Origin of the sequence: Streptomyces sp. NBC_01431 (assembly GCF_036231355.1) — a bacterium.
GTDB lineage: Bacteria > Actinomycetota > Actinomycetes > Streptomycetales > Streptomycetaceae > Streptomyces.
The window spans coordinates 2,466,311-2,523,667 of record NZ_CP109496.1; the positions used below are offsets into that span (position 1 = coordinate 2,466,311).

Sequence of the window (57,357 nt, forward strand, 5' to 3'; positions counted from 1 at the left end):
GTAGTGTTGCCAATTACACCATAGCCCATGGTGGTTTAGACCAGTACCCCCGACCGGATTCGAACCGGCGCTACCGCCTTGAGAGGGCGGCGTGCTAGGCCGCTACACAACGGGGGCCCTAGCGATCCTGCAGCAGGTTCACCGGGTGCGACCCTGGTGATCCCGTGGGAAGGATCTGTACCCCCGACCGGATTCGAACCGGCGCTACCGCCTTGAGAGGGCGGCGTGCTAGGCCGCTACACAACGGGGGCCTTGCAGAAAAGCTCTGCGAGCTGGGCTACCAGGACTCGAACCTAGACTAACGGAACCAGAAACCGTCGTGCTGCCAATTACACCATAGCCCACCAAAGCGCAACTCCCGTACGGGGTTTTGCTCGGCTTGCGCTTTCGGTTCGGGGCTTTTCCCCCCGCTTCCCTCGGCGCAGGAAGAACATTACCCGAAGGTGTCCGGCGCTCCAAAACGGGTATCGCGGCGCAGGAGGTCAGGGAGCTGATCGAGCCCGGTGATGCGGACGAGCTCGGGCCGTCCGCCGGTCCCGGACCGGTCGAGCCAGACCCCCTTGAGCCCCGCCTTGTCAGCCCCGCGTGCGTCGATGTCCGGCTGGTCGCCGACGTATGCGACCTCCGCCGGGGAGAGCCCGAGCGCCTCGCACCCGGCGTGGAAGGCGCCGGCCTCCGGTTTGGCGACGCCCAGTTCGGCGGCGCACAAGAGCGCCTCGAAGCGGTCCCGCACGCCCAGGATCCGCAGCTTCCGGTCCTGGTTGCGCAGGGAGGAGTTGGACAGGACGGCGTGCCGGTAGTCGTCGGCGAGTACGTCGAGAACGGGCAGGGTGTCCGGGAACAGACTCCAGGCCGCTTCGTAGTGCGCCACGTGCCGCTCGAACCAGGCCTCGGCACGCTCGTCGCTCATGGGCTCGTCCAGGAACGACCGGACCCGGTCGCGCCGCTGCCCTTCCCAGTCGGTCTCCCCGGCCGCGAACCGCGCCCAGTGGTACGCGGTGAACTCGTCCCAGCTGTCGAGGGCCTTCTCCAGACAGTCGTACGCGCGGGGCAGGCCTTCGATGTCGAGGTGCGCCCGCATGCCGGAGCGGGAGGCCGTGGCGTAGTCGAAGATCGTGTCGTCGATGTCCCAGAGGACGGCGCGGATGGCCATGCTTCGAGTTTAGGTCGTCGGGCCGGAGCGAGGACGGTGTTCTGGCATATGCGCCCGACGGCGGCGGCGAAGGTCAGTGCACCAGTGCTTCGGCCGGGACGACGAAGAAGTCGGTGACGAAGCAGGTGATCGCGCCGGCCTCGTCGCGGCCTATCCAGGTGGGGTAGGCGCCGTCGCCCCAGCCGGAGGAGAAGGCGATCAGGTTGTGACCGGAGGCGGGGTCGGTGACGGTGTGCGGCCCGGGTGAGGGCGGGACGGTGTCGAAGGCCTCCCAGAGCGGGCCCTCGTCGCCCTCGCAGTCGGGGAAGGACCCGTCGGACCCGGCGTCGTAGAAACACCCGGTGCCCGCGTCCACGCCGTACCCGAAGAACTCGTCGTCATCGAGCTCGGCGAGGTCCTGGCCCGGCTGGAGCGCGAGTTCCCAGGAGACGGCGGGGACGTCCTGGATGACGAGGCGCGCCGCGACCACCCGCAGGTGCGGGGTGTCCGCCTCGGGCTCCCCCGGCCGCACGAGGGTGGCCACCGCGGCGTCCACCCGGTACCGCCCCGGCGCGACGTCGGCCGTGAACGGCTCGGCCTCGCCGGCCCCGAGTGAGACGAACGGGTCGCAGGCGATGACCCGGCCGGTGTGCAGCCACAGCTCCCCGCCGGCCACCACGGACAGCGTGCCGGTGGTGCCGGACTCCTCCACGAAGGTGTGGCCCGGAGTGAAGTGCCAGGAGAAGTCGGGGGCGGGCATGGGCATGAGGGTCTCCCGGTGTGACAGGCGTGGAGGCGGCGACAGTTCGCCTACGGGAAACATAACTCCCCCCACTGACAACGCAGTCCGAGACGGCTCGGGGCCGCAACCCGGCTCCGCGTCCCGGCCCCCAGGACAACTCCCGTACGGCTGGGGCGGGTTGCCGCCTGCGACGACCTGAGGGGCGGCAGCCCGTCGGCTGCCGCCCCTCATCCACACGTCTGTGTGCGCCTACGCCGCCAGCTTCACCAGCGCCGCGTCGATCCGCTTCAGCGTCTTGTCCTTGCCCAGGATTTCCAGGGACTCGAACAGGGGCAGGCCGACCGTGCGGCCGGTCACGGCCACGCGGACCGGGGCCTGCGCCTTGCCCAGCTTGAGGCCGTGCTCCTCGCCCGCCGCCAGGACCGCGTTCTTCAGGGACTCCGGCGACGTCCAGTCCGCCGACTCCAGCTTCTCGCGCGCCGTGCGAAGGAGTGCGTCCGAGCCTTCCTTCATGGCCTTCGCCCAGGACGCCTCGTCCTCGACGGGCTCGGCGCGGAAGAGGAAGTCGACGTTGGCCGTGATGTCCGAGAGGACCGTCACGCGGGTCTGGGCGTGCGGGGCGATCGCCTGCCAGGCCTTCTCGTCGAAGGACTCGGGGTCCCAGTTCGCGTGCGGGGCACGCAGCCACGGCTCGCAGGCCGCCGCGAAGGCCTTCTCGTCCAGCATGCGGATGTGGTCCGCGTTGATCGACTCGGCCTTCTTCAGGTCGAAGCGGGCCGGGTTGGCGTTGACGTCCGCGATGTCGAACTTCGCGACCATGTCCTGGATCGAGAAGACGTCCTGGTCCGCCGAGAACGACCAGCCAAGCAGGGAGAGGTAGTTGAGGAGGCCCTCGGGGAGGAAGCCGCGCTCGCGGTAGACGTTCAAGGACGCCTGCGGGTCGCGCTTGGAGAGCTTCTTGTTGCCCTCGCCCATGACGTACGGCAGGTGGCCGAAGGACGGGATCTCCTTCGCCACGCCCAGCTCGATCAGCGCCTTGTACAGCGCGATCTGGCGCGGCGTGGAGGACAGCAGGTCCTCGCCGCGCAGGACGTGGGTGATCTCCATCAGCGCGTCGTCGACCGGGTTGACCAGCGTGTAGAGCGGGGCGCCGTTCGCGCGGACGATGCCGTAGTCGGTGACGTTCTCCGCCTGGACGGTGATCTCGCCGCGGACCAGGTCCGTGAAGGTGGTCGCCTCGTCCGGCATCCGGAAGCGCACGACGTGGCTGCGGCCCTCGGCCTCGTACGCCTGCTTCTGCGCGTCGCTCAGATCGCGGCAGTGGCCGTCGTAGCCGGACGGCTTGCCGGCGGCGCGGGCGGCCTCGCGACGGGCGTCCAGCTCCTCGGTGGTGCAGTAGCAGTTGTACGCGTAGCCGCCCGCGAGCAGCTTCCCGGCGACGTCCTTGTAGATGTCCATGCGCTGCGACTGGCGGTAGGGCGCGTGCGGGCCGCCGATCTCCGGGCCCTCGTCCCAGGTGAAGCCCAGCCAGCGCATCGAGTCGAGCAGCTGGTTGTACGACTCCTCGGAGTCGCGCGCCGCGTCGGTGTCCTCGATGCGGAAGACGAAGGTGCCGCCGTGGTGCCGGGCGAACGCCCAGTTGAACAGGGCGGTGCGGACCAGGCCCACGTGGGGGTTGCCGGTCGGGGAGGGACAGAAACGGACGCGGACGCTGGCGTCCAGGGGGTTAGCCACGCTTGATCACCCTGTTGGTGAGAGTGCCGATGCCTTCGATGGTGACGGCGACTTCGTCGCCGACGTTGAGGGGGCCGACCCCGGCCGGAGTGCCGGTGAGGATGACGTCGCCCGGGAGCAGCGTCATGGCCTCGGTGATGTGGACGACCAGGTCCTCGATGGAGCGGATCATGTCGGCGGTGCGGCCGAGCTGGCGCTGTTCGCCGTTGACCGTCGCCTGGATGGTGAGGTCCGTGGGGTCGAGGTCCGTCTCCACCCAGGGGCCGAGCGGGCACGAGGTGTCGAAGCCCTTGGCGCGGGCCCACTGCTTCTCGCGCTTCTGGGCGTCGCGCGCGGTGACGTCGTTGGCGCAGGTGTAGCCGAAGATGACGTCCTTGACGCGCTCGCGCGGGACCTCGCGGCACATGCGGCCGATGACGACGGCGAGCTCGGCCTCGTGGTGCAGTTCGTTGGAGAAGGAGGGGTACTCGATGTTGTCGCCGGAGCCGATCACCGAGGTGGTCGGCTTGAAGAAGGCCACCGGCACCTCGGGGACCTCGTTGCCGAGCTCCTTGGCGTGCTCCGCGTAGTTGCGGCCGATGGCCACGACCTTGTTGGGGAGCACGGGCGGCAGGAGGCGGACCTTGCTCAGCGGGACCTTGGTGCCGCTGAGCTCGAAGTCCGCGTACGGGATGCCCTTGATGATGTCGAGTACGAGACCGTCGGGGCCTTCACCCTCGACGGCTCCGAAGGCGACATTGCCGTCGATGGAGAACCTGGCGATGCGCACGAGTGCTGTCGCCCCTCACTTCGCTTAGCTGGTACTGGCTGGAGTCTGACGCTCCAGGCTAACGCGGGCGGGGGCACCGGCTGTGCGATTACTCCGCGGCTCGACCTGCGGCGGGCCGCCGCTCGGGGGGGGCCTCAGTTCGCGGCGCCGACGACGGCGGGCGCTTCCATCAGGATGGTGCGGCGCGGGTTGGCCGTCTGGGCGGGAAGGTCGACGGTGTGCTCCGGCTGAGCGGTCCGCTGCAGCTCCTCGGCGTCCGCGAGGTGCGCGAGGGTGGTGCGGCGCGGGTTGGCTATGTTGCGGATGATCATCGTCGTCTTCATCTCTGCTACAGACCCTGTCATTACGGGCGCGCCAAGGCGCCGGTTGTCGGATTGGCCATCCCTGTAAAGCGTCAGGCTAAACATTCGAATTCCCGGCAAAGGGCCCGAGAGGCGACGATCAATGTGTGAGTTTCCTCACGAATCAGCCCACAAAAGGGATATAACGGTCCGTCAACCGACTACACAGGAACGGACATTCCGGTACTGAACCCTTCATTCCGCTCCTGATCATCGCGACTGGGACACCCCCCACCCGTAAGCGACTCGTAAGCAAAAGTCCCATTTCTCCGCGATCACTTTCTACGTCTTGTGACCCGCTCATCACAATGTGTCACCCAGGTCACAGCCCGGTACGCGGGCCTTGTTGGAGATCCGGCACTGTGCTGGAATTCCACGCACCGCCGCGGGTCACTGACCGGCGCGCAGGGGCGCAACGCAGCGCCGGGTGAGCGGCGGGAGGGGGAGCAGGACAAGCGCCGGTCACTCAGACCACACAGGGGGCGCGCAGTGCCCCCATGACGCCGACACCGTCCCATCCGTCTACGCGGAGGGACGCCTGGTCCAGAGGTTGCGACGCTAGTGCAGGGACGTTTCAAGAGGGATGGCAGCGCTGCGGCGGAGCAGGAGCCGCAGGGCGGGACTGGCCCCAGAACAGCCAGTTCCTCGCCCCAGCACGCCCAGAACCCCCGGGGCCCCGAGAATCCGACCCCCTCGCCGGGCGGCGAGGCGAGCGGCCCGACGGCGCGCACCGGAGGACCGTCGGGTCCCACCGGCGGCGAGGAGCCGAAGGCTGCCCTGAAGCCGACGGGACCCGTCGACACCGGCTCCCGAATAGCCCTGCGCAACTGGCGCATCTCGACCCGTCTGGTCGCCCTGCTCGCGCTCCCCGTGGTCGCCGCGACGACCCTGGGCGGGCTGCGTATCGAGCAGTCCATGAACGACATGCAGCAGCTCGACCACATGCAGCTGCTCACCGACATGACCAAGCAGGCGACCGAGCTCGCCGCCGCGCTCCAGACCGAGCGCGACGACTCGGCGGGCCCGCTCTCCACCCAGACCTCCGACGCCCGCGTGCAGACCGACCGCTCGGCCACCGACCTGGTCAAGAAGTCGTTCATCAACGCGACCCAGGACGTCAGCGGTTCGGAGAACGACGACGCCCTCGAATCGATCCGGCGCAACGTCACCAACATCGCGATCCAGCTCCAGGACCTGGAGAACATCCGCAAGACCGCGTACCGGGACAACTCCACCAACTCCCAGACGGTCGAGTCCTACAGCCGTCTCATCCGCGGTCTGCTCAGCCTCTCCCAGGACATGGCGCAGGCCACCTCCAACCCGGAGATGATCAAGCGGACCCGTGCGCTGGCGGCCTTCTCATCGGCCAAGGAGTACGCCTCGGTCCAGCGCGCGATCATCGCCTCGGCGCTGCCGGCCACCAAGGACAAGCCGGGCAACCTGACGGAGCCCGACCGCCTCTACGCCAAGGCCGCCCAGGACGGCGAGCGCCAGGATCTCGCCTCGTTCCAGAACGTGTACGAGGCCAACGGCGGCAACTCCACCGAGTTGATGGCCCCGCTCGACAAGGGCAACTCGGAGATCACCGCCGCCAACGCGTACTCGCAGCGCGTGCTGAAGAACACCGGCGGCATCAACCAGGAGCAGCGGCGCTCGTACCTCGACTGGTACGACCAGGACTCCAACAAGATCAACCAGATGAAGACCATCGAGCAGACCCTGCTCGGCGAGATGGAGCAGAAGGCGCGCGAGCTGCGCGACTCCTCGCAGCGCGACGCGATCCTCAACGGTGCGCTGATCGTCATCGTCCTCGGTGTCTCGCTGGTCGGCGCCTTCGTCGTGGCCCGCTCCATGATCCGCTCGCTGCGGCGTCTCCAGGACACCGCGACCCGGGTCGCCCAGGACCGGCTGCCCGAGCTCGTCAAGCAGCTCTCGGAGTCGGACCCGCAGGACGTCGACACCTCGGTGGAGTCGGTCGGCGTGCACTCCCGGGACGAGATCGGCCAGGTGGCCGCGGCCTTCGACGACGTGCACCGCGAGGCCGTACGACTCGCCGCCGAGCAGGCGCTGCTGCGAGGAAACGTCAACGCGATGTTCACCAACCTCTCGCGCCGCTCCCAGGGCCTCATCCAGCGTCAGCTCTCGCTCATCTCCGAACTGGAGTCCCGCGAGGCCGACCCGGACCAGCTGTCCTCGCTGTTCAAGCTGGACCACCTCGCGACCCGTATGCGCCGTAACGGTGAGAACCTCCTCGTCCTCGCCGGTGAAGAGCCCGGCCGACGCTGGACCCGCCCGGTCCCGCTGGTCGACGTGCTCCGCGCGGCCGCCTCCGAGGTGGAGCAGTACGAGCGCATCGAACTGGCCGCCGTGCCCGCGACCGAGGTCGCCGGACGCGTGGTCAACGACCTCGTGCACCTGCTCGCCGAGCTCCTGGAGAACGCCACCTCGTTCTCCTCTCCGCAGACCAAGGTCCGCGTCACCGGTCACGCGCTGCCCGACGGCCGCGTCCTGGTCGAGATCCACGACACCGGCATCGGCCTCTCCCCCGAGGACCTCGCCGCGATCAACGAGCGGCTGGCGTCGCCGCCCACCGTGGACGTCTCGGTCTCGCGCCGCATGGGTCTGTTCGTGGTCGGCCGCCTGTCCCTGCGACACGGCATCCGCATCCAGCTGCGCCCCTCCGACTCCGGTGGCACGACCGCCCTGGTCATGCTCCCCGTCGATGTCGCCCAGGGCGGCAAGAAGGTGCCCGGCAAGGCGGGCGGCCAGCAGCCGCAGGCCCCGGCCGGCCAGGGTGGCCGTCCCGGTCTCGCGGGCGGTCCGCCCTCGCGTGCCGGGCTCGCCGCGGGCCCGCTCGGCGGCGGCCCCGGTGCGCCCGGCGGCCGGCTCGCCGCGGGTGCTCCGCGCGGCCAGGTCACCGGTGGCCAGGGACCGCGCGCCGCGCTGCCGCCCCGTGCCGGTGGTCCGCAGCAGGGCCAGCAGGGCGGCCAGCAGTCCGCCTTCGGCAGCACCGCGGCCACTCCCCCGGCCGCCCCGCGCCGCGGCGACCGCCCGATCACCCCGCCGCCCGGCGCCCCGCGCGCCGAGCTGCCCGGCGGCAACCAGCAGCCGGCCCGGCCGCAGGCCGCGAGCTGGGGCAACGACCAGGTGGCGGGGCCGGGTTCGGCCCTGGACGCGCCGCGCGGCCACGAGGAGCCGGAGCAGCACACCGGCCAGTACCCGCGCCCCGCGCTCGACGACCGCCAGGGTCCCGGCTCGACCGCCGAGTTCGCCCGTCCGGACTTCGACGGGCCCCCGCCGGGCAGCCGCCAGGACCAGTCCTCGACGACCGGCGAGTTCGTACGCCCCGACGTGTTCGGCGCGCCGACCGCGCAGGGCCCCTCGGCGACCGGGCAGTTCGAGCGCCCGGGTGGCTACGACGGTTACGGCGACCAGTCCTCGAACACCGGCCAGTTCGCGCGTCCCGGTCAGGACCCGTCCAACACCGGCCAGTACAGCCGTCCCGGCGCCGACGAGCTCCAGGGTCCGGCGGCGACCTCCGGATTCGCCCGCCCGGACTTCAACGCGCCCCGGCCGCCCGCGCCGCAGCCCGCCCAGCCGCAGCAGTACCAGCAGCAGCCTCAGCAGGGCCAGGACTTCGGTTCCGGTGCGCCGCGTCAGCGCGGGGACTTCGGTGCCCCGCGCCGGCCCGCCGCGAGCCTGCCCCCGCAGCAGCAGTCGCAGCCCGATGCGCTGCCGCCGGCCGGTGACGGCGACGGGCGCACCCCGCTGTACGACACGCTGGAGACCAACTGGTTCCAGCAGCAGCAGGGCCAGCAGGGCGGCCAGCCGCAGCAGGGCGCACCGCACGCGCCCCAGGCTCCGCAGCAGCAGGCCCCGCAGGGCCGGACGGCCGAGCCGCGCCAGCAGCCCGCCGAGCGCCGCCCGGCCCGCGAGAGCGGCACCGCGAACGGCACCGGCGCCTCCAACGGCTCCGGCGCCTGGCGCAGTTCACCCAACGACGACCTGGTCCGCCAGGCCGAGCGGGCCCGCAAGCCCGCCGCCGGCGGTATCACGACGTCCGGCCTGCCCAAGCGGGTCCCGCGCGCCAACCTGGTGCCGGGCACCGCACAGCAGCAGAACAACCAGGCAGGACCCCAGGTCTCCCGGGCACCGGACGACGTCCGCGGCCGGCTGACCAATCTCCGCCGGGGCATCCAGCAGGGCCGGCAGGCCGGCAACGGCTCGACCGGCAGCTTCCACGTGGACCCCACTCACCAGCAGGAGCGTTAGTTGAGTCCGATGAGCCAGGCGGCACAGAACCTGAACTGGTTGATCACCAACTTTGTGGACAACACCCCAGGGGTGTCCCACACGGTGGTGGTCTCCGCCGACGGCCTGCTCCTCGCCATGTCCGAGGGGTTCCCGCGCGACCGCGCCGACCAGCTGGCCGCCGTGGCGTCCGGGCTGACCTCGCTGACCGCGGGGGCCTCCCGCATCTTCGAGGGCGGCAGCGTCGCCCAGACCGTGGTGGAGATGGAGCGCGGCTTCCTCTTCCTGATGTCCGTGTCCGACGGTTCCTCCCTGGCCGTGCTCGCGCACCCGGAGTGCGACATCGGCCTGGTGGGCTACGAGATGGCCCTCCTGGTCGACCGCGCGGGCAGCGTCCTCACTCCGGACCTGCGCGCCGAGCTCCAGGGCAGCCTGCTCCACTGACCGCAAACCCCCGGCCGAGCCGCTCGCGAGGCCGGGGTCGGGAGCCCTCGGCGTCGCCCCTCCGACGCCGCTGGCCCCGCACGATGCAGATTCCCGTCCCGGCCGCACCACTGCCCCCACCGGCCCTGTCAGACGGCTTGCAGATGCCTTGCTGTCCCCGCCCGGAGGAACCAATGACCCCGCCACCCGCCTCACACGATTCGTACGGCGCGCTGCACGACGCGGCGTACGACAGTGAAGGCGACCAGCCGCTGGTCCGTCCGTACGCCATGACCGGCGGCCGCACCAGGCCGCGCTACCAGCTCGCCATCGAGGCCCTGGTCAGCACCACGGCCGACCCGGCGCACCTTGCCACTTTGCTGCCGGAGCACCAGCGGATATGCCACCTGTGCCGTGAGGTCAAGTCGGTGGCCGAGGTGTCCGCGCTGCTCCAGATGCCACTTGGTGTCGCCCGGATCCTCGTCGCCGACCTGGCGGAGGCCGGCATGGTGGCGATCCACCAGCCGGGCAATGGAGAGGCCGGCGGCACGCCGGACGTAACGCTGCTCGAGAGGGTGCTCAGTGGACTTCGCAAGCTCTAGCGGCGGTGCTGCCCGCTCCACTACTTCCGCGAAGATCGTGGTGGCGGGCGGTTTCGGCGTGGGCAAGACCACGTTCGTCGGCGCGGTCTCGGAGATCAACCCGCTGCGCACCGAGGCCGTCATGACCTCGGCGTCCGCGGGCATCGACGACCTCACGCACACGGGCGACAAGACGACCACCACGGTCGCGATGGACTTCGGCCGCATCACGCTCGACCAGGACCTGATCCTGTACCTCTTCGGTACGCCGGGCCAGGACCGCTTCTGGTTCATGTGGGACGACCTCGTACGCGGCGCCATCGGCGCCGTCGTCCTCGTCGACACCCGCCGCCTCGCCGACTGCTTCCCCGCCGTCGACTACTTCGAGAACAGCGGCCTGCCCTTCGTCATCGCACTCAACGGCTTCGACGGCCACCAGCCGTACACCCCCGACGAAGTCCGCGAAGCCCTCCAGATCGGACCGGACGCTCCGATCATCGTCACCGACGCCCGCCACCGCGCGGACGCGAAGAGCGCGCTCATCACGCTGGTCGAGCACGCTCTGATGGCCCGGCTCAAGTAGGAGGTCCGCTACGGCAGTTGTCGTAGAGGAAATGGGGGCGGACTGTGTCCTTTGACACGATCCGCCCCCGTGTTCATAACGTTTCGACAGAGAATTCCGGTGACACCGCAACCCGCCGCGTTCATTTGGTGTCGCTGCGCTCACAACGGCCCCGCCATTTGGCGGGGCTCGCTCTTTATGCCCGTTTTATCTGAGGCGTGGGCCACTCGGAACCTGAGATTCCACACGTTTGGATGGCAGCCGTCTCGCGTGCTGGAATTCGGCGAACTCCCGAGTGGTACGGCTCTGAAACACAAAGCGGCACACACCATCGAGGTGCCGGCTCCGAGAGGTTGTTGGTCGAGTGAAGCGAAGCAAGACGAGCTCCGCGACGCAGCAGGCGCGGGGCAACTTCACCCCGCCGCAGCGTGCGGCGGAAACGCCCGCGCCCCAGACCTCTGCCCCGGATCCCGGCAAGGATGCCCCGGGCAGCACCAGCCGTCTGTCGCCACGCAACTGGCGGGTGGCCACCCGACTGAACGCGATCCTCCTGATCCCCGTACTGGTCGGCCTCGTCATGGGCGGCTTCGAGGTGAAGGCGTCCATAGCCACCTGGCGCGACGCCCGCAACGCCGAGAAGGTCGCGACCATCGTGCGCGCCGCCTCCGACTACGGCCAGGCCCTGCTCAACGAGCGTGACCTCACCGCCGAGCCCCTCCTTCAGAACAAGCGCGACAGCGACATCGTCAGCAAGGCGTACGCCACCTCCGACGCGGCCCGCGCCAAGTTCGACGAATCCGTTCAGGGCATGCCGGACACCCCGAGCCTCAAGCGCCGCCTGGCCAAGGTCCGCGACGCCGAGAAGACCCTGGACGACCTGCGCAAGAGCGCCTACGCCAAGGGCCTCGAAGCCAAGAACCCGGTGCTGACCGAAGAGGGCTACACCGCGATCCCCCACTACCTGAGCACGTTCTCCAACGAGCTCGGCCTGGGCACCGGCAACATCACCAGCTACGGCCGCATGGTGTACGCGGTCGACCTCGCCAAGTCCGCGGGATCGCTCCAGCGCTCCATCGGTCTGCACCTCCTGCTGCGGCCGAGCGACGACCCCAAGACCTTCCAGATGCAGGTCAAGGCGTTCAACTCGTACAACTACCTGGAGTTCATCGCGCTCGGCGAGTTCGACGCCGGTGGTACGGACGCCGACAGCCAGCACCTCAAGGAGGTCATGGCGGCCAAGGACGCCAAGGTCGCCCAGGAGTTCCCCGGAGCCAAGCAGCAGGCCGACGACGGCCCGCACATCGGTGCCGCCCCGGCAGCCGACGGCTCGATCTACAACGGGATGGCCGCCGCGATCGGCGGAGGCCAGAGCGTCAAGCAGCTCAAGGCCGAGGGCATCACCCCCGAGTCCTGGATGGCCGCCTCCACCTCCAAGTTCGACGGCTACAGCGAGGTCGAGAACGACCTGGTCGGCCGGGCCGTGACCGAGGCCGGCCAGATCGCCGACGACGCCAAGACCACCGCGTACATCAACGGCGCCATCGTCGTCGTCGCCCTGCTCGCCGCCTTCATCCTGGCCGGCATGGTGGCCCGCCAGATGAGCCGCTCGATGCGCCGGCTGCGCAACGCCGCCTTCGACGTGGCCGAGCAGCGCCTGCCGATGCTCGTCGACCAGCTCTCGCGCACCGAGCCCGGCCGGGTCGACACCCGGGTCGTGCCGATCCCGATCGACTCCACGGACGAGATCGGCGAGGTGGCCCGCGCCTTCGACCAGGTGCACCGCGAGGCGGTCCGGCTCGCCGCCGAGCAGGCGCTCCTGCGAGGCAACGTCAACGCGATCTTCACCAACCTCTCGCGCCGCAACCAGTCCCTGATCGAGGGCCAGCTGACCCTGATCACCGACCTGGAGAACAACGAGGCCGACCCGGACCAGCTGGAGAGCCTCTTCCGCCTGGACCACCTGGCGACCCGCATGCGCCGCAACGGCGAGAACCTCCTGGTCCTCGCCGGCGAGGAGCCCGGCCGCCGCTGGGACCAGCCGGTCCCGCTGGTCGACGTGCTGCGCGCCGCCTCCTCCGAGGTGGAGTCGTACGAGCGCATCGAGCTGTCCGGTGTTCCGGAGGCCGAGATCCACGGCCGGGCCGTGACCGACCTCGTGCACCTGCTGGCCGAGCTCCTGGAGAACGCCACGACGTTCTCCTCCCCGCAGACCAAGGTCCGCGTCACCGCGACCCGTCTTCCCGACGGCCGCGTGATGGTCGAGATCCACGACAAGGGCATCGGCCTGACCGCCGAGGACTTCGCGGACATCAACCACCGCCTGGCCAACCCGCCGACCGTGGACGCCGCCGTCTCGCAGCGCATGGGCCTGTTCGTGGTCGGCCGGCTCTCCGACCGGCACGGAATCCGCGTCCAGCTGCGCCCCTCGGGCGAGCAGGCCGGCACCACCTCCCTCGTCATGCTCCCGGACGCCATCACCCACGGTGGCGGCGGCGAGAGCGCCCCGCTGGGCGACGACTTCACGGTCTCCTCGATCATCCCCGAGCAGCACCAGCAGCAGCGGTCGGCGTACGACTCCGCGCCCACCCCGATGCGTACGGCCGCCGAGCTCGGCTTCGACGACTCCCGGTACGAGACCGGCGAGCAGTCCGACCCGCGCGAACTCGACCCGGTGAACCGCTCGTTGATGCGCGAGGAGCGCCGGGCAGCCCTGGAGGCCCAGGCGCAGGGCGGCGAACGCCCGCTGTTCCGTGACGAGATCGAGCCCCAGCAGACCCCGTCGTACGACGGCTCCTACGACAACCAGCGGGGCTACGCACAGGAGCAGCCCTACGGCACCGGGTACGAGCCCCAGCAGCAGAACGGCTACGACGGCGCGTACCAGAACCAGCAGTACGCCCCCGAGCACACCGGCGCCTACACGCAGGACTCCTACGCCGCCCGGGACGACTACCGGGACCCCGGCTATCCGGAAGGCTCCTACGAGGAGCCCACGGCCGACCAGAGCCCCTACCAGGCCCCGTACGCCGCCCAGGCGCCGCAAGGCGAGTGGCAGCAGGAGAACGCCTACCAGGAGCCGTACACGGCCCCCTTCCAGCCGGAAGCGGAATCCGCTGCGGAGGCCCCGGGCGTTCCCGGGGGCGCCTCGGAGCGCGTAGGCTTCGACCGTCCGGGCCCGAGCCCGACCACCGCCCACGCGCTGACCGACGCCGGTCTGCCCCGGCGCGGCAGCCAGCAGAGCTGGTCGGCCGAGCCCGAGCAGGAGCAGGAGCAGGCCGAGACGCAGGACGGACCGGCAGGCGACTGGCGCTCGACCAACGACGAGCGGTGGACGAGGGCCGAGAAGCTCCGTGAACCGAAGGCCGGCGGGGTCACTCCCTCCGGTCTCCCCCGGCGGGTGCCCAAGGCCAATCTGGTCGAGGGCGCGGCCGAGCAGACCCCGCAGGGCGGCCCCCAGGTCTCCCGCGCTCCGGAGGACGTGCGCGGCAGGTTGAGCAACCTGCGCCGCGGTGTCCAGCAGGGCCGTAACGCGGGGTCGGACACAAGTAACACCTACAACCAGGAGCGTTAGTGTGAGCCCGATGAGCCAGGCGGCGCAGAATCTGAACTGGTTGATCACCAACTTCGTGGACAACACCCCCGGGGTGTCCCACACGGTGGTGGTCTCCGCCGACGGACTCCTGCTGGCGATGTCCGAAGGCTTCCCCCGGGACCGGGCCGATCAGCTGGCGGCCGTGGCCTCCGGTCTGACGTCCCTCACCGCGGGCGCCTCCCGGATCTTCGAGGGCGGTGCCGTCAACCAGACGGTGGTGGAGATGGAGCGCGGCTTCCTCTTCATCATGTCGGTCTCCGACGGTTCCTCCCTCGCCGTTCTCTCGCACCCGGAGGCCGACATCGGCCTGGTGGGCTACGAGATGGCCCTGCTCGTGGACCGCGCCGGGAGCGTACTGACTCCCGATCTGCGTGCGGAGCTTCAAGGAAGTCTCCTCAACTAGTTAAGGAAGCCTTCTTAATTAGTTACCGATCAGTTCTCAATCAGCAGACAGGCAGTGCGTTTCGCGCCACCGCGCCATAAGGTGCGGTGGCGCGGCCCCAATGGGACGGGCACCGGTAGTCGGAGGAGGAAACGTGACAACACCCCCAGGCGGACACCCCTACAGTGGTGGACAGCAGTCTCCGGGTGAGCACGGCCAGAACCGCTTCAACTACCCCTCCGCGCCGGGCAGACAGGGTCAGCAGCGTCAGGGTCAGTACCAGTCGCCGTACCAGCAGCCGCAGCGCCAGCCGAGCCCGTACGACCAGCCGCCGCAGCCCCGGATCGAACCGGTGCAGCCGAGGCAGAAGACCCAGTCCTCACCGGCGGGCGGCACGCACAACCCCCTTGTGCGTCCGTACGCCATGACCGGCGGCCGCACCCGGCCGCGCTACCAGCTCGCCATCGAGGCGCTGGTGCACACCACGGCGGAACCGGCAAGGCTGCAAGGGCAGTTGCCCGAGCACCAGCGGATCTGCCACCTGTGCCGCGAGATCAAGTCGGTCGCTGAGATCTCGGCACTCCTCACCATTCCCCTCGGCGTTGCCCGGATCCTCGTCGCCGACCTGGCGGAGGCCGGACTTGTCGCCATCCACCAGCCCGGCGGCGGCGACGAGTCCGCCGGCGGACAGCCAGACGTGACACTGCTCGAAAGGGTGCTCAGTGGACTTCGCAAGCTCTAGCGGCGGTGCTGCCCGCTCCACTACTTCCGCGAAGATCGTGGTGGCGGGCGGTTTCGGCGTGGGCAAGACCACGTTCGTCGGCGCGGTCTCGGAGATCAACCCGCTGCGCACCGAGGCCGTCATGACGTCCGCGTCCGCGGGCATCGACGACCTCACGCACACGGGCGACAAGACGACCACCACGGTCGCGATGGACTTCGGCCGCATCACGCTCGACCAGGACCTGATCCTGTACCTCTTCGGTACGCCCGGCCAGGACCGCTTCTGGTTCATGTGGGACGACCTCGTACGCGGCGCCATCGGCGCCGTCGTCCTCGTCGACACCCGCCGCCTCGCCGACTGCTTCCCCGCCGTCGACTACTTCGAGAACAGCGGCCTGCCCTTCGTCATCGCACTCAACGGCTTCGACGGCCACCAGCCGTACACCCCCGACGAAGTCCGCGAAGCCCTCCAGATCGGACCCGACACCCCGATCCTCACGACGGACGCCCGCCACCGCACGGACGCCAAGAGCGCGCTCATCACGCTGGTCGAGCACGCCCTGATGGCCCGGCTGCGGTAGTAGTCGCGTTCGTACGGGAAAGGCCCCGCACTCCTCACGGAGCACGGGGCCTTCGTCGTGTCTCAGCGCAGCGACTCGGCCAGTTTCCGGGCGAATTCGGCGGGGTGGGTGATGACGCCGACGTGGCCGCCGGGGAATTCCGCGAGCTCGGTGCCGTAGCGCTGGGCGAGGTGGGCGGCCGGGCGGTACAGGCGCAGCCCGTCCGAGGCCCAGCCCGCGGCCGGGACCAACTTGCCTGCCTGTGCGTCGAGTTGGGCCAGATCCGGCACATATCCGCTGAACTGGCCGAGAATCCGGGCCAGGAAGAACGCGGTGTTGCCGAGCAACCGCCGGAACGTCTCGGTCATGGCCGGCGGCAGCGCGCCTAGGTCGGGCTTCTCGCCGCGCTCCTCACCGCATCCCGCGCCCAGCTCCGCCATGGCCGCGCCGGCGCCCTCGCGGTGGAAGGTGGCGACCACGGAGTCGAAGAACGCGTGCTGCTCGGCCGCGTCGGGCAGCAGCCCCACGAGCACCGGCTCGTGCGCGACCACCCGCGCCAGCCGTTCGGGGTGCCGGACCAGCAGCTCCACCGCGACGATCGCGCCCGAACTGCTGCCGAAGACGTACGCGGGCGCGCCGTCCGGCGCCACGTGGGCGAGCAACTGGCAGGCGTCATCGGCCTGTTCGCCCACCCGCTGGTCCACGTCCGGTCCGTCGAGCGGGCTGCGCGAGTGGCCGCGCGGATCGTAGGTGACCACCGTGTACCGGTCGGCGAGCGCGTCGGCCACCGGCTCGAAGATCCCGGCGTCCCCGCCGCCCCCCGCTATGAGGAGCAGCACGGGTCCCCTGCCGCGCACCTCGTAGCGCAGCGTCGCACCGGGGACCTTCAGGGTGCCAGTCGTCGGTTCAGTCATCGCTCTCCCCGTTCTCGGGCCAGTGCTCCAGGAGGACGTGCAGGGCCTCGACGCCGCGCTCCCACGACTTCTGCACATCGCGGGGGTGACCGAATCCGCCCGCCGCTTCGAGGCTGATGTAGCCGTGGAAGGTGCTGCGCAGCAGGCGTACGGCGTCGGTCAGGTCGGGCTCGGCGAGGCCGTAGGCGCGGAGCATCCCGTACGTCGTGTCCACGGTGCGCGCCATGACGGTCGAGCCGGCGAGCAGCTCCGGGTCGACCGGGTGCTGGGTGGCCGCGTACCGGCCGGGGTGGGCCAGCGCGTAGGCACGGTAGGCGTCCGCGAAGGCGATCAGGGCGTCCCGTCCCGCGCGGCCCGCGACGGCCGCGCCGATGGCGTCGATGAACTCGCCCGCGGTGTGCAGCGCGACCCGCTGGCGCAGCTCGCGCAGGTTCTTGACGTGCGAGTACAGGCTCGCGTCCTTGACGCCGAAGCGCCGCGCGAGCGCGGACACGGTGATGCTGTCGAACCCCACCTCGTCCGCCAGCTCGGCCGCCGCCACGGTGAGCCGCTCGGGACTCAGCCCCGCTCGCACCATCCAGGCACCCCCACATTCAGAAACCTAGTACCTCTAGGTTGAGGCCTAATATACATAGGCCCAGGGTCCCGGGACAGCGAAAAAGGCCCCCGCCGGTGTCGGCGGGGGCGCTTCAGGTGGTGACTCCGGGCGGGATCAGCCCTGCCAGGAGTGCGGGGCACGGAAGCCGGGGCTGCGCTCCAGACGGCGCCAGCCCGCGGTGGAGCGACCGCGCTTGGGTGCGGGGGCGTCGGACTGGGCGGCGGCGCGGGCGAGCAGCACCGCGGTGATCGCGGCCAGCTCCTCGGGGGCGGCGTCGCCCTTCTCCACGCGGAGCAGGGATTCGGAAGGCGTCGGGCTGTTCAAGTCGGTCTCCTCTACTGAGGGGGGTTGCCGTGCTTGCGGGACGGCAGGTCGGCGTGCTTGTTGCGGAGCATCGCGAGGGAGTCGATGAGGACCTTGCGGGTCTCGGTGGGGTCGATGACGTCGTCGACCAGACCGCGCTCGGCCGCGTAGTAGGGGTGCATCAGCTCGGCCTTGTACTCCTTGACCATGCGCGCCCGCATCGCCTCGGAGTCGTCGGCGTCCGCGATCTGCCGGCGGAAGATGACGTTGGCGGCGCCCTCGGCGCCCATCACGGCGATCTCGTTGGTCGGCCAGGCGTAAGTGAGGTCGGCGCCGATGGACTGGGAGTCCATGACGATGTACGCGCCGCCGTAGGCCTTGCGCAGGATGAGCGAGATCCGCGGCACCGTCGCGTTGCAGTACGCGTACAGCAGCTTCGCTCCGTGGCGGATGATGCCGCCGTGCTCCTGGGAGACGCCCGGCAGGAAGCCCGGCACGTCCAGGAGCGTGATGATCGGGATGTTGAACGCGTCGCACATCTGGACGAAGCGGGCGGCCTTCTCGCTGGCCTCGATGTCCAGGACACCGGCCAGGGACTGCGGCTGGTTGGCCACTATGCCCACGACCTGGCCGTCCAGACGGGCCAGCGCGCAGATGATGTTCCGCGCCCAGCGCTCGTGGACCTCCAGGAAATCGCCGTCGTCGACGAGCTCCTCGATCACCTTGTGCATGTCGTACGGGCGGTTGCCGTCCGCCGGCACCAGGTCGAGCAGCACCTCGGAGCGGCGGTCGGCCGGGTCGTCGCCGGGGTGGACCGGCGGGTTCTCCCGGTTGTTCGACGGCAGCATCGAGATCAGGTAGCGGACCTCGGCCAGGCAGGTCTCCTCGTCGTCGTACGCGAAGTGCGCGACACCGGAGGTCTCGGCGTGGACGTCGGCGCCGCCGAGCCCGTTCTGGGTGATCTCCTCACCGGTCACCGCACGTACGACGTCCGGGCCGGTGATGAACATCTGCGAGGTCTCGCGGACCATGAAGACGAAGTCCGTGAGGGCGGGGCTGTAGGCCGCGCCGCCCGCGCACGGGCCGAGCATGACGCTGATCTGGGGGATCACGCCCGAGGCTCGGGTGTTGCGCTGGAAGATGCCGCCGTACCCGGCGAGCGCGGAGACGCCCTCCTGGATGCGGGCGCCCGCGCCGTCGTTCAGCGAGACCAGCGGGGCACCGGCCGCGATGGCCATGTCCATGATCTTGTGGATCTTCGTGGCGTGGGCCTCGCCCAGGGCGCCGCCGAAGATCCGGAAGTCGTGGGCGTACACGAAGACCGTACGGCCCTCCACCGTGCCCCAGCCGGTGATCACACCGTCCGTGTACGGCTTCTTCGCCTCCAGACCGAAACCCGTCGCCCGGTGCCGGCGCAGCTGCTCCACCTCACGGAACGACTCCGCGTCCAGGAGCAGGTCGATGCGCTCGCGCGCGGTCAGCTTGCCCTTGGCGTGCTGGGCCTCGGTCGCACGGTCGCTCGGCCCGCGCCGGGCTTCCTCGCGCAGGGCGTGCAGCTCGGCTACGCGTCCACGCGTGTCGCTCGGCTCGCCCGGGGTCTCGTCCACAACGGTCATGTACCGACCCTACGAAAGTGGACAAGGTTTTCCTCCGTCGACTCCAAACAGTCTCCGGACCGCTTTCCTAGTGGGGGCTGACAGTAGACCTGCACCAAGCGGCCAACTCGACAGCGGGAGGGGGCCGAGATCTGTTGGGTCTCGACAACGGCCCCGGGCGGGGTTTCCGCGTCAGCCGAGCACGACGTCGGTGCGCACCGTGCCGCAGAAGGTGTCCGGCGTGATGCGCAGGCGCAGGGAGCGGCCGGTGGTGAGCACCTCGACCCGCGGGTCGCGCGACGCCACCGAGCGTACCGGCCGGTCCCAGGTGAGCTCGATGGGCGCCCCGGTGCGCTCGGGCGCGGCGAGCGACAGGGTGGCCGTGCGCCGCGCGGTGCGGACCAGGACGCTCGCGGGGCCGTCGACCGCGAGCCCACCTGCCGCACCCGGCGTCCAGAAGTTCGCGGCGAGCAGACCGAGCCGGGGGGCCGAAATGGCTTGTGCGGACGCCGAGTTGGCGATGACGCGGACCCGGTCGCGGTCGGCGGCGCGGGCGGCGGTCTCCTGCTGCCGGGCGCCGGGCAGCAGGACGTACGCGTACGAGGCGTCGGTGGGGTCGGTGCCGTGGTCGAACCAGAGCGTGAGGTAGCGGCGGGTGACCGGATCGGCGGTGCCGCCGGTGTTGATGGCCTTCCAGGTGCCGGTGCGCTGCTCGCGCAGCGCCCGCACCGCGCCACCGCCGGGGAAGACGTAGCCGCCGTGGCTCGCGAGGTGCGCCCAGTGGGCCCGCGGGAAGGTGTCGTGGCGGCCGGGGGTGGCCGGGATGCCGCGGCCGTCGACGGTGAAGTCGTTGGTGCCGCTCGCGCCGAGGTTGCGGTGCTCGACGACCGACTCGACGGGTACGCCGTCGCGCGCCGTGATCCCGGCGCCGAGACAGACGATCTCGTCGCCCACGAAGAACCACGACTTGCGGGCGGTGAGCGTGGAGGAGAGCCCCTTGAGGTGCTGGCCGACGGCCGCGTACGTACCGTCACTCGCGCCGCCCACCCACTTCACGGCGGGTCGGGCCGCACCCCACGCACCGCCCTCGCCGTCGGCCAGCGGCTTGCGCGAGACCGTGGTGGCGGGCATGCGGTACGGGTCGGCGGTGGGCCAGAACCCGTCGCTGTACTGGTCGCCCGCGAAGCCGTCGCCCCACCAGGCGAGCATCCCGGAGCCGGTGTGCCAGCCGCGCAGGTTCTCGCCGTTGCCGTTCTCGTAGTACGCGATCCGCTCCGACGCCATGCTCAGCGAAGCCGCGAAGCGGGTGCCCCGGTGTACGGCGCGGTCCATCGCGGGGAACAGGCGGGGGCCGGCGGGGGCGGGGGCCGCGGTGGGCGCGGCCTCCACCGCGGCCTTCAGGAGGGCGAGGTTGGCGACGGAGAGCCGCTGGTCGGCGAGGACCGGCACGGTCTGGGCGCGGTCGGTCCAGCCCTTGATCAGCGCGCGCCAGCGGTCGCGCTCGGCGGGCGAGGCACCGAGGGCCAGCATCGCGATGTGGGCCATGATCGTGCGTCCCATGAGCTGGTCGTCGGTGGTCTGCCGGGAGACGGCGCGGCCGTTGACGCAGTCCATCATCAGACCGTCGTGGATGAGGGGCGCGTAGCTGCGCTCCACGGAGTCGAGGATGATCTGCCGGTTGGGGTCGGTGACGGCCCAGGTGGAGCCGGCGAGCAGCGCGAAGAGCCGGGCCAGCCCGTCGATCTGGACCTCGCCGTAGGAACCCGTGTAGGCGATCCAGGTGTGCTGCACGAACGACCCGTCGGCGTACAGCCCGTCGCCCGCGGTGACGTACGGGAAGACGGGCGACAGGGCGTCGCGGGCCAGCGCGATCTTGGCGGCGCTCCTGCCGAGCACGCCGCGGGTGGCGAGCACCCGGCACAGGTCGGTGCGGTTGGCTCCGGTGGAGGTGCCGCTGTAGCTCGCGACCGCGCTGTCCGGCACGAAGTGGTCGATGGCGGCGGTGTAGTGGCCGATCTGCTCGGTGGTGAGGGTGTCGTGGGCGATGACGGCGGTGTCGAGGAGCAGTCGGGAGCTGCCGATCTGCCAGTCCCACCAGTTGCCGAAGGCCTTGGTGTTCTCGTTGTAGATCTCGGTGTAGAGGTGGTCGAGGCCCGTGCCGACGGCGGCGATCAGCGCGGGGTCGCCGGTGGATCCGGTGCCGGGCTGCGCCCAGGCCTGCGCCATGGTGCTGAGCCGACCGTAGCTGCCGCTCATATTGGCGGAGCCGGTGGCGGGGACCTTCAACGGCTGGTCGGGCCAGAGCGAGCCGGTGGCCGGGCGCATGGTGGCGAGCGCGGTGCGGGCCGAAGTGCCCAGCGCCGCCAGCTTGGTGGCGTACGGCTCGGCGGTCGCCTCGAAGCCGGTCCCGAGCGTGAGGTCACGCCACTTCAGCCGGAGGATGTCGAACTCGTCGGTCGGCGCGGGCAGTTGAGCGGTTGCGGCGGCGGGGAGCGTCAGACCGAGCGCGACGGCGGCGCCGGTGGTGGACGCGGCGAGGAAGGTACGCCGTGAACGGCCCTGGGCGGATGGCATGGGCAAAACCTCCGGAGCGGATGCGGGAGGAGCACGGGCGGAGCGGGCGGAGCACCGGGTGGAGCGGGGGGGGCATGGGCTGCGCGGAGCACGAGTGAGGGCGTGCGCAGGGGCTGAGGCGCGATTGAGCGGTTTCTCTCATAACTCCGAAAGAACGCGCAAGAGTTCGCACATCCATCAGATAAATTGATCGTTCGCGCAGAATCGTGCACAAACGATCCGCCGAGGGTTACGCTCCTGGTCAGCGAAGGGCGACGGTCGACCAGAGGGGCGCAATCACGTGCACGCCGAGGACAGGCACCAGGCGATACTGCGGCGGCTGCGGGAGCACGGCTCGCTGCGCGTGACCGACTTCGCCGAGGAGTTGAAGGTGTCCGCGGTGACCGTGCGCCGGGACGTGGAGGCGCTCGCCGAGCGTGGTCTGGTGACGCGGGTGCACGGCGGCGCGCTGCTGCCGAAGACCGCGTCAGCCCCGGCCGCCCCCGCGTTCCCGCCGCCCGGCGGACCCGGCCCGGGGCTGGTCTTCGGCCTGGTCGTGCCCGCGGCCGACTACTACTACCCGGAGATCATCAAGGGCGCGAGGCAGGCCGCCGCGGCCCGGGGCATCCGGCTCGTACTCGGCATCTCGCAGTACCGCCCCGACGAGGAGCGGGCGCAGGTGCGCCAGCTGCTCGCGCACGGCATCGACGGGCTGCTCATCGCCCCGTGCAGCCCGGTCGGGGACCAGGACTGGCTGGCGGCGCTCGGCATACCGTTCGCCCTGGTGGAGCGTCGTTCGGGCAACGACGTGCCGGACGCCGAGCGGGTCGTCACCGACCATGTGCACGGCGCCCGTCTCGCGGTTCGCCATCTCGCGCGCTCGGGCCGCGAGCGGATCGGGCTGCTCATTCGCGCGGACAGCCCGCACAGCGCGCTGGTCCTTCAGGGCTACCTCGGCGAGCTCGACTCCCTGGCGCTCCCGGCGCCCGGTGAACTCCGCTTCACGATCACGGCGCCCGAGACCGATCCGGTCCGGCGGGACACCCAACTGGACGAGTTCACCGGGGCGGTGGCCTCGGGGCTGCTCGACGCGGTCCTGGTCCACAACGACCACGACGCGATCGTGGTGCTGCCGCGGCTGCGGGCGCGGGGGCTCTCGGTGCCGGGCGACCTCGCGATCGTGGCGTACGACGACGAGGTGGCGGCGCTGGCCGACATTCCGCTCACCGCTGTGGCGCCGCCGAAGCGGGCGGTGGGCGTGGCGGCGGTCGACCTCCTCGCCGCCCGCCTCGCCGACCCCGCCCGGCCCCGGCACCACCTGTCGATCCTGCCCGAGCTGAAGGTACGGTCGTCCAGCAGCTGACCAGGACAACCTCAGGGGCTCCGCCCCCGAACCTCAACTCAGCGGCGGACCTCCCAGTCCACGGCGCCCCGCAGACCTGCCGCGATCTCGGGGTCGCGGACCGAGGGGGTCGAGTCGGTGACCCGGACCGTGAGCGCGTGGGAACCCCTGCCGAGGCCGAGCCCCCACACCGGCACCGCCGTACGGCCCGCGAATCGCTTCAGCTCCCTGCCGTCCAGATACCAGCGGACCGTCAACTGCCGGGCACCCGCGAGGCGCGGCACCGTCACCCTCGCGGTGTCGTACGACCGCAGCGTGCGGTCCGTGGACGTGACCGGCGTCGCGATTGACGCATGGCGGTAGAAGCCCGCGATCATCGCCTCCACGCCCGGCAGATTGAACGGCTTGCCCAGAACCCGCATGATCGAGCCGTCGGTGGGCCGGTTCAGACCGGTGACGTAGTAGCCGCCGCCCTCGTAGGCGCCGACCGTCCCCCCGTCCGGCGAGGTCTCGCCGAGCCAGCGGTACCACTTGGTGCGCTGCGCGGTCATCTGGTCGGCGGACAGGACCGAGATGTTCGACTGGGCCGCCTCGGGGCCCGAGTAGTGCTCGTAGCCGGGAGTGCCGGGGTAGGCGTACTCGTCGGCCAGCTTGCCCAGCGAGTGGCCGGTCTCGTGGATGGCGACCTGGCCGGACTTGGCGTTCCCCGCGGACGCGGTGGATATGCCCTCGTAACCGAGCGTCTTGGACGGCTCGTTGTATCCGGCGCCGCCGTACTTGGCGCTGTTGGCGAGGACGATGACCAGATCGGCCTGGGGCGCCTTCGCCACGTACGAGTCGACCTTGTCCTGGTCGACACAGAGCAGCCGCTCCACGCCGTCGCACCAGAAGTACGCCCCGAGCGCGGTGTTCTTCACATCGCCCTGGGCCGGGTCGCCGGAGATGCCGGACTGGGCGGAGACCGCGTCCACCGTCCAGACGTTGAACAGGTTCTGGTACGTGGTGTACGGCTCGACGCCGGTGACCTCGCCCCACTTCTCCTTGGCGTCGGCGTGGAACTGCGCCAGCTGGTCGGCCGTGTATCCGTCGCCGACGATGACGACGTCCAGGCGGTCGGCGGTCGAGCCGTGGTCGATCATCTTGGTGACCTGGCCGTCGGCGGCCACCGCGGCGGGCGCCGAAAGGTGCGGCGCGGGCTTTGCCTGCCCGTTCGACGGGACGAGCGCGTGGCCGGAGCCGGCGAGGGTCTCCCCGGTGTCCGACTCCGGACCGGGTATCTCGACCTGGACCTGCCGGTGCGGCTGGGGTGGTTGCGGGTCGGCGGCGGCCGCGCTGCCGGGTCCGGCGGCGAGCGCGGCCAGGACGGCGGTGGTGGCGAGCGCCGCGGTCACGACGGTTCTGCGCAGGCCTGGGCGCATGGGTGGGCGCACGAAGTCCTCCTCGTGTAACGGAAGTTAAGCATTCTGGTAAACGCGTTGAACGGCCTGCTTAAATTAGGGGGCGCACGGGGCGTGCGCAATGCCTTGGGGCCAAGGGGACGCCATGGATGAACCTGCCGTGATCGGTCGCCGAGTTCAGCGACTGCGCGCCCAACTGGGCCTGACCCAGCGCCAGTTGGCCGAACCCGCCTATACGCCCGCCTACGTCTCGACCCTGGAGTCCGGCAAGGTCCGCCCCTCGGAGGCGGCGCTGCGCCATCTCGCGGGGCGGCTCGGCACGACGTACGAGGAGCTGACCACCGGCCGCCCGGCCGCGCTGGCCACCGAACTCCGGCTCGGCCTGACCGACGCCCAGCGCGCGCTGGCCACCGGCGAGGCCGACGAGGCGGCCGTCCGCTACCGGCACCTGCTCACCGAGGCGGAGCTCCACGGATTCGACGAGGAGCGGGCCGAGGCGCTGCTCGGCCTCGGGGACTGCGCCCTGGAGACCGGCGAACTCACCGACGCCATACGGCACTTCGAGGCGTGCGAGGAGATCCTGGCGGCCGAGCCGCTGCCCCGCCGGGCTCGCGCGATCCGGGGCCGGGCGGTCGCGCACATCCTGGCGGGCGAGCTGCGCTACGCCTGCTACCTCCTGGAGTCGACCATCGACGAGCTCGGTATCAGCGGGCTCGCCGACCCGGAGGCGCTCGTCCTCCTGTACGCCGCGGTCATCGGCCCCTACCTGGACATGGGCGCCCTGGCCCGCGCCGCGCGCGCGGCCGAGCTGGCCCTCGCGCTGGCCTCGCAGGTCTCGGACCCGGCGCTGGTCGCCGGGATGCACCGGCAGGTGGCACGGACCTTCCTCGCCGAGGGGCGCACGGCCGACGCGGACGCCTCGCTGGCCAAGGCCCAGTCGATCTACCGCCAGCTGCGCCTGCGCACCGACCTCGCGCACTGCCACTGGATGCGCGGCTACGTGTACGCCCAGGAAGGCGAACTCGACGCCGCCGAGCGGGAGTTGCGTACGGCGCGTGACATGCTCGCCGCCAAGCGGGCCGCGCTGTTCACCGCGCAGGTCGAGGTGGAGCTGGCGGACGTGCTGCGCCGCCGGGGGCAGCACGCGCAGGCGATGGCGCTGCTCACCCCGCTCACCGAGCTCGGCGATCAGCACGGCGCGGTCCACGCGGGCGGGGCGCACCGGCTGCTCGGGCTGATCTTCGAGGAGCGCGGCGAGCCGGAACAGGCGGAGGAGCACTACGTCACCGCGCTCGGGCTGCTCGAACGCAGCGGGGCGAGCGGGGACGTCGCGGACCTGTGCCGACTGCTCGGCGACCTGCTGCGCCGCACCGGGCGCGTCGAAGCGGCCCTGGACGCCTACCGCACGGGCCTCGGCCACCGCGCCGCCCCGGGCACGACGACTCTGGGGCCCGCCCCCATGCCGCCGCGCGTCTAGGGGCGCCCGGCCTCACCGCCCCCTGGAACAAATCTCCCCGAAGCGAAGTTGTTGAAAACCGAACGGAATGGGTCTACGCTCAATCTCGTTGAACCTTCAACCGCTTCGGCGCAAGACCGCAGCGCGTCCCCAAGGAGCAGTCATGGGTCTCTTCGGCCGCAAGAACAGCAGCACCGCCACCTCCACCATCGAGGTCGACCCGGCGCTGGCCGCGCTGAGCGGCACGTACACCATCGACCCGTCGCACAGCAGCATCGGCTTCACCGTGCGGCACGCCATGGTCACCAACGTGCGCGGCTCCTTCGCCGATCACGAGGGCACCCTCACTCTGGACGGCGCGAACCCGGCCGCCTCCGCCGCCTCCATCGACGTGCGGATCGCAAGCGTCGACACGGGCATCGCGGACCGCGACGACCACCTGCGCGGCGCCGACTTCTTCGACGCCGAGCAGTTCCCCCTGATGAGCTTCCGCTCGACCGAGGCCCAGGAGCTCGGCGGCGACAAGTACCGCATGGTCGGCGACCTGACGATCAAGGGCGTGACCCGGCCGCTCGCCATCGACCTGGAGTTCAACGGCACGGCCACCGACCCCTACGGCAACCAGCGCATCGGCTTCGAGGGCAGCGCCGAGATCCTGCGCTCCGACTGGGGCCTGACCTGGAACGCGGCCCTGGAGACCGGCGGCGTCGTGGTCAGCGACAAGGTGAAGCTGACCTTCGACATCTCCGCCATCAAGGCGGCGTGACAGCGGTCTCGGGACGGCGGCTGCCTCAAGCCCCCAGCGCGAAGACCGCGAGGGCGACGGCGACCATGACGAGGACCACGGCGGCGGCCGTCTTCTCGCGGCGTGTGTACGGCGGGACCGGGGGCAGTGCGGGGAACCCACCGGGCGCCGGGGCCGCCGCGGGAGCCGCCGGTACGCGGTCGCCGGCCCGGCGGCGGGCGCCACGCAGCACCCCGTGGAGCAACGGGAAGAGCGCCGGGCCGGGCAGCGCGGCGAGCGCGGCCCAGGTCGGCAGGTGCAGCGCCGCAACGCCCAGCAGCCAGGCCGCGAACCAGGCCCAGCAGCCGATCCCGGCGGCCAGCGGGGCTCGCACCAGCAGCCGCAGCGGCGCCCGGCCGGGGCGGGCCAGCGCGGTCAGGGACTCGGCGAGAACGGCGATCCGGTCGTCGGTGGGCCGCGCCCGCGCCTGGCCCGCTGCCTGCTGAGCCGCGCCCATCGGATGGCCGATGACGGCGAGGACCAGGCGGGCGTCGTGCCGCTGTTGACGTCCGGGCGAGGTCGCCCCGGCCCCCCGGTCGCCGCGAGGGATGCCCTCGCCGGCCTGCTCGGGGTCCGCCGCGCTCGGGTCCTCGGGGGTCAACTCCCTTGACTGCTCGGCCGGTTCGGGAGTCCGAGGGTGTGCCGCGCGCAGCTTCGCGTACGCGGCGAGCAGGCCGGGATCGTCCGGGAATACGGCGAGGCCCTCGCTGAGGATGGCCTCGGCCCGGTCGGTGTGCTGCTCGTCGGCCTCGGCGGCGTGCGCGCGGCCGAGCAGGGCGTAGAGCCGGGGATCGGGACCGTCGGTGTACAGCGCGGCCCGCGCGGCCTTGCGCGCCTCGCTGTTGCGGCCAGCCCGCAGCAGCGCCTCCGCGTCGGCGCAGACCGATATGACGTCGTCGTGCCCGGCTTGCATGTATCCCCAACCCTGGATGTCCGGTTCGCAACTATCACCCGCTGGAACGGCGCAGGTCAACAGCGGGCCGCAAGGCCTGTCCCGGTCACCAGTCGCCGCCGCCGAAACCGCCCCCGTCGCCGCCGCCCCCGTCGCCCCAGCCACCGCCGAAGTCGGAGGGGTTGAAGTCGGAGCCCGACACGTCGCCGCCGTCGAAACCGGAGCCCGCGTCATAGGAACCGGCGCCGTAGTCGGACGCGTACGCCGGGCTCGACAGCATCGAGCCGAGCATGGTGCCCATCAGGAGGCCGGGCAGCATGCCGCCGCCGAAGTAGCCGCCCGCCCAGGGGCCGTAGGCGGGGCCCGCGTCGTAGTAGGGGCGACGGCCCTGGTCGGTGTCGACCTCGCGGACCATCGGGTCCTGGCCGTCGCGCAGCCGGGTCGCGTCCGCCTGGCAGACCGGCACCTGGCGCGGGGCGCCGCCGGCCGGGGTCCACGTCGCGTCCTCGACGGAGGGGCCGTGGCGCGGGTCGAAGAAGCAGGGGGCGCGGCGCTCGGGCAGCTCTCTGTGCTCGCGGCGGGCGGCGAGGGTGGCCAGCGAGAACCGGCCGTCCTCCAAGGCCTGGGTCACGCCCGTCACGTCTGCGGGCCGCTCGGCCTTGGCCATCAGGGACTTCGCGGTCTCGTACGAGTCGAGGGCGCGCTCGTAGTCGGCGCGCATCGCGTCGTCGGCGCCGGCCTCGGCCGGGTGGAAGTCGAGCCGGTCGAGCTCCTCGCCGAACGCGGTGATGTCCTCGTCGACGACGACCTGGAGGCGCTGGAGCGCGGCCCGCTCCTCCTCGGCCTTCTTCCTGCGGTTGCGCCGGACCAGCGCGTACGCGCCCGCGCCGCCCGCCACGACCACCGCGCCCACCCCGACGAGCGCGCCGGTGTTCACCGAGCCGCCGGAACCGGAGCCGCCGCCCCACGAGGCGGGGGCGTGGCCCTTCATCTGCGGGAGCGCCTTGTCGACGAAGGCGTTGAGCTGGGTCGCGGCGTCGGTGTTGGTGCCGGGCGCGCGGACCGCGCTGTTCAGGTTCTGGACGGCCTGTTTCGACATGACCTTGCGGTCGGCGCCGGAGGTGAACGCGTCGCCGAGCCGGATCGCGTACAAGCCGGTGACACCGGTGTCGGTGCGCAGGTTCTGGAGGATCGTGCTCTTGGGGAAGGCGGCGCTGTTGGGCAGCACGGCCACGAAGAGCGGCTTGTCCGCGTCCTTGATCTTCTTCGCGAGCGCGTCCGCCTGGGCCGCGCTGAGCTGGTTCGCGGCCCCGGGGTCCACGTAGACCGGGCTCTTCTTGAGCTGGTCGGCCACGTCGGACGCGCCGGTGGCCGCCATCGCGGGACCCGCCGTGGCCAGCGCGGCGAGCGCGGCGGCGGAGAGTGCGGAGAAAACCCTGAGCCTCATGGGCCCGACGCTACCCGAGGCCACTGGGAAACGGACATACAGGATGGAGCAGGAGGGGCACGGCCCGCTCCACCCTGGACGGTTCCCCCGCGCCGCCGGGGCGCTCAGCGGGCCGGCCGGGTCCCGGCGCGCAGCAGACCGTAGGTGTACGCGTCCTGGAGCGCTTCCCAGGAGGCGGCGATGACGTTGGGGCCCGCTCCGACGGTCGTCCACTCGGCGGTGCCGTCCGTGGTGGTGATCAGGACGCGGGTGGTGGAGGCGGTGCCGTGGTTGCCCTCCAGGGTGCGCACCTTGTAGTCGACCAGCTCGAACTTGGAGACCTGCGGGTAGAACCGCTCCAGGCCCTGGAGCAGCGCGGAGTCCATCGCGTTGACCGGTCCGTTGCCCTCGGCGGTGACGATGATCCGCTCGTCGCCGACCCAGAACTTCACGGTGGCGCCGTTGGCGTGCGTACCGTCCTTGAGGGTCTCGATGATCGCCTGGTAGGACTCGATGCGGAAGTAGTCGCGGGGCCCGCCCTCGACCTCGTCGCGCAGCAGGAGTTCGAAGGAGGCGTCGGCCGCCTCGTAGGTGTAGCCCGCCAGTTCGCGTTGCTTGACCCGCTCCACGACGCGGGCGACGGTGGCGCGGTCGTCGCCGAGGTCGACGCCGAGTTCCTTGCCCTTGAGCTCGATGGAGGCGCGGCCCGCCATGTCGGACACCAGCATCCGGATGCGGTTGCCGACCAGGCCGGGGTCGATGTGCTGGTACAGGTCGGGGTCGACCTTGATCGCGGAGGCGTGCAGGCCGGCCTTGTGGGCGAAGGCGGAGACGCCCACGTACGGCTGGTGCGTGGAGGGGGTGAGGTTGACCACCTCGGCGATGGCGTGCGAGATGCGGGTCATCTCGGTGAGCGCGCCCTGGGGCAGCACCCGCCTGCCGTACTTCAGCTCCAGAGCCGCGACGACCGGGAACAGGTTGGCGTTGCCGACCCGCTCGCCGTATCCGTTGGCGGTGCACTGGACGTGGGTGGCGCCCGCGTCGACGGCGGCCAGGGTGTTGGCGACCGCGCAACCGGTGTCGTCCTGGGCGTGGATGCCGAGCCGGGCGCCGGTGTCGGCGAGGACGGTGGCGACGACGGCGTGGATCTGGGCGGGCAGCATCCCGCCGTTGGTGTCGCACAGGATGACCACGTCGGCGCCGGACTCGGCGGCGGCCCGCACGACGGCCTTGGCGTACTCGGGGTTCGCCTTGTACCCGTCGAAGAAGTGCTCGCAGTCCAGGAAGACCCGGCGGCCCTGCTCGCGCAGATACGAGACGGTGTCCCGCACCATCTCCAGGTTCTCCTCAAGGGTGGTGCGCAGGGCCAGTTCGACGTGCCGGTCGTGCGACTTGGCGACCAGGGTGATCACCGGGGCACCGGACTCCAGGAGCGCGCGCACCTGCGGGTCCTCGGCGGCCCTGCCGCCCGCGCGGCGGGTCGCGCCGAACGCGACGAGCTGCGCGTTGCGGAAGGTGATCTCCTGGCGCGCCCGTGCGAAGAACTCCGTGTCACGGGGGTTGGCGCCCGGCCAGCCGCCCTCGATGAAACCCACCCCGAACTCGTCCAGGTGCCGGGCGATCGTCAGCTTGTCCGCCACCGTGAGGTTGATCCCCTCACGCTGCGCACCATCACGCAGCGTCGTGTCGAAGACATGGAAGCTGTCGTCGACACGAAGGCCGGCGGGAAGACTCTCCTCGGCGGCTTTGTTCGCCTCGTTGGTCGTCATGCTGATCTGACTCCTGTCGGGTGAGTGGCTCCGAACTCATGGCTCCACTTGCCCCCGCCGCCGCGCTGCTCGCCCCGGCCGTGGTGGGGCCGGTAAACGAAAAGACCCCTCGCGGGTGCGAGAGGTCTGCGCGCGGGTCTGGGGCACGATGGCTGCTGCCGCGGGTGGTTCCACGGTTCAGCGATCACTGCGGACCGGCGCGCTGCTGTCCATAATCATGGTGAAAGCGAGCACGCTCGCAGTTTGCCACACGGGTGCGGGGCCCGGCTGCTGGGTCTCACCATCCGGGCGCCACGACCTGCGCTATTGCGAAGGGACCGGTTCCGCTTCCACTCGCCGGGGTTCGTCCGTGACCCGGTTGAGGTCGATGTCACGCGTCTCGCGCATGCTGAGGTAGACGACCAGGGACACCGCCGCGCACCCGGCGACGTACCAGTAGAAGCCGGACTCGATGCCCGCCTTCTTGAACCAGAGCGCCACGTACTCGGCCGTCCCGCCGAACAGCGCGTTCGCGATGGCGTACGGCAGGGCCACGCCGAGGGCGCGGATGCCGGTCGGGAAGAGCTCGGCCTTCACACAGGCGTTGATCGAGGTGTATCCGGTGACCACGACCAGCGCCAGCAGGGCCAGGCCGAAGGCCGGCCAGAAGGTGCCCGCGTGCTTGAGCATGGTCATGATCGGCACGGTCAGGAAGGTGGAGCCGATGGCGAAGGTGATCAGGAGCGGGCGGCGCCCGATCCGGTCGGAGAGCGCCCCCGCCAGCGGCTGGAGGCACATGAAGACGAACAGCGCGCAGAAGCTGACGAGCGAGGCGGTCGACTTGTCCATGCCCGCGCTCTTGGAGAGGAACTTCGTCAGGTACGTCGTGTACGTGTAGTAGGCGACCGTGCCTCCCATGGTGAGCGCCATGACCAGGAGCGCCTCGCGCTTGTGCCGCCACAGCGCCTTGAGGGTGCCCCGGTCCTCGTCCCGGGCGGCTCCCGACTCCTCGTACACCTCGGTCTCCAGCATGGAGCGCCGCAGGTAGAAGACGACGGCCGCGCCGAGCGCGCCCACGATGAAGGGGATGCGCCAGCCCCAGCTGTGCAGCGCCGCGTCCGAGAGGTTGCGCTGCATGACGATCTGGAGGCCGAGCCCGACGAGCTGGCCGGCGGTCATCGACACGTACTGGAAGCTGGAGGCGAAGCCGCGCTTGTTGGGGTCGGAGGCTTCGGTGAGGTAGGTAGCGCTCGCCGCGTACTCGCCGCCGACGGAGAGGCCCTGGAGGAGCCGGGCGACCAGGAGCACCGCCACTCCCCCGTAGCCGGCGACCGCGTAGGTCGGGGCGATCGCGATCAGGATCGCGGAGGCCGACATGAGGGTGACGGTCAGCGTGAGGGCGGCCTTGCGGCCCCTGCGGTCGCCGATCCGGCCGAGCAGCCAGCCGCCGACCGGCCGCATGAAGAAGCCGACCGCGAAGATCCCCATGGTGTTCATGAGGTTGGCGGTCTCGTTGCCCTTCGGGAAGAACGCGTCCGCGAAGTACACCGCGAACGTGGCGTACACGAACCAGTCGAACCACTCGACCATGTTGCCGGCCGAACCGACCCAGATCTTCTTCCAGTGCTCTCGTCCCATGGACGATCACGGTGGCGCAGCCGGGCGTGAGCGACAAGGCGTGCGGCCGCAACGATCGGGCCTACTTACGTGCGTTGCGTTCCCGCATCAGTGACTCGTCCACGAACTCCCTTACGTGACCGAGGACTTGGGGCCGTCCGGTGCCGGGGATGCCGACCGCGACGTGCACGCTGAACCCGTCGAGCAGGGCGCGCAGCCGGGCCGCGAAGCGGTCGGCGTCCACCGGGCGGAACTCGCCGCGCGAGACGCCCTCGGCGACTATCGCGACCAGGTCGCGGTGCCAGGCGCCCTCGATGGCGGCCTGCCGGGCGCGGGCAGTGCCGTCGGCGTTCTGCGAGCGGTTCCAGACCTCCAGCCACAGGATCCAGTGCGGATCGCGGGGGCCGTCGGGCACGTACAGGTCGACGTACGCGTCGAGGCGTTCGCGCACCGGGCCCGGCCGCGAGAGCAGTGCGCGCCGTTCGGCGCCGAGCCGCCCCTCGCTCCACTCCAGGGTCTGGAGCAGCAGCTCGTCCTTGGAGTGGAAGTAGTAGAGGAGGTGGCCGCTGGACATGCCGACCTCCCGGCCGAGCCCCGCCATGGTGAGCCCGTCAAGGCCCCGCTCGGCGATGGTGGCCATGGCGGCGGCGAGGACCTCCTCGCGGGGCGGGGCGGTGTTGCGGCGGCGGGGGGCGGGACTGGTCACCCGTATGTTCTACCCGATGCGCGCTCCACCGGGTCGCGGGGTCAGACCTTGGGCTGCTGCTGGGTGATGCAGTGGATGCCGCCGCCGCCCGCGAAGATCGTCCGGGCGTCGACCAGGGTCACCGTCCGCTCGGGGAACAGCCGGCGGAAGATGCCCGCCGCGATCTCGTCGCGCGGGTCGTCGAAGGCGCACAGCACCACGCCGCCGTTGCAGAGGTAGTGGTTGATGTAGGAGTAGTCCACCCAGCCGTGCTCGTCCGTCACGACGGTCGGCGCGGGGACCTCGACCACTTCGAGGGTGCGGCCGCGCGCGTCGGTCTGGGAGCGCAGCAGCGCCACGTTCTCCTTGCACAGCTCGTGGTCGGGGTGGGCCGGGTCGGGCTGGGTGTGGGCGACCACGACGCCGGGGCGGGCGAAGGCGGCCACGATGTCCACGTGCCCCAGGGTGCCGTAGCCGTGCGGAGGGTAGTCGGCGGTCAGGCCGCGCGGCAGCCAGATCGCCTTGCGGGTGCCGAGCATGGCGTGGATCTCCGCCTCGACCTCCGCGCGGCTCCAGCCGGGGTTGCGCTCGGGGCCGAGCTGGACGGTCTCGGTGAGCAGCACCGTGCCCTCGCCGTCGACGTGGATGGCGCCGCCCTCGTTCACCAGGCGCGAGGTGTACGTGCGCGCGCCGGCCAGGTCCGAGACGTGGGCGCCGATCTTCGCGTCGTGCTCCCAGGTCGCCCAGTCCTGGGCGCCCCAGCCGTTGAACGTCCAGTCCACGGCGGCCAGTTGGCCCTTGGCGTCGGTGAGGAAGGTGGGGCCGATGTCCCGCATCCAGGCGTCGTCGAGCTCGCGTTCCACCACCTCGATGTCGTCGCCGAGCAGGGCCCGCGCCTCGGCCCGCCGGCCGGGGCCCGCGATCACGGTGACCGGCTCGAAGCGGCGTACGGCGCGGGCGACCGAGGCCCAGGCGGCGCGGGACGCGGCGAGTTCGGCCTCGTTCGGGAAGGTCACGTTGGGGCCCGGCCACGCCATCCAGGTCCGCTCGTGCGGGGTCCACTCGGCGGGCATGCGGAAGCCGTCGGCGGCAGCAGACATCAGGGGGTCCTTACAGGAAGTAGAGGCGGTTGAGGGAGACGGAGTCGGCCGGCTCGGAGCGCAGCGGGTCGCCGTCGAGGGTGACCAGGCCGGTGCGGCCGTCCACGCCGACGGCTCCGGTACGGGAGTTGAGCAGCAGGTCGGCGGGGCCGATGCCGCGGGTGCCGCGCACCGCGACCCGGCGGCGGCGGGTGGGCAGTTGGTCGCCGCCCTGGTCCAGGGCCGCCTTCGCGACGAAGGCGACGGACAGTTCGGCGGCAGCGCCGCCGTGGGCGCCGAACAGCGGGCCGAGGACGAGTGGTTCGCAGGTGTCGGTGGCGGCGTTGGGGTCGCCGGTGACGCCCCAGGCGGGGAAGCCGGATTTGAGGACCATCTGCGGCTTGGCACCGAAGTAGGCCGGGCGCCACAGCACGATGTCGGCCATCTTGCCGACCTCGATGGAGCCGATCTCGTGCGAGAGGCCGTGCGCGATGGCCGGGTTGATGGTCAGCTTCGCCATGTAGCGCAGGACGCGCGCGTTGTCGTCGCCGTCCCCGTCGCCCTCCAGGGGGCCGAGCTCGGCCTTCATCTTTCCGGCCATGGCGAAGGTGCGCCGCACGGTCTCGCCCGCGCGGCCCATGCCCTGGGCGTCGGAGGAGGTGATGCCGATGGCGCCCAGGTCGTGGAGCACGTCCTCGGCGCCCATCGTCCCGGCCCGGATGCGGTCGCGGGCCATCGCCGCGTCGCCCGGCAGGTCGGTCTTCAGGTCGTGGACGGAGACGATCATGCCGTAGTGCTCGGCGACCGCGTCCCGGCCGAAGGGCAGGGTGGGGTTGGTGGAGGAGCCGATGACGTTCGGGACGCCCGCCATCTTCAGGACGTTGGGTACGTGCCCACCGCCGCAGCCCTCGATGTGGAAGGCGTGGATGGTGCGGCCTTCGAGCACCTTCAGGGTGTCCTCGACGGTGAGGCACTCGTTCAGCCCGTCGCTGTGCAGGGCGACCTGTACGTCGTGTTCCTCGGCGACGCGCAGCGCGGTGTCGAGCGCCCGGGTGTGCGCCCCCATGTCCTCGTGGACCTTGAACCCGCAGGCCCCGCCCTCGGCGAGCGCCTCGACCAGCGGGGCGCCGTTCGAGGACGAACCCCGGCCCAGGAAGCCGATGTTGACGGGCCAGGCGTCGAAGGCGGCGAAGGCGCCCCGCAGCGCCCACGGCGAGTTGACGCCGACGCCCCAGACCGGGCCGAACTCCTGGCCGATGATGGTGGTGACGCCGGAGGCGAGCGAGGCCTCCATGATGCGCGGCGACAGCAGGTGGACGTGGGTGTCGACGGCCCCGGCGGTGGCGATGAGCCCCTCGCCGGAGACGATCGAGGTGCCGGTGCCGACGACGACGTCCACACCGTCGAGGGTGTCGGGGTTCCCGGCCCGGCCGATCGAGCAGATCCGTCCCTCGCGGATGCCGATGGACACCTTGCGGATGCCCTGCACCGCGTCGACCACCACGACGTTGCTGATCACGACGTCGCAGGTCTCGCGGACGGCGGCGGCCTTGAGGTGCAGCCCGTCGCGGGCGGTCTTGCCGAACCCGGCCAGGAACTCATCACCCGGGGCCTGCGAGTCGGACTCGACCCGGACGGTCAGGCCCGAGTCCCCGAGCCGGATGCGGTCGCCGGTGCGCGGGCCGTGCACAGCGGCGTACTCGTACGGGTCCATCACTTGTCTCCCCCGCTCGTGCCGGTTCCCAGGTATCCGCAGGCGGCGGCCCTGCGCAGGGCTTCTTGCTTCGCGCCGGGCGCGTCCAGCGGGCCGTCGACCAGGCCTGCGAAGCCGATGGCGACGCGGTCGCCGCCGATCGGGACTAGGCCGACCTCCGCGCTCTCGCCGGGCCCGAACCGCACGGAGGATCCGGCGGGCACGCAGAGCCGCATGCCATAGGCCGCCGCGCGGTCGAAGTCGAGCCGCGGATTCGCCTCGAAGAAGTGGAAGTGCGAGGTGACCGAGACGGGCACGGTGGCGGTGTTGGTCACCGTGAGCAGCACCGCGGGGGCCGCCTGCGGGTAGCCGCCGCCGGGCAGCAGGGCGCCGGGGGCGTCCTGGCCCGCCGTGCCGCCGATGGGGTCGGACACCACCGCGAGCCGCGAGCCGTCGTCGAAGACGGCTTCCACATGGACCTCGGTGACCACGTCGGACACCCCGGGCAGCACGTCGTCGGGGCCGAGCACGGACCGGGCCGCCTCGATGGCCTCGGCGAGCCGCCGCCCGTCCCGCGCCGCCTCGCAGACGGTGTCCGCGATCAGCGCGGTCGCCTCGGGCACGTTCAGCCGAAGCCCGCGGGCCCTGCGGGCCCTGGCCAGTTCCGCGGCGCCGAACAAAAGCAGTCGGTCACGCTCCGTCGGAGTCAGTCGCACGCCACCACACCTCCTGTTTGAACGCCACTCTAACCAGAGATTTCTCAAGACGGAAGCATTGACGTCACCGCTTGGCGTGAGTCACATTGAGCGCCACTCAAACCCCCCCGAGAGTGAGAGGCGTCGGCATGCCCATAGAACAGCGCGGAGTCGATACGGTCCCGGACGCGGAGCGCACCAGCGGCCCCCGCGATCTCGTATCGATCCTGCTCGGCTCGAACCTGTGCCTCGGAGTGATCATCTTCGGCTGGCTGCCGGTCTCCTTCGGCCTCGGCTGGTGGGCCTCGGTGAGCGCGGTGGTCGCGGGCACCGTGGTGGGCACCCTGCTCACCGCGCCGCTCGCCCTGGTGTCGCTGCGTACCGCGACCAACCTGTCGACCTCATCCGGCGCCCAATTCGGCGTGCGCGGACGGCTGGTGGGCTCGGTGGTGGGCCTGCTGCTGTCGCTCGGCTACACCGCGCTGACGGTGTGGATCGGCGGCGACGCGATGACGGGCGTACTGCACCGCCTGTTCGGCCTGCCGACGGGCGGGCTCTCGTACGGCATCGTGTACGCGCTGCTCGCCGCGGCCACCGTCATCGGCGCGGTCTACGGCTACCGGGTCCTGCTGCGCCTCTCACGCATCCTGGCCGTAGTGATGACGGCCCTGCTCATCCTCGGAATCGCCGCGTACGCACCGCACTTCACCACCGCCGCGCTGCCCGGCGCCGGCGGCTATCTGCTGGGCTCGTTCTGGCCGACCTGGCTGTTCGCGATGGTCGCGGCCGGGCTGAGCGGACCGATCGCCTTCATCACCCTGCTCGGCGACTACACGCGCTACATCTCGCCCGCCCGCCACCGCTCGCGCGCGGTGCTGCACGCGACCTGGCTGGGTCTGACGGCGGGTCTGCTGGTGCCGCAGCTCTTCGGCACGTTCACGGCGTACGCGGCCCGCGCGGCCACCGACTACGCGGGCCCGCTGGTCGCCGCCGCCCCCGGCTGGTACCTGGTCCCGCTGCTGCTCTCGGCCTCGGCGGGCTCGGTGGGCAACGCGGGTCTGATGCTGTACTCGATGGGCCTCGACCTGGACGCGATCCTGCCCCGGGCCTCGCGCACCCAGGCGACGTTCGCGGTGGCCGGCGTCGCCACGGTGTGCGTCTTCGCGGGGCACTTCGCCTGGGACGCGCAGGCCGCGATGACGTCGTTCGTCCTGCTGCTCACCGCGATCGGCACCCCGTGGGCGGTGATCACCCTGATCGGCTTCGTGCGCTGTCGCGGTGTGTACGACGCCGATGCCCTCCAGGTCTTCAACCGCCGCTCGCGGGGCGGCGTTTACTGGTACCGGGCCGGCTGGAACCTGCGCGCGGTGGCCTCCTGGGGTCTCGGTGCGGGCGTCGGCCTGCTCGCCGTCTCGCTGCCCAACTACCAGGGCCCGCTGCTGAGTTGGACCGGCGGGGTGGACTGTAGCTTCCTGCTGTCGGGGGTGGTGGGCGGACTGGCGTACCTGGCGCTGACGGCCCGGTCCCGGACAGCCGAAAGGGCCGCCCCGGACATGGAGTCCGAGACGGCCCTGGTGGAGAGCTAGGCGGAGCTGAGCAGGCGTCCCCCGGGGGCGCGACCGGCCGGAGACGGCCCGCGGTCGAACGACTACCGGCGGTTCGCCCGGCCCAGCGGGTGCATCCACCCGTGCGGGTCGGGGGCAACGCCGGTCTGGAGGTCGAGCAGCGCCTTGCGGAGCTTCATCGTGACCTCGCCGGGCTCACCGTCGCCCTGCGTCCAGTTGGCGCGGGCCGACTTGACCGAGCCGACCGGGGTGATCACCGCGGCCGTGCCACAGGCGAAGACCTCGGTCAGCGAGCCGTTCTCGTTGTCCCGCTTCCAGTCGTCCGTGGAGATGCGGCCCTCGACGGCCTCGTAGCCGAGGTCGCGGGCGATCTTCAGGAGCGAGTCGCGGGTGATGCCGGGCAGCAGCGAACCGGTGAGCTCGGGGGTGACGATCTTGGGCTTTTGACCAGACCCGGCCCCGTACACGAAGTACAGGTTCATGCCGCCCATTTCCTCGATCCAGCGGTGCTCGACCGCGTCCAGCCAGACCACCTGGTCGCAGCCGTGCTGGGCGGCCTCGGCCTGGGCGACCAGGGAGGCCGCGTAGTTGCCGCCGGTCTTGGCCGCGCCGGTGCCGCCCTTGACGGCACGGACGTACTCCTCGGACAGCCACACCGAGACGGGCTTCACGCCGCCGGGGAAGTAGGCGCCGGCCGGGGAGGCGATCACGATGAACAGGTACTCGTTCGCCGGCCGCACACCGAGGCCGACCTCGGTCGCGATCATGAAGGGGCGCAGGTAGAGAGAGGCCTCGCCGGTGGCCGGGACCCACGCCTTGTCCTGCTGGATCAGCGCGTCACAGGCCGCGATGAAGAGGTCCACGGGCACCTCGGGCATCGCGATGCGGCGGGCCGAGTTCTGGAAGCGCTCGGCGTTGGCCTCGGGCCGGAAGGTGGCGACCGTTCCGTCGGGCTGGCGGTACGCCTTCAGGCCCTCGAAGATCGTCTGCGCGTAGTGCAGCGTCATGTTCGCCGGGTCCATGGACAGCGGGGCGTACGGCACGAGCTGGGCGTCGTGCCAGCCGCGGCCCTCGGTCCAGCGGACCGTCACCATGTTGTCGGTGAAGTGGCGGCCGAAACCGGGGCTGGCCAGAATCGCCTCGCGCTCCGCGTCGGACAGCGGGTGCGAGGTGGGCTTGAGCTCGATCGTGGGCGTCGTCATGAGTGCTGTGTCCTTCACCGGTGGATAGTGACGGACCGCGCTCACGCCGCTGCCTGTGCCTGGACGTCCGAGCTGCTCCGCATGTCGCGGCCCAGTCCGATTATCGCTCCAGGTGGGCCTTGGACATAACGGTGTGAGGTGCGGTCCGGTGCTGATGGTGTCACCCGGTGGCCGCATGCCGGAAGCCGCCGGGTGCGAATTGCGACCCGGCGGCTGGTGCGTATGTGCCGTGGGTCAGCCGGCCACCCGTACGGCGAGCGCGTCGCCGATCTCCTCGGTTGTACGGACCGACGTGCCGCGGGCGCCCAGGTCGGCCGAGACGGCGGACTCGATGCGGGCGGCCTCGGCCTCGTATCCGAGGTGGCGCAGCAGCAGGGCGACGGACAGGACGGTGGCCGTCGGGTCGGCCTTGCCCTGGCCCGCGATGTCCGGGGCGGAGCCGTGCACCGGCTCGAACATCGAGGGGAACTCGCCGCTCGGGTTGATGTTGCCGGAGGCCGCGACCCCGATTCCGCCGGAGACGGCCGCGGCGAGGTCGGTGATGATGTCGCCGAAGAGGTTGTCGGTGACGATCACGTCGAAGCGCTCGGGCTGGGTGACGAGGAAGATCGTCGCCGCGTCCACGTGCAGGTAGTCGGTGGTGACGTCGGGGAACTCCTCGGCCACCTTGTTGAAGATGTTGGTCCACAGGTGGCCGGCGTAGGCCAGCACGTTGTTCTTGTGGACCAGAGTCAGCTTCTTGCGGGGGCGGGCCTGGGCGCGGGCGAAGGCGTCCCGGACCACGCGCTCGACACCGAAGGCGGTGTTGACCGACACCTCGGTGGCGACCTCGTGCGGGGTGCCGGTGCGGATCGAGCCGCCGTTGCCGGTGTACGGACCCTCGGTGCCCTCGCGGACCACGATGAAGTCGATCTCCGGCTGACCGGCGAGCGGGGTCGCGACGCCCGGGAGCAGCTTCGACGGCCGCAGGTTGACGTAGTGGTCGAAGAGGAAGCGGAGCTTCAGCAGGAAGCCGCGCTCCAGGACGCCGGACGGGACCGAGGGGTCACCGATCGCGCCGAGCAGGATCGCGTCGTACTGCTTGAGGGCGGCGACGTCGGCGTCGGTGAGGGTCTCACCGGTGGCGTGGTAACGCCGGGCGCCGAAGTCGAACTCCCTGGTCTCCAGCTTCACATCCGAGGGGAGGACGGCGGTCAGGACCTTGAGGCCCTGGGCCACGACCTCCTGGCCGATGCCGTCACCGGGGATCACTGCGAGATTGATGCTGCGAGAACTTGCCGACATGGTGGCACCCTACTCCTCGTCCCACCCCCTGACACGCAGTGTCCAGAGTATGGACTCCTTGAACTGCCTATGCCGGAAACCCGGTCAGCGCATGGGGAGTTGTACGCCCTGTGTTCATCCGTACGTCCATGCTCCGGTGAGAAGCGCTTCGCCTCGAAGGAGGACGTTTTCCGCCATGGACATCCCCAGATTCGGCATCCCCGACCAGCTCGCCGACCGCATGAGCATGGCCGAGCAGCACGAGTACCTGCGCGCCCGGCTGACCCGTCGCAAAGTACTGGGCACCACCGCCGCCACCGCCGCCGTCGCCGGAGCCGGGCTCGCCACGGCCGGCGCGGCCTCGCCCGCCTACGCGGCACCGACCGCGCTCACCTCCAACTCCCGCCACGGGGTGGACGGTTCGCTGGCGGCGCCGTTCGGCCGGCACCTGGCGTACGGCGCGGACCCCAAGACCCAGATGCGGGTCTCCTGGCAGGTCCCCTTCGCCGTGCGGAAGCCGTACATCCGCATCGGCACGACCCCGTGGTCGCTGAGCCGGAAGATCGACGCCGAGGTGCGCCACCTGACCACGCCCGCGCTGAACGGCGGGAAGATCGCGGCCGCCGAGCAGTTCTATGTGCACGCGGGCCTGGACCGGCTGCGGCCGGGTCAGACGTACTACTACGGAGTGGGCCACGACGGGTTCGACCCGGCGGACCGCCGCAACCTCGGCACGCTCGGCACCTTCACCACCGCGCCCGCGCACGCCGAGAACTTCACCTTCACGGCCTTCGGTGACCAGGGCGTCAGCTACCACGCGCTCGGCAACGACCAGGTGATCCTGGGCCAGAACCCGGCTTTCCACCTGCACGCGGGCGACATCTGCTACGCCGACCCGTCGGGCTCGGGCCAGTCCGTGGACCAGTACGACGCGCGCACCTGGGACCAGTTCCTCGCGCAGACCGAATCGGTCGCCAAGACCGTGCCGTGGATGGTGACCACCGGCAACCACGACATGGAGGCGTGGTACTCGCCGCAGGGCTACGGCGGCCAGAACGCCCGCTGGTCGTTGCCCGCCAACGGCCCCGACCCGGTGAACCAGCCCGGCGTGTACTCCTTCGTGCACGGCAACGTGGGCGTCGTGGCGCTTGACGCGAACGACGTCTCGTACGAGATCCCCGCCAACTTCGGGATCAGCGGCGGCAAGCAGACCCGCTGGCTCGACCAGCGGCTCGCCGCGCTGCGCGCCGACCACGCCGTCGACTTCATCGTGGTCTTCTTCCACCACTGCGCGTTCTCGACCACCAGCTCGCACGCCTCCGAGGGCGGGGTGCGCGAGGCGTGGGTGCCGCTCTTCGAGAAGCACCAGGTGGACCTGGTGATCAACGGCCACAACCACGTGTACGAGCGGACCGACGCCATCAAGGGCAACCGGGTGGGCCGCACGGTCGCGATCGGCGAGCGGACCGACCCGACCCGGGACGGCATCGTGTACGTCACGGCCGGTGCGGCGGGCCGTTCGCTGTACAGCTTCCCGGTGCCGGACTCCTACGGGGGCCATGTCGCGGACCGCGAGAGCGTGGACACGTACCACTGGGTCAAGGGCGGCGTGAAGGCCACCGAGACCGTGGAGTGGTCGCGGGTCCGCTACACCAACTACTCGTTCCTCGCGGTGGAGGTCGAAACCGGGCGGCACCCGAGGATGAAGGTCAGCGCACTCGCCGAGACGGGTGAGCGCATCGACCACTTCGAGATCGCGCGGGGGCGGTAAGGGGGACGGGCACTCAGTGGCCGGTGGCGCCGCCGTTGTCCCTGCGGTCCAGCGCACGCTGGAGGGCGGCGGCGGCGTTCTTGCGCTCGGACTCGGTGCTGCGCGACGAGTGGCGGACGCGGCGGACGGGCTGCTTGACCATGGGAATTCGACTCCTCTGCTGGGAGGTCCGGGGCAGGCCCCGGCGGATGCAGTGAGGTGCCGGAAGGGGCGGGAAGCGCTGCCGCAGGGGTTGCCTGCCAAGGGGCAATGCGCTCACGACCGCCATTCGCTGGATCTGCGAGACGTTCGGCTTCTACAAAGCTAAGTGTTGCGGTGGAGTCTGTCTCCACAATTACTCGGACTTCCTACTATCTGAGACGGCCGGGCTCGCCGGGGTGCGCGCAGGTCGCTGCGCGTGCCCGGCGCGTACCGCGTCGCCCGCGCCCCGGTGCAGCCGCAGCGCACCCACCGTGGCGGTCAGGGCGAGCGCCCCGAGCAGGCAGAACGCCACGGCGTAGGCGGCCGACGGGGTGGCGGTGAGCCCGCTCCCCAGGCGCAGGGCGACCGTCGCGACGGCCACCCCGAGTCCGGCCGCGAGCTGGTTGACGGTCGCCGACAGGGCGTTGGCGTCACGTAGCCGCTCGGGCGCCATCTCGCTGAACGCCATGGTGGAGTAGCAGGTCAGGCCCAGCGAGCGGGCGGCGCCGCCGAGCAGCACGAGGGCAGCGGTCACCGCGAGGGGGGTGGCGTCCGTGAGCAGCGCGCAGCCCGCGACGGCGGCGGCCAGGCCCACGGTGGAGACCAACAGCAGCGGACGGAAGCCGAAGCGGTTGAGGAGCGGGGTGGTGGCGGGCTTGATCCCGATGTTGCCGACGAAGACGAAGAGCACGACCGCTCCGGACTTCACCGCACTCCAGCCGAAGACCTCCTGGAAGAGCAGGGGGAGCAGGAACGGCACGGCGCCGACCACGATCCAAAAGAGCGAGCCGCCGGTCACCGAGGCCCGGAACGACGCCACGTCGAGGGTCCGCAGATTCACCAACGGGTGTGCGGTGCGCAGCAGATGACGCCCTGCGGCGCCGAGCGCGAGGACGGCGAGCGCGGCGACGGCACCGGCCGTCGGCCCGCTTTCGCCGGTCTCGGCGACCAGGTGGGCGGCCCAGGTGAGGGCGGCGAGGCCGGTGCAGGTGAGCAGCACGCCGGGCACGTCCAGGGGCGGCAGGGTGGCGGTGGGACCGGCCGCCGGCAGGCGCCGGGCGACGGCGAAAGCGGCCGCGCCGAGCGGGATGTTGACCAGGAACATCCAGTGCCAGCTCGCGTACGTGGTGAGCAGTCCGCCAAGCAGCGGGGCGAGGACGGGCGCCATGAGCCCCGGCCACACGATGTACGCCATGATCTTCGGGATGTCGGTCTTCGCGGCCCCGTCGAGCACGAGGAGCCGGCCGACCGGGACCATCATGGCGCCGCCCGCACCTTGCAGGACGCGCATCGCGACGAGGAGGCCGAGGCTGTCGCTCGCCGCGCAGCCCGCCGAGGCGAGGGTGAACACCGCGATGGCGGTGAGGAAGATCCGCCGGGTGCCGTAGCGGGCGGTGAGCCAGCCGCTGAGCGGTATGAGTACGGCGAGGGTCAGCAGATAGACGGTGATCACCAGACCCACCGAGGCGGGCGTGGTGTCGAGAGAGGCCGCCATCTGCGGGGCGGCGGTGGCCACGATGGTGCCGTCGAGCATCTCCATGAAGAAGCAGCCGGCGACGAGCAGGGCGGTGGCGCGCTGTCGGGTGTCGAGCATGCGCCAAGCCTGTCCGCGCCCATTGCTGCGCACAAGGTCCGGTTGGTTACACGAGGCGTGCGTCGCATGCAGCATTGGGGCAGGATCGGGGAATGCAACGACTGCCGGACATGAACCTGCTCCCCTCACTCGACGCCCTGCTGCGGGCCGGAAGCGTGGCCGGGGCCGCCACCGAGATGCGGATCTCCGCGTCCGCGATGAGCCGGGCCCTGGGGCGGCTGCGCCGGGTGGTGGGTGACGAGCTGCTCGTACCGTCGGGGCGCGGGCTGACGCTGACGCCCCGCGCCCGCGAGCTACAGCCGCGCGTGGAGGCGGCCCTGGCGTCCGCTCTGGCCGCCCTGCGCCCGCAGCCCGAGCTCGAACTGGGCGTCCTGGAAAGGGAGTTCACCCTCCGCACCAACGACGGTGTGGCCGTCATGTTCGGCCCGGCGCTGACCGAGCGGGTACTGCGCGAGGCGCCCGGGGTGCGTCTTCGGCTGCTGCCCGAGGGCGAGGAGAACCCGGCCGACCTGCGGGACCGGATCGATCTGGACGTGGGGCAGATGCACGATCTGCCGCACGACATCCGCACCGGCCGGCTGGGCGAGTACTCCTATGCGGCGGTCGCGCGCGCCGACGGGCCGTACGCCGATGAGCGGTTGACCCCCGAGCGGTTCGCCGCGCTCCCCCACATCACGGTCACCCGGCGCGGCCGGGTGCGCAGCGTGGTCGACGAGCGGCTCGCCGAACTCGGCCTGGCCCGCGACGTGTTGGCCACCGCGCCGACGTACACGGCGGCCTGCTTCTTCGCGCTCCGCTCGGACGCGCTCGCGCTGGTGCCGCGGCGGTTCGCGATCGAGGCGGCCCGAGCCATGCCGCTCGCGGTCCTCGACATCCCGCTCGACCTGCCCGCCTACCCCTTGGTGCAGGCCTGGCACCTGCGGGTGGACACCGATCCGGCACACCGGTGGCTGCGGGGCGCGCTCGCGGAGATCGTGACGGCGCTCGGGCCGACGGGAGGGCCGGCCGGGCAGACCGCACCCGACGCCGTCATCTAGATTGCATTCCTACCTAGGTGGTGGTGGAATACATGCATGGCCGCAGACCGCAGATCCAGCTGGCTCAAGGGCGTCCTTGACCTCCTCGTCCTGTCCTGTCTCACCGGGGGCGAGAGCTACGGGTACGAGATCTCCAAGGCCCTCGCCTCGGCGGGGCTCGGCGAGATCAAGGGCGGGACCCTCTATCCCGTCCTCAATCGCCTTGAGGAGGCGGGCCTCGCCGTCGGCGAGTTCCGGGCCGCCGAGCGCGGGCCGGGGCGCCGCTACTACCGGCTCACGGACGAGGGGCGCAGGGCGCTCGCCGAACAGAGCACCGCGTGGCTGGAGTTCCACTCGGCCGTCAAGACCACACTGACCGGCACACTTCCAGGGGGACCCGCATGACCACGGAGTACTTCACCGAACTCGGCGGCCTGCTGCGCACCGGCGGCATGCCGGAACGGGAGGCCGCCGCCACGGTCGCCGACCTGCGGGGCTACCTCGCGGAAAGCGGATCGGTCGACCCGTACGAGGAGTTCGGGCCCGCCGAGGAGTTCGCCGCACGGCTCACCGGGCGCGACCCCGAGGAGCGGCCCGCGACGGCCGCGGAGACCTGGAAGTGGACCGCCGACATCTACACCGACCGGATCCTGCTCGACGAGTACGGCGAGCAGGGCTGGGAGGTCGAGGGGATCGACCGCTTCGGCCGCTTCGTGTGCCGACGCGACCCGGACACCGCGATGCGCTGGGAGTACCGGCGCGAGACGGCCCACGGCGCCACGGAGCGCGACCGGACGGCGGCCGCGCTCGCGCCCGACGGCTGGGAGCCGTGTGGCCGGTGGCTGTTCATGACGTACTTCAAGCGCCCGGCGTCCGCGAGCGCGGGGCCGGCCGCCGCACTGGAATCGGCCCCGGCCGCGCCCTCGCGCCAGGTGTTCTTCAGCGCCAAGTACCGTGCGCTGCTTATGGTGTTCGCGGTCTCGGTGGTGCTCCTCGTGCTGTCCACGGGTTTCGGCGTGGTGGATCTGAACGACCCGGCGTTCTACTGGCCGATGCTGGCCGCGGCCGCCGTGGGCGGGGGCGCGGGCTGGTACGGAGTCAAGCGCGACGTGACCCGGGGAGCCGAGAGCCGCTGAGCGGCAGGTGTGTCCTGGTGAGGCTCATGGAGTTCAGGGGGCGACCCAAGCCGGGCGCCCGCCGCTTTCAAGTCACCCGCACAGCAGGCCACTTGGACTGGACCAGACCCCGCGGCCAGACTCTTCCCATGCCCACACCCACCGAGCAGCACTGGTCCCCCACCCACGGCGAGGCGTACCGGCCCGTCCCCTACCGGCCGCAGCGGATGCCCACCGCCGAGACCCTCGCGCGGGCCGCGGAGTTGCGTGCGCGCATGGGCGAGCGCCGCACCGTGCGCCACTTCTCCACCGATCCGGTCCCCGAGCAGGCCGTTCGCGACGCGGTCGCCTGCGCCGCGACCGCGCCGTCCGGCGCACACCAGCAACCGTGGACGTTCGTGCTGGTCAAGAACCCGGACGTGCGGCGTCGGATACGCGAGGCGGCCGAGGAGGAGGAGCGGATCTCCTACGACGGGCGGCTCGGCGAGGAGTGGCTCGCGGCGCTGCGGCCGATCGGCACGGACGCCGTGAAGACCCACCTCACCGATGCCCCGGCCCTGCTCGTGGTCTTCCAGCAGCGCTACTGGCTGGCCGACGACGGCACCAAGCACAAGCACTACTACGTCGACGAGTCGGTCGGCATCGCCGTCGGCATGCTGCTCTCCGCCCTCCACCAGTGCGGCCTGGCAGCCCTGGTCCACACGCCGAGCCCCATGCGCTTCCTGTCCGAGGTCCTTGAGCGGCCCACGAACGAGAAGGCGTTCGCGGTGATCCCGGTCGGCTATCCGGCCGACGACTGCGAAGTCCCGGACCTGGTCCGCAAGTCGCTCGACCAGGTCCTGACCGAGGTCTGAGCGCGCGGCGCCGACGCCCGTCCACGACTTCGCGGAATCATGGGAACCTTCGCCGGGCCACGCTCCTCCTGGCGGGATGACGCACCACCATCCGTCCGTCGAAGGGGACCGCATGACCATCAGCGAACGTCCGATGCCGCACCTCGAAGGCGCCGCGCACCGGCATGTGACGGTGCGTGGCGTCCGGCTGCACCTGGCGGAGTTCGGCAGCGGCGATCCCGTCGTGCTGCTGCACGGCTTTCCGCAGCACTGGTACGCCTGGCGCCGCGTCGTACCGCTGCTCGCCGGGGGGCACCGGCTGATCTGTGTCGATCTGCGCGGCTTCGGCTGGTCCGAGCAGAGCCGCAGCGGGTACGACACCGATTCCCTGGCCGCCGACGTCATCGCCCTGCTGGACCAACTCGGCCTGGACCAGGCCGTGTTGGTGGCCCACAACTGGAGCGCCGGTGTCGGCTTCCGGGTCTGCCAGCGGGCCCCGGAGCGCGTCCGCGCCTTCCTCGCCCTCAACATGATGCACCCGTGGACCCGCCACCGCGACATGCTGCCGAACCTGTGGCGGATGTGGTTCACCGCGTTCATCGAGTACCCGGTCCTCGGCCGCCTCGTCCTGCGCCACTGGCCCGCCTTCACCCGCCACCTGATGCGACGGTCGGTGGGCGGCCCCGGGCCGTGGAGCGAGGCGGAGCTGACGGAGTTCACCGAGGCCACCCAGTTCTCGGCGCATGCCTGGCAGTCGCTGTTCTGGCAGTACGTCGTACGGGACATCCCGGCCGGTGTCCGCGGCATCCACCGCAGGACCCGCCTCACCGTGCCGACCCGCGTCCTCGGCGGTGCACTCGACCCGGTGTTCCCTCCGGCGCTGCTGCGCGGCAAGCCGTACGCCGACGATCTGACGGTACGGATCGTGCCGGGCGCGGGGCACCATCTGCCCGAGGAACGACCGGAGTTGGTGGCCGAGGAGCTGCTCAAGCTGATCGCGGCGAACCCGGGCGGCGCGGACGGCGGGTCCCAGCCGGGAGGGGACGCCGGAGCCTGACCCGTCCGGGGCCGGTCACCGCAGCGCGGCCCGGCGCCCGGCCCGCCCCGGTCACCGCAGCGCGGCCCGGCGCCCGGCCCGCCCCCGGTCACCGCAGCGCGGCCCGGCGCTCCACCTCGCGGAAGAACGCACGAGCCCGGCGTTCGCCGAGCACCCTTCGGTAGACGTGCTGCACGGGGCCGAGGGCGGCGGGCCGGATCGCTCCGCACACCGCGAACCGCGTCCCGTCGTCGCCGTCCGGCTCCGCCGCCATGCCCATGGTCACCAGCCGGGACTGCATCAGACACCAGCCGCGTCCGAGCCGCACCTCGAAGTCCCCGCGCAGCCCCATCACGTCGACGGCCCGCGCCGTCTTGCGCGCACTGTCACCGGGCGCCACCCGGAACTCCCGCACGAAGGGGATGAGGTGGGGCAGTTCGCCCTCCAGATCGGCCACCACCGCCCACACCTGCTCGAAGGGCAGCGCGATCCGGTGCTCGGCATGCAGCGGGGCGCGCAGGCCGGCGCTCAGTACGCGCAACCGCGCCAGGGGGCCGGCGCCGCCAGAGGGAGGTGTCACCACGTCCACGCCTTCCGGAAGGAGGAACGGGCCCTGCTCAGCCGTGACTTCACGGTGCCCTCGGGTACGTCGAGCAGCTCGGCCATGGCGCGCTCGTCCAGCCCCTCCAGCTCGCGCAGCACCAGGACGGTGCGCTGCTGAACGGGCATCCTGGCCAGCAAGTCCCTTATCTCGCAAGAGAGTTGAAGGGTGTCGGCCTGCGGCAGCAGGTCACGCAGCCGGGCCACCTCCGCGGGTTCGGCCGGGCTCTCCCCCGCGCTGCGCCGCGCCACCCGCACGGCCTCCCGCACGGTGAGGGCGCGCACCCAGCCGTAGAACGCGAGCGGGTCCCGCAGCCCGCGCAGGCCCCGGAACACGGCGATCAGCGACTCCTGCACGGCGTCGGCCGTGTCGCCCGGCGCGATGGGCGCGCACAGCCGGGTGACGTACGGCGTGATGAGTCCCAGCAGATCGTCCATGGCCAGCGCGTCACCGCGCTGCGCCGCCCGCACGAGCGGCGCGGCGGCGTCCCAGGGGCGTATGTCGTCGTCCATCGCCGACAAGATAGCGGTCACCCGGAAGTGGAACCGCCCCTGTCCTCGGTTGGGGGACCAAGGACAGGGGCGGGGTTCAAAGGTGACTGCGCGTCAGCCCATGTGCGGGTACGTGTAGTCGGTCGGCGGGACCAGGGTCTCCTTGATGGCGCGGGTCAGCGTCCAGCGCATCAGGTTCTGGGGGGCGCCGGCCTTGTCGTTGGTGCCGGACGCGCGGCCGCCACCGAAGGGCTGCTGGCCGACGACGGCGCCGGTCGACTTGTCGTTGATGTAGAAGTTGCCCGCCGCGTAGCGGAGCTTGTCCATCGTGTACGCCGCCGCCGCACGGTCGTTGGAGATCACGGCGCCGGTCAGCGCGTAGTCGGAGGCCGACTCCATCTGCTCCAGCATCGCGTCGTACTGGTCGTCCTCGTAGACGTGGATCGCCAGGATCGGGCCGAAGTACTCGGTCGTGAAGACCTCGTTCGCCGGGTCGGTGCACTCGATGACGGTCGGGCGGACGAAGTAGCCCACCGAGTCGTCGTAGGTGCCGCCCGCGACGATCGTGCAGGACGGGTCGGCCTTCGCACGGTCGATCGCGGCCTTGTTCTTCGCGAACGAACGCTCGTCGATGACGGCGCCGATGAAGTTCGACAGGTCGGTGACGTCACCCATGGAGATGCCGTCGACCTCGGCCGCGAACTCCTCCTTGAAGCCGGAGTTCCAGATCGAGGCCGGGACGTAGGCGCGCGAGGACGCGGAGCACTTCTGGCCCTGGTACTCGAAGGAACCGCGGGTCAGCGCGGTCTTCAGGACGGCGCGGTCGGCGCTGGGGTGCGCCACCACGAAGTCCTTGCCGCCGGTCTCGCCGACCAGACGCGGGTAGGTGCGGTACTTCTCGATGTTCGTGCCGACGGTCTTCCACAGGTGCTGGAAGGTCTTGGTCGAACCCGTGAAGTGGATGCCCGCCAGGTCGCGGTGGTTCAGCGCGACCTCGGAGACGGCCAGGCCGTCACCGGTGACGAGGTTGATGACGCCCTTGGGCAGGCCCGCCTCCTCCAGGAGCTGCATGAGCAGCACGGCGGCATGGGTCTGCGTCGGGGACGGCTTCCACACGACGACGTTGCCCATCAGGGCCGGCGCGGTCGGCAGGTTGCCCGCGATGGCCGTGAAGTTGAACGGCGTGATCGCGTAGACGAAGCCTTCGAGCGGCCGGTGGTCCATGCGGTTCCACACGCCCGGGGAGTTCGCCGGGGGCTGCTCGGCGAGCAGGTTGCGGGCGTAGTGGACGTTGAAGCGCCAGAAGTCGACGAGCTCGCACGGGGTGTCGATCTCGGCCTGCTGGGCGGTCTTCGACTGACCGAGCATCGTGGAGGCGGCCAGCGTCTCGCGCCAGGGTCCGGCGAGCAGCTCGGCGGCGCGCAGGATGATCGCAGCGCGGTCGTCGAACGACATCGCGCGCCAGGCCGGGGCGGCGGCGAGCGCGGCGTCGATCGCGTCCTGGGCGTCCTGCGTGGTGGCGTTGGCGTACGTGCCGATGACGGCCTTGTGGTTGTGCGGCTGCACGACGTCGAAGCGCTCGCCGCCGCCCATCCGCTTCGCACCGTTGATGGTCATCGGCAGGTCGACGGGGCTCTCGGCCAGCTCCTTGAGCTTGGCTTCCAGACGGGCGCGCTCCGGGGAACCAGGGGCGTAGCCGTGCACCGGCTCGTTGACCGGGGCGGGGACCTGGGTCACAGCGTCCATGATTCCTTGACTCCTTTGTGAGGGGTGTTCGGGTGAACGGAGGCTCGGGGCCTGTCCGAAATCTAGTTCTTGGTGATCATCGAGCGGACGAAGAAGAGCAGGTTGGCCGGCTTCTCCGCCAGGCGCCGCATGAAGTAGCCGTACCAGTCGGTGCCGTACGCCGTGTAGACGCGCATCCGGTGGCCCTCGGCCGCGAGCCGGATGTGCTCCTCGCTGCGGATGCCGTACAGCATCTGGAACTCGTACTCGTCCAGTTTGCGCCCGGCGCGCCGGGCGAGCTCCTGCCCGATGGCTATCAGGCGCGGGTCGTGGGACCCGATCATCGGGTAGCCCGCGCCCTCCATCAGGACTTTCAGGATGCGGACGTACGCCTTGTCGATCTCGCCCTTGTCCTGGTAGGCGACCTCGGCGGGCTCCTTGTAGGCACCCTTCACGATGCGCACCCGGCTGCCCGCCTCGGCAAGCCGCTTGGCGTCGGCCTCGGTGCGGAAGAGGTAGGCCTGGATGACACAGCCGGTCTGCGGGAAGTCCTTCCGCAGCTCCTCGTGGATGGCGAACATCGAGTCGAGGGTGGTGTGGTCCTCGGCGTCCAGGGTGACCGTGGTGCCAATCGCGGCGGCGGCCTCGACGACCGGGCGCACGTTGGCGAGCGCCAGCTCGTGGCCGCCCTCCAGCGCCTGGCCGAACATGGAGAGCTTCACCGACATCTCGGCCTTGGTGCCGTGGCCGAGTTCCTTGAGCCGCTCGATGAGTTCCAGGTAGGCGTCGCGCGCGTGGGCCGCCTGCTCGGGGGTGGTGATGTCCTCGCCCACGACGTCGAGGGTGACCTCAAGGCCCTTGCCGACGGTCTCCTCGATGATCGGGACGACCTGCTCGACGGTCTCGCCGGGGATGAAGCGGTTCACCACGGGCTTGGTCACCGGGGCGGCCGAAACAAGCTTGCGCATCTTGTCGCTGCGCGACGCGGCGAGGATCACGGGACCCAGCACGGGGCACCTCCACGGAAAGAACTAGACGGAGCCGTGACCGGGACCGGAGGGACGAAGGACGTCTTCCGGACGTACCGGTAACGGCACGGAGAACCACCGTGAAACCTAAGGATCTCCCCGATCCTCTGCCATCGACAGCTGTCACGCATCCGTGGCCCAGATCTCATACACATGTCTGAAGCAGGCCGCCGAATGAGCGAGAATGGCCGACGTGAAAGGCGACTACCAGGACCTGGTCGATGAGATCTCGGCGCTGCTCGGCGCCCCCGCGACGCTGGAGAACCGGGATTTCGGGCTGATCGCCTTCGGAGCGCACGACTCGGACAGCGACTTCAGCGAACTGACCCTGGACCCGGTCCGCACCAGTTCGATCCTGACCCGGAAGTCGACGCCCGCCGTGCGGGCCTGGTTCGAGGGCTTCGGCATCGCCCGCGCCACCGGCCCGGTCCGCATCCCGGCCGCCCCCGACGCGGGCGTCTTCCGCGGCCGCGTCTGTCTTCCGGTGCGCCATCGGGGCGTCGCCCTCGGATACGTCTGGCTGCTCGACGCCGAGCCGGGGCCCGCCGAGGACAAGCTCGCCGCGGCGATGGAGGTGGCCGCCCGGATCGGGGTGCTGCTCGCCGACGAGGCGCAGGCCGGCGCGGACCTCTCCCGCGAGTTCCGGGCGGCGCTGACCGCGGAGCGCGGCAGCGGGCGCGACGCGGCGACGGCGGCTCTGGGACGCGCGCTCGGCCCGGACGCGCAGGGCCTGCACGCGCTGGTGTGCGTGGTGCCGTGGCTCGGCGAGGACGCCCCTTCGGTGCGTACGGTGCCGGGGGCGGCGGCGGCGTGCACGGTGCCGGGGCCCGACGCCGGCGCGGGCCGGGGTGGGGGGCTCGTGCTGGCCGCGCTTGTGCGGCTGCGGTCGCCGGACGCGCTCGCGCCGGCCCGGACCGCGGCGGAGCGCCTGCGCGGCGGTGCGGGGGCGGGGTCCGGGGCCGGGATCGCGCACCCCCGCCGCGGTCTCGCCGAACTCGCTCTCGCCCGGCAGGAGGCAACCTCCGCCGCACGTGCGGCAGTTGCCGAGCCCCGGCTCGGGCCGGTGGCCCAATGGTCGGAGATCGGCCCGTACCGGCTCCTGACCGAGCTGTCGGCACACGCCTCCCAGGACCCGGCCGTACGGGCCCTGTTGACGCCCTCGAACACCGAACTGGCCCGCAGCGCCGAGGTGTTCCTCGACTGCGCGGGCCAGGCGGGGCGGGCCGCGGCGACCCTGGGCATCCATCGCCAGACGCTCTACTACCGGCTCTCGCGTATCGAGCACCTCACCGGCCTCGACCTGGACCAGGGCGAGGACCGACTGCTGCTGCACATGGCGCTGAAGGCCGCGCGGCTCTGACGCCGGGTAGGTTCCGCAGTTTCCGGAGCACTTCCACGTGCTCACGAGCACCGATCGAGTATTTCCACGTGCTCACGGGCAGCGGCAACGTTCAGTAGCGGTCAGTTGTAGTGTCACCGGGCCCCGTTCCCGGACGCTGCGGTGCTCATTTATCACGACCCGTTGTCCTAGGCGGCGACTGGGACGGGGTAGTCGGGGAGCTGCCAGTCGCCGCCGCGGTCCTCCTTCGAGAACCGCGCTACCAGGTCGGGGATGCGGAAGAAGCAGGCCAGCGCGGTAGCGCTCTGGAAAGCGCTGATCGCGTGCTGGTTCGTGGGCATGCCCACGCGCAGCAGGCGGGGGTTCACCTCGGCCTGGATCTCGTCGACGAAGGGCCGCAGGACGCGGTCATAGTTTGCCAGTGCGGTGGGCAGGTCGTCGGCGTGCCGGTTGATCTCACCGGCCAGGACGTAGGCGCCGATCAAGCCGCCGGAGATGCCCATGCCGCTGTAGGGAGAGGCGCAGTGCGCGGCGTCGCCGACCAGGACCACGCGGCCCTTGAACCAGGTATCGGTGCGCACCTGGGCGATCTCCTGGGAGTAGAAGAACGGGCTCGTCTTCATGCCCTCGACGAAGCGCTCGGTCTGCCAGCCGGCATCTCGAAAGCGGTCGGCCCAGAACTCCTGCTGCTGCTCAACGGGAGCGCGGTGGATCGCGGAGGCTTCCGCCGACTCCTCACGCATCACGAAGTACACCTGGGTCTCGGTCGCGTTGTGGCTGCGGCGCATGATCTGGCGGCCGCCCGGGACCATGTAGGTGTCGCGGATGTTGCTGTCGGAGGCGATGCGCGGGACGAACCAGTAGGCCGTGTGGATGCCGACGCGCCAGTACGGGTCGACTCCCTGCGGCAGAAGCGCCCGCCGCAGGCGTGAGCCCTGTCCGTCCGCGCCGACCAGCAGGTCGTACCCGCCGGAGGGCCCGTCCGAGAAATGGGCGGTGACGTGGTGCTCGTCCTGGTCGAAGCCGTCGACGCTGCTGCCGAAGACGTATTCGGTGTCGTCCTTGGTCGCGTCGTGGAGGATGCGGACCAGGTCGCCGCGCATGATCTCGTACTCCGAGGTGAGGGTCTGGCGGCCCTTGCCGGAGGTGTTCGCCATGATCGTCGCCTTCGGCTTCCCGCGGGCATCGACGAATGCGACGCCCGCCTCGTCCACCAGCTGACTGCGCACGGCGTTCAGCAGTCCCATGCGTTTGACCGCCTCGATGCCCTGCCCGCGCAGGTCGACCTGCGCGCCCGAGGCGCGCAGCGCCGGGAAACGCTCAGCGACCGTCACCTGGTGACCACCGCGGGTGAGCCAGAAGGCCAGCGCCTGCCCGGCGACGCCACCACCTGCGACGAGGACTCGCAGAGAACGCTTCGTGATCTCGGCCGTCATGACAGCACCCCAAAATCTATCGGCGATTGATTCCTTTGCAGCGTCTTCTATCACCGATAGATTGTCAACGTGACCAAGATGAACCGTGAGACCGTCGTCACCGAGGCGCTGGATCTGCTCGACGAAGTAGGGCTGGAATCCGTCAGCACCAGGCAGCTGGCCAAGCGCCTGGGCGTCGAGCAGCCGTCGCTCTACTACCACTTCCGGACCAAGAAGGACCTCTTGGCGGCCATGGCGGAAGCCGCCATGGCCCCGCACGCCGGCGCGCCGCTCCCGTCACCCGCGGACGACTGGCGCGAATGGTTCCTGGAGAACTCGCGCAGCTTCCGGCGCACCCTGCTGCAGCGCCGTGACGGCGCGCGCCTCCACGCCGGCACCACCCCGACCAGCGACCTCGACCGGATCCGGCGCAAGATGACCTTCCTCGTCACCTCCGGCGTTCCAGAGAAGGAGGCGCAAATGGCCATGCTGGCCGCCGGCCGGTACACGGTCGGCTGCGTGCTGGAGGAGCAGGCGGAAACAGCTCCGACGGAGGATCTGCCGGCCGACGTCCCGGTCCTCGACCATGAAGCGGCATTCGAGGCGGGCCTCGCCCTCATCCTGGGCGGCCTCATGCAGCACACCACCGCGACCAGCTCCACGGTCCACCTGGAACACGAACGCTGACCCCGTCAGACCCACGGCGCCGCCGCGACCAGCAGCCACACCACGACGGCCGTCGCCCGGCAGCCGGCGGCCGCCGGCTGCCCGAATGGGATCTTCCACAAGCGCCACCACTGGCACACTCTCGGCGTTCGCCCCCAGGCAGGGACCGAGGGCAACGCGGACGACGCAGAGCAACCCCAAAAGGCACGTGGCGGGGGCATTCTGCTCATGATCGGCACCCGGAGGCGGTGCTCATCGAGAGCGGAATGCTCGATCTCCGCAGGAGACAGAGCTCACGAAAACGCGGCGCCTACACGCCGGGTGCCTCTCACCTGGACGGGACCGGCTGGAGGGGCGCGGGAGTGCGTTTGGCGGCGCGGCTGACGACGGCCGTCTCGACGTGGGTGATGCCCAGGCCGACCAGGTCGCGGGAGAGGAAGCCGTAGAGGGCGGCCAGGTCGGGGAAGTAGGCGGCCGCGTGCAGGTTCGAGGGGCCCGAGGTTGCGAACGCTCCGTGCACCGAGGGGTGGTCGGCCAGCGCCTGCCCGGCGGCGGCCAGGTGGTCGGGGGCCACGTGCAGCAGGAGTTTGGCCTCGATGGGCAGGGCGAGGCGGCGCGGTTCCACCAGGACCTGGGTGATCAGCCGTCCCTGCGCGGCCAGTTGGGCCAGGCGCCGGCGCACCGTGCTCTCGGGGTGGCCGGTCCGAGCGGCCAGGGCCGCGGCGCTCATGCGCGCGTCGGGAGTGAGGGCGTCGATGAGGGACTGCTCCAGGTCATCGGTGTCGACGCCGTAGGGGCCCGAACCGGAAGCACTCGCCGCGGGGGCCGGCTCGGCCGGGCTCAGCGCCGCCCGTTCGGACGCGGTCAGCACCTGGTGGCGCCACTCCGAGGTCAGCCGGAAAACGTGCAGGATCGTGGCGCTCTCCAGGGACGTCACCGCCTGGGTGGAGGGCAGTTGGCGGAAGACCAGCGGGTCGCGTGAGCCCGGCTCGGTGCGGGCGACGGCGAAGATCTCGTCACCCGCCGTGGTGACGTCGATGAAGGGGATGTCGTCGCGCGCCGCGAGCGCGGCCACGATCGTGTCGAGCTTTCCCCGCAGCACCCGGATGCGCAGGAACAGGGCCCCGGCCGAGCCCCCGTTGCGCGGTCGCGCCACCGGGGAGACCACCACGCGCACGGTGGCGTCGGCGCCGAGCACGTGCAGGCGGCGGCGCACCGTGGCAGGGCTGAGGCCCAGCACCTGGGCGGCCCGCTCGGCGCTCACCCGACCGTCGCACTGCAACGCGGCCACCAGCCGCTGATCCATGAGGCTGAGTACGGAATTCGCCGATGCGCGGGCCATGAAGGCAAGTTTCGCTCATCGGGTCGCCCTGCGGCGCCCGTTTTCGGGACCGCGCCACGAGCATGGAGCCATCCCCGAGAACCCATCCCCGAGAACGACGGATCCACCACGGAGGTCGAAGTGCCCGCGTCCATGCAACGGGAAAAAGTACGCTTCGCCAGCGGCGACACCTCGTGCGCCGCATGGCACTATCCGGGTTCCAACGGCGGCTGCGTGATCATGGCCGGCGGAACCTCGGTGACCAAGGAACCGGCCTCGGACCTGTTCGCCGCACGGTTCAACGACGCCGGTTTCGCCGTCCTCGCCTTCGACCACCGGCGGTTCGGGGAGAGCGGGGGCGCTCCGCGCCAGATCGTCCGCTTCGACGAGCAGATCGCCGACTGGCACGCCGCGATCGACTACGCGGCCACGCTGCCCGACGTCGACCCGGACCGGATCGCGGCCTGGGGCTTCTCGCTCGCGGGCGGCCACCTCTTCCAGGTCGCGGCCGACCACCCGCGACTGGCCTGCGCCATCGCACAGACCCCGCTGGTCGACGGCCGCGCGGTCGCTCCCCACGCGCTGCGCGCCATGACGCCGCTCGCGCTGCTGCGGCTCTTCGGCCGG

At 71.1% G+C, this 57,357-nt stretch carries 50 protein-coding genes and 4 tRNA genes (2 of these 54 only partly in view); 21 read left to right on the top strand and 33 right to left on the bottom strand.

Annotated elements, in window-relative coordinates:
- The 9 genes from OG522_RS11250 to OG522_RS11290 all read right to left on the bottom strand — a co-directional run.
- Positions 1-28, bottom strand: a tRNA-Gln gene (locus OG522_RS11250); it reaches 44 nt to the left of the window's first position.
- A gap of 16 nt (positions 29-44) precedes the next feature.
- Positions 45-117 (bottom strand) — tRNA-Glu (locus OG522_RS11255).
- A gap of 61 nt (positions 118-178) precedes the next feature.
- A tRNA-Glu gene (locus tag OG522_RS11260) sits at positions 179-251 on the bottom strand.
- A 21-nt stretch (positions 252-272) separates the two neighbouring features.
- Positions 273-344, bottom strand: a tRNA-Gln gene (locus tag OG522_RS11265).
- 89 nt (positions 345-433) lie between these two features.
- Positions 434-1,153 carry an HAD family hydrolase gene (locus OG522_RS11270; RefSeq protein WP_329462823.1) on the bottom strand — a complete coding sequence of 240 codons (720 nt, stop codon included), beginning with the start codon at positions 1,151-1,153 and terminating at the stop codon, positions 434-436.
- A gap of 73 nt (positions 1,154-1,226) precedes the next feature.
- Positions 1,227-1,898 carry a DUF4241 domain-containing protein gene (locus OG522_RS11275; protein ID WP_329462824.1) on the bottom strand — a complete coding sequence of 224 codons (672 nt, stop codon included), beginning with the start codon at positions 1,896-1,898 and terminating at the stop codon, positions 1,227-1,229.
- 225 nt (positions 1,899-2,123) lie between these two features.
- Positions 2,124-3,608 carry a glutamate--tRNA ligase gene (gene gltX / locus OG522_RS11280; RefSeq protein WP_329462825.1) on the bottom strand — a complete coding sequence of 495 codons (1,485 nt, stop codon included), beginning with the start codon at positions 3,606-3,608 and terminating at the stop codon, positions 2,124-2,126.
- Complete coding sequence (locus OG522_RS11285) at positions 3,601-4,377, bottom strand: fumarylacetoacetate hydrolase family protein (RefSeq protein ID WP_329462826.1); 777 nt, start codon at positions 4,375-4,377, stop codon at positions 3,601-3,603. The genes gltX and OG522_RS11285 overlap by 8 nt, the downstream gene beginning before the upstream one ends.
- Positions 4,378-4,511: 134 nt before the next feature.
- Positions 4,512-4,700, bottom strand: coding sequence for a hypothetical protein (locus OG522_RS11290; protein WP_329462827.1), 189 nt, complete (start codon positions 4,698-4,700; stop codon positions 4,512-4,514).
- Between the two features lie 579 nt (positions 4,701-5,279).
- Between OG522_RS11290 and OG522_RS11295 the strand changes: the two genes are divergently transcribed.
- The 8 genes from OG522_RS11295 (at position 5,280) to OG522_RS11330 (ending at position 15,813) form a co-directional block, all read left to right on the top strand.
- Complete coding sequence (locus tag OG522_RS11295; RefSeq protein ID WP_329462828.1) at positions 5,280-8,990, top strand: sensor histidine kinase; 3,711 nt, start codon at positions 5,280-5,282, stop codon at positions 8,988-8,990.
- A 9-nt stretch (positions 8,991-8,999) separates the two neighbouring features.
- On the top strand, positions 9,000-9,413 hold the full coding sequence (locus OG522_RS11300; RefSeq protein ID WP_100577622.1) for a roadblock/LC7 domain-containing protein: 414 nt from the start codon (positions 9,000-9,002) through the stop codon (positions 9,411-9,413).
- Positions 9,414-9,586: 173 nt separating this feature from the next.
- The gene (locus OG522_RS11305; protein WP_329462829.1) at positions 9,587-9,994 is read left to right on the top strand and encodes a DUF742 domain-containing protein; all 408 of its coding nucleotides are present in this window, start codon (positions 9,587-9,589) and stop codon (positions 9,992-9,994) included.
- Entirely contained in the window at positions 9,975-10,556 is a 582-nt protein-coding gene (locus OG522_RS11310) for a GTP-binding protein (protein WP_329462830.1), read from the top strand. The genes OG522_RS11305 and OG522_RS11310 overlap by 20 nt, the downstream gene beginning before the upstream one ends.
- Positions 10,557-10,899: 343 nt before the next feature.
- Positions 10,900-14,106, top strand: a complete 3,207-nt coding sequence (locus tag OG522_RS11315; RefSeq protein WP_329462831.1) for a sensor histidine kinase — start codon at positions 10,900-10,902, stop codon at positions 14,104-14,106.
- Positions 14,107-14,116: 10 nt separating this feature from the next.
- A complete protein-coding gene (locus OG522_RS11320) occupies positions 14,117-14,530 on the top strand; it encodes a roadblock/LC7 domain-containing protein (RefSeq protein WP_162952516.1) in 414 nt (137 codons plus the stop codon).
- 133 nt (positions 14,531-14,663) lie between these two features.
- Positions 14,664-15,251 (top strand): DUF742 domain-containing protein, encoded by a 588-nt coding sequence (locus OG522_RS11325; protein ID WP_329462832.1) that lies wholly within the window; start codon positions 14,664-14,666, stop codon positions 15,249-15,251.
- Complete coding sequence (locus OG522_RS11330; protein WP_266911682.1) at positions 15,232-15,813, top strand: GTP-binding protein; 582 nt, start codon at positions 15,232-15,234, stop codon at positions 15,811-15,813. Before OG522_RS11325 ends, OG522_RS11330 begins: the two co-directional genes overlap by 20 nt.
- 62 nt (positions 15,814-15,875) lie before the next feature.
- On the opposite strand, the gene OG522_RS11335 is transcribed toward OG522_RS11330, so the two are convergent.
- The 5 genes from OG522_RS11335 to OG522_RS11355 all read right to left on the bottom strand — a co-directional run bounded on the left by OG522_RS11335 (position 15,876) and on the right by OG522_RS11355 (position 21,776).
- The gene (locus OG522_RS11335) at positions 15,876-16,706 is read right to left on the bottom strand and encodes an alpha/beta fold hydrolase (RefSeq protein WP_329462833.1); all 831 of its coding nucleotides are present in this window, start codon (positions 16,704-16,706) and stop codon (positions 15,876-15,878) included.
- Complete coding sequence (locus OG522_RS11340; RefSeq protein ID WP_329462834.1) at positions 16,699-17,283, bottom strand: TetR/AcrR family transcriptional regulator; 585 nt, start codon at positions 17,281-17,283, stop codon at positions 16,699-16,701. Before OG522_RS11340 ends, OG522_RS11335 begins: the two co-directional genes overlap by 8 nt.
- A gap of 135 nt (positions 17,284-17,418) precedes the next feature.
- Positions 17,419-17,628 carry an acyl-CoA carboxylase subunit epsilon gene (locus tag OG522_RS11345; protein WP_329462835.1) on the bottom strand — a complete coding sequence of 70 codons (210 nt, stop codon included), beginning with the start codon at positions 17,626-17,628 and terminating at the stop codon, positions 17,419-17,421.
- 11 nt (positions 17,629-17,639) lie between these two features.
- Positions 17,640-19,223: an acyl-CoA carboxylase subunit beta gene (locus tag OG522_RS11350; protein WP_329462836.1), complete on the bottom strand. Its 1,584-nt coding sequence runs from the start codon at positions 19,221-19,223 to the stop codon at positions 17,640-17,642.
- Positions 19,224-19,394: 171 nt separating this feature from the next.
- Entirely contained in the window at positions 19,395-21,776 is a 2,382-nt protein-coding gene (locus tag OG522_RS11355) for a polysaccharide lyase 8 family protein (protein ID WP_329462837.1), read from the bottom strand.
- A gap of 280 nt (positions 21,777-22,056) precedes the next feature.
- On the opposite strand from OG522_RS11355, the gene OG522_RS11360 reads away from it, so the two are divergent.
- The gene (locus tag OG522_RS11360; protein WP_329462838.1) at positions 22,057-23,118 is read left to right on the top strand and encodes a substrate-binding domain-containing protein; all 1,062 of its coding nucleotides are present in this window, start codon (positions 22,057-22,059) and stop codon (positions 23,116-23,118) included.
- 38 nt (positions 23,119-23,156) lie between these two features.
- Here the strand turns inward: OG522_RS11360 and OG522_RS11365 are convergent, their stop codons facing one another.
- Positions 23,157-24,515, bottom strand: a complete 1,359-nt coding sequence (locus tag OG522_RS11365) for a M64 family metallopeptidase (protein WP_329467544.1) — start codon at positions 24,513-24,515, stop codon at positions 23,157-23,159.
- Positions 24,516-24,639: 124 nt separating this feature from the next.
- On the opposite strand from OG522_RS11365, the gene OG522_RS11370 reads away from it, so the two are divergent.
- Together OG522_RS11370 and OG522_RS11375 are read left to right on the top strand one after the other, a co-directional pair.
- Positions 24,640-25,971, top strand: coding sequence for a helix-turn-helix domain-containing protein (locus OG522_RS11370; RefSeq protein WP_329462839.1), 1,332 nt, complete (start codon positions 24,640-24,642; stop codon positions 25,969-25,971).
- 142 nt (positions 25,972-26,113) lie between these two features.
- Positions 26,114-26,716 (top strand): YceI family protein, encoded by a 603-nt coding sequence (locus OG522_RS11375; protein WP_329462840.1) that lies wholly within the window; start codon positions 26,114-26,116, stop codon positions 26,714-26,716.
- A gap of 25 nt (positions 26,717-26,741) precedes the next feature.
- Here OG522_RS11375 and OG522_RS11380 read toward each other — a convergent pair whose 3' ends face one another.
- The 8 genes from OG522_RS11380 to ureA form a co-directional block, all read right to left on the bottom strand.
- Complete coding sequence (locus tag OG522_RS11380) at positions 26,742-27,647, bottom strand: hypothetical protein (RefSeq protein ID WP_329462841.1); 906 nt, start codon at positions 27,645-27,647, stop codon at positions 26,742-26,744.
- An 85-nt stretch (positions 27,648-27,732) separates the two neighbouring features.
- Positions 27,733-29,073, bottom strand: a complete 1,341-nt coding sequence (locus OG522_RS11385; protein ID WP_329462842.1) for a hypothetical protein — start codon at positions 29,071-29,073, stop codon at positions 27,733-27,735.
- 104 nt (positions 29,074-29,177) lie between these two features.
- Positions 29,178-30,821 carry a citramalate synthase gene (gene cimA, locus OG522_RS11390; RefSeq protein ID WP_329462843.1) on the bottom strand — a complete coding sequence of 548 codons (1,644 nt, stop codon included), beginning with the start codon at positions 30,819-30,821 and terminating at the stop codon, positions 29,178-29,180.
- 303 nt (positions 30,822-31,124) lie between these two features.
- Positions 31,125-32,438: an MFS transporter gene (locus tag OG522_RS11395; RefSeq protein WP_329462844.1), complete on the bottom strand. Its 1,314-nt coding sequence runs from the start codon at positions 32,436-32,438 to the stop codon at positions 31,125-31,127.
- Between the two features lie 61 nt (positions 32,439-32,499).
- Positions 32,500-33,057 (bottom strand): TetR/AcrR family transcriptional regulator, encoded by a 558-nt coding sequence (locus tag OG522_RS11400; protein WP_329467545.1) that lies wholly within the window; start codon positions 33,055-33,057, stop codon positions 32,500-32,502.
- Positions 33,058-33,164: 107 nt separating this feature from the next.
- Positions 33,165-34,202 carry an agmatine deiminase family protein gene (locus OG522_RS11405; RefSeq protein ID WP_329462845.1) on the bottom strand — a complete coding sequence of 346 codons (1,038 nt, stop codon included), beginning with the start codon at positions 34,200-34,202 and terminating at the stop codon, positions 33,165-33,167.
- A gap of 10 nt (positions 34,203-34,212) precedes the next feature.
- Complete coding sequence (locus OG522_RS11410) at positions 34,213-35,895, bottom strand: urease subunit alpha (RefSeq protein ID WP_329462846.1); 1,683 nt, start codon at positions 35,893-35,895, stop codon at positions 34,213-34,215.
- Positions 35,895-36,590 (bottom strand): urease subunit gamma, encoded by a 696-nt coding sequence (ureA, locus tag OG522_RS11415; RefSeq protein ID WP_329462847.1) that lies wholly within the window; start codon positions 36,588-36,590, stop codon positions 35,895-35,897. Before ureA ends, OG522_RS11410 begins: the two co-directional genes overlap by 1 nt.
- 128 nt (positions 36,591-36,718) lie before the next feature.
- On the opposite strand from ureA, the gene OG522_RS11420 reads away from it, so the two are divergent.
- On the top strand, positions 36,719-38,155 hold the full coding sequence (locus tag OG522_RS11420; RefSeq protein ID WP_329462848.1) for a cytosine permease: 1,437 nt from the start codon (positions 36,719-36,721) through the stop codon (positions 38,153-38,155).
- Positions 38,156-38,217: 62 nt separating this feature from the next.
- On the opposite strand, the gene OG522_RS11425 is transcribed toward OG522_RS11420, so the two are convergent.
- Complete coding sequence (locus OG522_RS11425; protein WP_329462849.1) at positions 38,218-39,336, bottom strand: branched-chain amino acid aminotransferase; 1,119 nt, start codon at positions 39,334-39,336, stop codon at positions 38,218-38,220.
- Positions 39,337-39,570: 234 nt separating this feature from the next.
- Positions 39,571-40,620, bottom strand: coding sequence for a 3-isopropylmalate dehydrogenase (locus tag OG522_RS11430; protein WP_329462850.1), 1,050 nt, complete (start codon positions 40,618-40,620; stop codon positions 39,571-39,573).
- 175 nt (positions 40,621-40,795) lie between these two features.
- On the opposite strand from OG522_RS11430, the gene OG522_RS11435 reads away from it, so the two are divergent.
- Positions 40,796-42,370, top strand: coding sequence for a purple acid phosphatase family protein (locus OG522_RS11435; protein WP_329462851.1), 1,575 nt, complete (start codon positions 40,796-40,798; stop codon positions 42,368-42,370).
- A gap of 13 nt (positions 42,371-42,383) precedes the next feature.
- Here OG522_RS11435 and OG522_RS11440 read toward each other — a convergent pair whose 3' ends face one another.
- Entirely contained in the window at positions 42,384-42,512 is a 129-nt protein-coding gene (locus OG522_RS11440) for a hypothetical protein (protein WP_329462852.1), read from the bottom strand.
- A gap of 192 nt (positions 42,513-42,704) precedes the next feature.
- Positions 42,705-44,144, bottom strand: coding sequence for an MFS transporter (locus OG522_RS11445; RefSeq protein ID WP_329462853.1), 1,440 nt, complete (start codon positions 44,142-44,144; stop codon positions 42,705-42,707).
- 92 nt (positions 44,145-44,236) lie between these two features.
- Here OG522_RS11445 and OG522_RS11450 point away from each other — a divergent pair, with 92 nt between their 5' ends.
- The 5 genes from OG522_RS11450 (at position 44,237) to OG522_RS11470 (ending at position 48,165) form a co-directional block, all read left to right on the top strand.
- Entirely contained in the window at positions 44,237-45,181 is a 945-nt protein-coding gene (locus tag OG522_RS11450) for a LysR family transcriptional regulator (protein WP_329462854.1), read from the top strand.
- Positions 45,182-45,217: 36 nt separating this feature from the next.
- Entirely contained in the window at positions 45,218-45,565 is a 348-nt protein-coding gene (locus tag OG522_RS11455) for a PadR family transcriptional regulator (protein ID WP_329462855.1), read from the top strand.
- Positions 45,562-46,296, top strand: a complete 735-nt coding sequence (locus OG522_RS11460; RefSeq protein WP_329462856.1) for a hypothetical protein — start codon at positions 45,562-45,564, stop codon at positions 46,294-46,296. Before OG522_RS11455 ends, OG522_RS11460 begins: the two co-directional genes overlap by 4 nt.
- Before the next feature lie 128 nt (positions 46,297-46,424).
- Complete coding sequence (locus tag OG522_RS11465; protein WP_329462858.1) at positions 46,425-47,129, top strand: nitroreductase family protein; 705 nt, start codon at positions 46,425-46,427, stop codon at positions 47,127-47,129.
- Between the two features lie 112 nt (positions 47,130-47,241).
- A complete protein-coding gene (locus OG522_RS11470; RefSeq protein ID WP_329462859.1) occupies positions 47,242-48,165 on the top strand; it encodes an alpha/beta fold hydrolase in 924 nt (307 codons plus the stop codon).
- 88 nt (positions 48,166-48,253) lie between these two features.
- On the opposite strand, the gene OG522_RS11475 is transcribed toward OG522_RS11470, so the two are convergent.
- The 4 genes from OG522_RS11475 to OG522_RS11490 all read right to left on the bottom strand — a co-directional run bounded on the left by OG522_RS11475 (position 48,254) and on the right by OG522_RS11490 (position 51,971).
- Positions 48,254-48,685: a hypothetical protein gene (locus OG522_RS11475; RefSeq protein ID WP_329462860.1), complete on the bottom strand. Its 432-nt coding sequence runs from the start codon at positions 48,683-48,685 to the stop codon at positions 48,254-48,256.
- A 35-nt stretch (positions 48,686-48,720) separates the two neighbouring features.
- Positions 48,721-49,257 (bottom strand): RNA polymerase sigma factor, encoded by a 537-nt coding sequence (locus OG522_RS11480; protein WP_329462861.1) that lies wholly within the window; start codon positions 49,255-49,257, stop codon positions 48,721-48,723.
- A gap of 93 nt (positions 49,258-49,350) precedes the next feature.
- Complete coding sequence (gene pruA / locus OG522_RS11485; protein WP_329462862.1) at positions 49,351-50,982, bottom strand: L-glutamate gamma-semialdehyde dehydrogenase; 1,632 nt, start codon at positions 50,980-50,982, stop codon at positions 49,351-49,353.
- Positions 50,983-51,044: 62 nt separating this feature from the next.
- Positions 51,045-51,971: a proline dehydrogenase family protein gene (locus tag OG522_RS11490; RefSeq protein ID WP_329462863.1), complete on the bottom strand. Its 927-nt coding sequence runs from the start codon at positions 51,969-51,971 to the stop codon at positions 51,045-51,047.
- 211 nt (positions 51,972-52,182) lie between these two features.
- Between OG522_RS11490 and OG522_RS11495 the strand changes: the two genes are divergently transcribed.
- A complete protein-coding gene (locus OG522_RS11495) occupies positions 52,183-53,349 on the top strand; it encodes a PucR family transcriptional regulator (RefSeq protein ID WP_329467546.1) in 1,167 nt (388 codons plus the stop codon).
- Positions 53,350-53,516: 167 nt separating this feature from the next.
- Here OG522_RS11495 and OG522_RS11500 read toward each other — a convergent pair whose 3' ends face one another.
- The gene (locus OG522_RS11500) at positions 53,517-54,764 is read right to left on the bottom strand and encodes an FAD-dependent monooxygenase (protein WP_329462864.1); all 1,248 of its coding nucleotides are present in this window, start codon (positions 54,762-54,764) and stop codon (positions 53,517-53,519) included.
- 78 nt (positions 54,765-54,842) lie between these two features.
- Here OG522_RS11500 and OG522_RS11505 point away from each other — a divergent pair, with 78 nt between their 5' ends.
- Positions 54,843-55,430, top strand: coding sequence for a TetR/AcrR family transcriptional regulator C-terminal domain-containing protein (locus OG522_RS11505; protein WP_329467547.1), 588 nt, complete (start codon positions 54,843-54,845; stop codon positions 55,428-55,430).
- A gap of 307 nt (positions 55,431-55,737) precedes the next feature.
- Here the strand turns inward: OG522_RS11505 and OG522_RS11510 are convergent, their stop codons facing one another.
- Complete coding sequence (locus OG522_RS11510; RefSeq protein WP_329462865.1) at positions 55,738-56,751, bottom strand: Lrp/AsnC family transcriptional regulator; 1,014 nt, start codon at positions 56,749-56,751, stop codon at positions 55,738-55,740.
- A gap of 132 nt (positions 56,752-56,883) precedes the next feature.
- Between OG522_RS11510 and OG522_RS11515 the strand changes: the two genes are divergently transcribed.
- On the top strand, positions 56,884-57,357 hold the 5' portion of the coding sequence (locus tag OG522_RS11515) for an alpha/beta hydrolase (protein ID WP_329462866.1). The gene runs 429 nt beyond the window's last position; 474 of the gene's 903 nt are visible here — the first part of the coding sequence; the start codon lies at positions 56,884-56,886; the stop codon falls past the right edge of the window.

Coding starts and splice junctions, on each gene's coding strand:
- OG522_RS11270 (WP_329462823.1), bottom strand. CDS start 1,153: ATGGCCATCCGCGCCGTCCTCTGGGACATCGACGACACGATCTTCGAC.
- OG522_RS11275 (WP_329462824.1), bottom strand. CDS start 1,898: ATGCCCATGCCCGCCCCCGACTTCTCCTGGCACTTCACTCCGGGCCAC.
- OG522_RS11290 (WP_329462827.1), bottom strand. CDS start 4,700: ATGAAGACGACGATGATCATCCGCAACATAGCCAACCCGCGCCGCACC.
- OG522_RS11300 (WP_100577622.1), top strand. CDS start 9,000: ATGAGCCAGGCGGCACAGAACCTGAACTGGTTGATCACCAACTTTGTG.
- OG522_RS11305 (WP_329462829.1), top strand. CDS start 9,587: ATGACCCCGCCACCCGCCTCACACGATTCGTACGGCGCGCTGCACGAC.
- OG522_RS11320 (WP_162952516.1), top strand. CDS start 14,117: ATGAGCCAGGCGGCGCAGAATCTGAACTGGTTGATCACCAACTTCGTG.
- OG522_RS11335 (WP_329462833.1), bottom strand. CDS start 16,706: ATGACTGAACCGACGACTGGCACCCTGAAGGTCCCCGGTGCGACGCTG.
- OG522_RS11340 (WP_329462834.1), bottom strand. CDS start 17,283: ATGGTGCGAGCGGGGCTGAGTCCCGAGCGGCTCACCGTGGCGGCGGCC.
- OG522_RS11350 (WP_329462836.1), bottom strand. CDS start 19,223: ATGACCGTTGTGGACGAGACCCCGGGCGAGCCGAGCGACACGCGTGGA.
- OG522_RS11355 (WP_329462837.1), bottom strand. CDS start 21,776: ATGCCATCCGCCCAGGGCCGTTCACGGCGTACCTTCCTCGCCGCGTCC.
- OG522_RS11365 (WP_329467544.1), bottom strand. CDS start 24,515: ATGCGCCCAGGCCTGCGCAGAACCGTCGTGACCGCGGCGCTCGCCACC.
- OG522_RS11370 (WP_329462839.1), top strand. CDS start 24,640: ATGGATGAACCTGCCGTGATCGGTCGCCGAGTTCAGCGACTGCGCGCC.
- OG522_RS11375 (WP_329462840.1), top strand. CDS start 26,114: ATGGGTCTCTTCGGCCGCAAGAACAGCAGCACCGCCACCTCCACCATC.
- OG522_RS11380 (WP_329462841.1), bottom strand. CDS start 27,647: ATGCAAGCCGGGCACGACGACGTCATATCGGTCTGCGCCGACGCGGAG.
- OG522_RS11385 (WP_329462842.1), bottom strand. CDS start 29,073: ATGAGGCTCAGGGTTTTCTCCGCACTCTCCGCCGCCGCGCTCGCCGCG.
- cimA (WP_329462843.1), bottom strand. CDS start 30,821: ATGACGACCAACGAGGCGAACAAAGCCGCCGAGGAGAGTCTTCCCGCC.
- OG522_RS11395 (WP_329462844.1), bottom strand. CDS start 32,438: ATGGGACGAGAGCACTGGAAGAAGATCTGGGTCGGTTCGGCCGGCAAC.
- OG522_RS11400 (WP_329467545.1), bottom strand. CDS start 33,057: ATGGCCACCATCGCCGAGCGGGGCCTTGACGGGCTCACCATGGCGGGG.
- OG522_RS11405 (WP_329462845.1), bottom strand. CDS start 34,202: ATGTCTGCTGCCGCCGACGGCTTCCGCATGCCCGCCGAGTGGACCCCG.
- OG522_RS11410 (WP_329462846.1), bottom strand. CDS start 35,895: ATGGACCCGTACGAGTACGCCGCTGTGCACGGCCCGCGCACCGGCGAC.
- OG522_RS11420 (WP_329462848.1), top strand. CDS start 36,719: ATGCCCATAGAACAGCGCGGAGTCGATACGGTCCCGGACGCGGAGCGC.
- OG522_RS11425 (WP_329462849.1), bottom strand. CDS start 39,336: ATGACGACGCCCACGATCGAGCTCAAGCCCACCTCGCACCCGCTGTCC.
- OG522_RS11430 (WP_329462850.1), bottom strand. CDS start 40,620: ATGTCGGCAAGTTCTCGCAGCATCAATCTCGCAGTGATCCCCGGTGAC.
- OG522_RS11435 (WP_329462851.1), top strand. CDS start 40,796: ATGGACATCCCCAGATTCGGCATCCCCGACCAGCTCGCCGACCGCATG.
- OG522_RS11440 (WP_329462852.1), bottom strand. CDS start 42,512: ATGGTCAAGCAGCCCGTCCGCCGCGTCCGCCACTCGTCGCGCAGCACC.
- OG522_RS11445 (WP_329462853.1), bottom strand. CDS start 44,144: ATGCTCGACACCCGACAGCGCGCCACCGCCCTGCTCGTCGCCGGCTGC.
- OG522_RS11450 (WP_329462854.1), top strand. CDS start 44,237: ATGCAACGACTGCCGGACATGAACCTGCTCCCCTCACTCGACGCCCTG.
- OG522_RS11455 (WP_329462855.1), top strand. CDS start 45,218: ATGGCCGCAGACCGCAGATCCAGCTGGCTCAAGGGCGTCCTTGACCTC.
- OG522_RS11460 (WP_329462856.1), top strand. CDS start 45,562: ATGACCACGGAGTACTTCACCGAACTCGGCGGCCTGCTGCGCACCGGC.
- OG522_RS11465 (WP_329462858.1), top strand. CDS start 46,425: ATGCCCACACCCACCGAGCAGCACTGGTCCCCCACCCACGGCGAGGCG.
- OG522_RS11470 (WP_329462859.1), top strand. CDS start 47,242: ATGACCATCAGCGAACGTCCGATGCCGCACCTCGAAGGCGCCGCGCAC.
- OG522_RS11480 (WP_329462861.1), bottom strand. CDS start 49,257: ATGGACGACGACATACGCCCCTGGGACGCCGCCGCGCCGCTCGTGCGG.
- pruA (WP_329462862.1), bottom strand. CDS start 50,982: ATGGACGCTGTGACCCAGGTCCCCGCCCCGGTCAACGAGCCGGTGCAC.
- OG522_RS11500 (WP_329462864.1), bottom strand. CDS start 54,764: ATGACGGCCGAGATCACGAAGCGTTCTCTGCGAGTCCTCGTCGCAGGT.
- OG522_RS11505 (WP_329467547.1), top strand. CDS start 54,843: ATGAACCGTGAGACCGTCGTCACCGAGGCGCTGGATCTGCTCGACGAA.
- OG522_RS11510 (WP_329462865.1), bottom strand. CDS start 56,751: ATGGCCCGCGCATCGGCGAATTCCGTACTCAGCCTCATGGATCAGCGG.